This is a genomic window from Lentzea sp. NPDC004789 (assembly GCF_053601075.1).
The window spans coordinates 112848-170518 of sequence record NZ_JBSGBE010000009.1; the positions used below are offsets into that span (position 1 = coordinate 112848).

Consider the following 57671-nt stretch of genomic DNA (forward strand, 5'->3'; position numbering starts at 1 on the left):
ACCCTCGTAACGCCCGCGTTCAATGCCCGCAAATATCCTATAGGATCAGAGATCCGAGGAGTTGGCGTGGCAAAGGTCCAACGTGCCGAGGCGTTCCAGGTCGACGTGCCCGTCGAGACGCTGCGCACGGACGCGGTCCAGCAGTTCGTCAAGCAGGAGACCGTCTTCGTCGAGATCACCACCGACGACGGCCTCACCGGGCTCGGCTACGCCTACACGATCGGCACGGGCGGCAGCTCGGTGCTCGCCCTGCTGACCGCTCACCTGCTGCCCCGCCTCGTAGGCGCCGACACGCGCCGGATCGAGCACCTCTGGCAGGACCTGTTCGCGAGCACGCGGAGCACGACGGTCGGTGCGATCACCTCGCTCGCGCTCGCGGCCGTCGACACCGCGCTGTGGGACCTGCGCTGCCTGCGCGCCGGGGAACCGTTGTGGCGCATGGCGGGCGGCTTCCGGCAGGAGGTGCCGCTGTACGACACCGAGGGCGGCTGGCTGCACCTGTCCACCGAGGAGCTCGTCGCGGGTGCCAAGAACACCGCGCAGCAGGGCTGGCAGGGCATCAAGATGAAGGTCGGCAAGCCCGATCTCACCGAGGACGTCGAACGTCTCGAAGCCGTCCGGGAGGCCGCCGGCGAGCGGTTCGCGCTCATGGTCGACGCCAACCAGTCCCTGACCGGCGCGGAGGCGATCCGGCGCGCGGACGCGTTCCGGCACGTCAACCTCGCCTGGCTGGAAGAACCGCTGCCCGCCGACGACGTGAGCGGGCACGAACGGCTCGCCAGGGCCACCACCATCCCGATCGCGGTGGGGGAGTCGCTGTACTCGGTGGCCCAGTTCCGCGAGTACCTCGAACGCGGTGCCGCCTCGATCGTCCAGGTCGACGCGGCACGGATCGGCGGCATCACGCCGTTCCTCAAGGTCGCGCACACCGCGGAGGCGTTCAACGCCGACGTCTGCCCGCACTTCCTGATGGAGCTGCACGTCAGCCTCGCCGCCGCGCTGCCCAACGGGAAGTTCGTCGAGCACATCCCGCAGCTGCGCGCGATCACCAAGGGCGAGCTGACCGTCCACAACGGACACGCGCTCGCCCCGGACACGCCAGGTCTCGGCATCGACTGGGACCGCGACGCGATGGAAGACCTCCGGGTCGCCTGAAACACCGCTGGAAATCACAAAGGAGTGGTCTTGAGAGCGTTAGGTGTCGTTGCCGGCCTGCTCGCGTCGCTGATCGCGGTCCCCGCAGCAGCCCAGGCACCCGAAGTCCAGCAGCAGCAGCTCGCCCAGAAGCCCTACCTGGGCTGGAGCAGCTGGAGCCTGCAGGCGACCAACTACCCCGGCGTGAACCCGGACGGTCCGGCCAGCTGGCTGAACGAGAAGAACGTCGTGGCGCAGGCGGACGTCCTCGCCGCGCGGTTCAAGCAGCACGGCTACGACCACGTCAACGTCGACGCGGGCTGGCTCGGCTCGTTCGACGAGTACGGCCGCCCGGTCGCGGACGCCAAGAAGTTCCCGCACGGCATGAAGTGGCTCGGCGACTTCGTGCACGGCAAGGGGCTGAAGTACGGCTCGTACCTCGCGGTGGGCCTGGACCTCAAGGCCTACAACGACGGCAAGACGCCGATCTACAACGCACCCGGCTGCACGACCAAGGACATCGTCTACCCGGACCTGCGCAAGACCAACGGGTGGGACACGGCCTACAAGATGAACTTCGACAACCCGTGCGCGCAGAAGTACATCGACTCGATCGCCCAGGTCATCGCGGGTTACGGCGTCGACTTCCTCAAGCTCGACGGCGTCGGCCCCGGCAGCTTCAAGGGCAGCGAGAACTACGACAACACCAGTGACGTCAAGGCGTGGAACATCGCCCTGCAGCGCACCGGCCGCCCGATCGAGTTCCTGATCTCGTGGGCGCTCAGCCATCGCCAGGCCGAGGTGTGGAAGGCCAACACCAACGGCTGGCGCATCGACACCGACGTCGAGTGCTACTGCCCGACGCTGGTGACCTGGAACAACTCGGTCAAGCAGCGCTTCAACGACGTCGTGCAGTGGATCGACGACGCCGGTCCCGGCCGCTGGAACAACCTCGACAGCCTCAACGTGGGCGTCGGCGAGATGGACGGCATCACCGAGGCCGAGCGGCAGAGCTACATGACGCTGTGGGCGATCTCGAACTCGCCGCTGTACCTGGGCGACGACCTCACCAAGATCGACGACTACGGCTACCGGCTGCTGACCAACGACGAGGTCATCGGGATCGACCAGGCAGGCGTCCCGGCGCGCCCGGTCGACCAGTTCTCCGACCAGCAGGTCTGGTACGCGCGCAACGCCGACGGCAGCTTCACCGTGGCGCTGTTCAACCTCGGTTCCCGGCCCGCCACCGTCACCGCGGACCTCGCGCAGCTGGGCATCAACGGCAACGCCAAGGTCCGCGACGTGTGGGCGCGCAAGGACATCGGCCAGGCGAACGGCTCCTACAGCGCCGACCTGCCGGTGCACGGCACGAAGCTGCTGAAGATCACCCCGCGCACCGCCGTCGCGCCGTCCGTCGTGCAGGGCACCGGCGCCACGCCGACCAGCGTCTCGCTGAAGTGGCAGGGCAGGACCGGCGTCCGTTACGACATCTACGCCAACAACAGGAAGGTCGCCACGACCACCTCGACGAACGCGACCGTCACCGGCCTCACCCCGGCGACCTCCTACGAGTTCACCGTGGTGCAGAACGGAAACCGCGCCAAGCCCGTCTCGTTCGTCACTCCCCGGGAGACGGTCACCTACGAGGCGGAGAAGGGCAGCACCGGTGGCGGCGCGACCGTCTACGGGTGTGCCTGCTCCAACGGCAACAAGGTCGGGTTCATCGGCGGCAGCGGCATTCTCACGATGCCGACGGTGACCGTGCCGCGCGAGGGCACCTACCTGGTCGAGCTGTCCTACGTGGACGGTAGCTCCAGCCGGACCGGCATCGTCACGGTGAACGGCACCGGCTTCAAGCTGCCCGTCGCCGGTGCCAACGACGACAACTGGAACGTGCCGCAGAAGGTCACCGTCCCGATCTACCTGCTGGCCGGCAACAACACGATTCGCTTCGGCAACCCCGACGACTCCGTGTTCGACGTCGACAGCATCCGCATCTAACCCTCGAACAGGAGGCGTCGTGGTGACAACCGTGCAGGACTCCAGCGCCCAGGTCGTGCGTGGTCTCGCCATCACGGCGCCTCCACCTGGGCGCCGCAAAGGCCCCGCCTCGCGCCGCCACGACACGTGGGTCGCGTGGTTGCTCGTCGCGCCCGCCGTCTTCGGGTTCGGCGTGTTCTTCGCCTACCCGATGCTGCGCGGCGTCTACCTGAGCTTCACCGAGTTCCACATCCTCACCCCGCCGGTGTGGACCGGGCTGGCGAACCTCCAGGAGCTGATCAACGACGGCAGGTTCTGGCACTCGCTCGGCGTCACCGCCTACTTCGTCGTCCTGTCGGTGGTGCTGGGCGTCGGCATCTCGCTGATCACCGCGGTCGTGCTGCACCGCCTGGGGGCCGGCACGACCGTCCGCGGGCTGATGATCCTGCCGTTCCTCATCTCCGGCGTGGTCACGGCGCTGGTGTGGACGTGGATGCTCGACCCGCAGCTCGGCATCGTGAACCAGCTGATCACCTGGGTCTTCGGCGAGCCGGTGATGTTCTTCGGCTCCGGCGGCTGGGCGGTGCCGACGCTGGCCGCGCTGAACGTGTGGAAGTCCATGGGCTACAACGCGGTGCTCATCTTCGCGGGCCTGCAGACGATCCCCGTGTCGATCTACGAGGCCGGGCGGATCGACGGCGCGTCGGAGTGGCAGACGTTCCGCTCGCTGACGCTGCCGCTGCTGCGGCCGATCCTGGTGATGGTCGTGGTGCTGAACGTGATCAGCGCGACCCAGGTGTTCGACATCGTCCAGGTCAGCACCAAGGGCGGCCCGGCGGACGCGTCGCTGGTGCTGCAGATGTACATCTACGACAAGGCCTTCGGCCAGTTCGACTTCGGCTATGCCGCCACCATGTCGCTCGCCCTGTTCCTGCTGCTCGTCACGGTCACCTTCACGCAGCTGCGGATGGCCCGTGCCGGCGAGTCGGACACGAACTGAGGAGCTGTCGATGACCTTTCCGACGAAGCTCGGCAGGGGTGTGGCGTGGGCCTACCTCATCGCGGTCCTGCTGGTCACGATCTTCCCGTTCTACTGGATCCTGCGCACCGCGCTGTCGGACAACTTCGCGATGTCCACCGACCCGTCCTCGTTGCTGCCGGTGCACTTCACCTGGGGTCCGTTCAAGCGCGCTCTGGGGCTCGCGACACCCGCCGAGGCCGCCGCGGAGGGCGGGTCCGGAGCGAAGATCGACCTGGCGTTGGCGCTGTGGAACTCCGTTGTGTACGCCGGACTTCTGACCCTGTGCACGGTCGGGTTCTCGGCACTGGCGGCCTATGCGTTCGCCCGGCTGCGGTGGAAGGGCCGGGACGTCGTCTTCGGCGTGCTGCTGACCGCGCTGATGGTCCCGTCGGTGTTCACGCTGCTGCCGAACTTCGTGCTGATGAAGGACCTGGGGCTGCTGAACACGTTCGGCGGCATGATCCTGCCCGGCGCGTTCTTCTCCGCCTTCAACATCTTCTTCCTGCGGCAGTTCATGCTCGGGCTCTCCCACGAGGTCGAGGAGGCCGCGATCATCGACGGCGCCGGGCCGTTGCGGGTGTGCTTCCGAATCATCCTGCCGATGAGCGTGGCGCCGATGGCGACGCTGACGCTGCTGACGTTCATCACCACCTGGAACGACTACTTCTGGCCGTTGCTCGTCACCAACGATGAGTCGGTCCGCCCGCTCACCCTCGCGCTCGCGGTGTTCAAGCAGTCCTCACCGCAGGCTTCGCTGGACTGGGCCGGCCTGATGGCCGCGACGCTGGTCGCGGCGCTGCCCATGTTGCTGCTGTTCGTGGTGTTCGGGCGGCGGCTGGTCAACTCCATCGGCTTCACGGGGATCAAGTGAAACTGCACTGGCCGACGGCGGCAGGGGAGTGGACCGAGGCGCTGCCCGTGGGCAACGGACGTCTCGGCGCGATGGTGTTCGGCGGGGCCGGGCGGTCCCGCGTGCAGGTCAACGACGCGACCGTGTGGTCGGGGACCGCGGATGGACCTGCTCGCGCGCTGGCCGACGTGGTCGCGGCCGGAGCAGGTCCCCAACGGCTGGCCGAGGTGCGGTCGGCGATCTTCTCCGGTGATCTCGGGCGGGCGACCGACCTGCTGATGTCCTTCGAGGGCCGGTACAGCCAGACGTTCCTGCCTTACGTGGACCTGTGGATCACGCTGCCCGACGGCGAGTCGCACGGCCGCACCCTGGACCTGAACACCGGCGTGGTCACCGAGCGGCTCACGGTCGGTGGCCGGGAGGTCGTCCGGCGCGTGTGGGCGTCGGAAACCGCGCTGTGCGTGGAGATCACCGGCGCGGTACCGCTGGCCGTCGAGATCACGACGCCGTTGCGCGAGGTCTCGCGGGACGGGCTCAACCTCGTGATCGAGATCCCGGTCGACTCGGCGCCCAGGCACGAGCCGCAGGTCGAGGCCCCGGTCTACGGCGCCGGTGAGCGCGGCACGGTGTCGGTCGAGGTGCGCCAGAGCGATCGCTGGCTGTTGACGCTGACCAGTTCCACGACGACCGAGTCGTTGTGGAGCGGTCGGCGGCACGGCGACCACAGGACGTTGATGGACGCGTGCGAGGTCCGCTTCGGTGACGTGCCGGACGTCGTGGACGTGCCGGAGTTGTTGTCGGGCAAGGACGAGCAGCTCGTCGCCTCGGTGCTGTTCGCGTTCGGCCGCTACCTGCTGGTGTCGTCGTCGCGTCCCGGTGCGCCGCCCGCGAACCTCCAGGGCATCTGGAACGAGGAGCTGCGACCTGCCTGGTCGGCCAACTACACGATCAACATCAACACCCAGATGAACTACTGGGCGGCCGAGGTCACCGGGCTCGCCGAGTGCCACGAACCGCTGCTGCGACTGCTGGAGAAGCTCGCGGTGACCGGCGCCGAGGTGGCGCGGGAGCTGTACGGGGCGCGGGGCTGGGTGGCGCACCACAACACCGACGCGTGGGCGTGGGCGTTGCCGGTCGGCATGGGCCACGGCGCGGTGTCGTGGGCGCTGTGGCAGATGGGCGGGGCGTGGCTGGTCCAGCACGCCTGGGACCACTACGACTTCGCCCGCACCTGGTCCACTTTGGAGCGTGCCTGGCCGTTGCTGCGCGGGTGCGCCGAGTTCTGCCTCGACTGGCTGGTCGAGGGGCCGGACGGGTATCTCGACACGTGCCCGTCGACCTCGCCGGAGAACTGGTTCCTCGACTCGGGCGGCAGGCCGCAGGCGCTGACCTGGTCCACGACCATGGACGTGGTGCTGGTCAGGGCCGTGTTCGAACGCACGCTGGCGCTGGCACTCGCATCCGGCCGTGCCGACCCGTTGCTCGCCGAGATCTCGGCGGCGCTGCCCCGGCTGCGGCCGGTTCCGGTGGTCGAGGGGCGGATCGGGGAGTGGGTCGCCGACCTGCCGGAGGAGGATCCGGCGCACCGGCACCTGTCGCACCTGGTGTCGGTCCACCCGCTCGGCCAGATCGTCGCCGGCACCCCGCTGGGCGACGCCGCCGCGGCGTCGCTGGACCGGCGCGGCAACGGTGCGATGGGCTGGTCGTGGGCCTGGAAGATGGCTCTGCGGGCGCGTTTGGCCGACGGGGAGGCCGTGCGGTCGCTGCTCTCCGAGGCCTCGCAGGCGTTCACCGGCGACCGGCACCGCGACGCGCCGGTCGACGGCTCGCAGTGGGGTGGCCTGCTGCCGAACCTGTTCAGCACGCACCCGCCGTTCCAGATCGACGGCAACTACGGCTTCACGGCCGCCTTGGCGGAAGTCGTGGTGCAGAGCCACACCGGCGTGATCGACGTCCTGCCCGCGCTGCCGTCCGGCTGGTCGTGCGGCTCGGCCCGCGGCCTGCGCTGCCGCGGCGGTCTGGCGGTCGACGTCGCCTGGCACGACGGCGAGGTGGTGGTGCGGGTGCGGCGGTTGTCCGGAAACGCCGCGGAGGTCGTGCCGGTGAGCATCGGCGGAGAGGTCACGGAGGTCGTCGTGAGCGACGTCGTGGAAGTGCGCGGGAGGATCTGGTGCTGACCGACCTGGGACTGGACGCGCTGTGGGAGTACCGCAGCTCCTACGTCCGGCCGGACGACTTCGACTCGTTCTGGGACTCCACCCTGGCCGAGGCCCGTGCTCTTGAGCTCAAGGTCGAGGCGGTGCCGGTCGCCACGCCGTTGCAGACCCTCGACGTCCACGACGTGACGTTCTCGGGGTTCGGCGGCGACCGGATCCGTGCCTGGTTGCGCACGCCGCGCGGCCGGTCCGGGCTGCCCGCGGTGGTGCAGTTCCACGGCTACGGCGGCAACCGGGGCAGCGCCGTCGAGAACCTGACCTGGGCGAGCGCCGGGTTCGCGCACCTGCAGGTCGAGGTGCGCGACCAGCGCGGCGGCACCGGTTTCCTGACCCGCGGCATCGCCGACCGCGCCACCTACTTCTACCGCCGCGTCTTCATCGACGCCGTTCGCGCGGTCGACGCCGTTCGCGCGCTGGGTGCTCGGGAGGTGGCGGTGATCGGCAACAGCCAGGGCGGCGGAATCGCCCTCGCCGTCGCCGGTCTGGTGCCTGATCTGGCCGCCGTGCACGCGCAGGCGCCGTTCCTGTGCGACTTCCGCCGGGCGTTGAACGTGTGCGGACGGCCGCCCTACACCGAGCTCACCACGTACCTCGCGGAGAACCGACGTGCCGGCGTCTTCCCGACACTGTCCTATTTCGACGGTGTCGGGTTCGCCGCCAGAGCCGTGGCTCCCGCCTGGTTCTCGGTCGGCCTGATGGACGACATCGTGCCGCCGTCCACCGTGTTCGGTGCCTACCACGCCTACGCCGGACCTCGGCAGATCTCGGTCTGGGAGCACAGCGCCCACGAGGCAGGCGGCTCCGACGACCTCGACATCGCTCTCGACGCCTTTTTGGAGACGCTATGAGAATCGCCGCCTCGTTGGCAGCAGTGACGGCCCTGGTGGTCGCGGGGTGTTCGCCGGGCTCGGGCTCGGCGTCCGGCACCACCGTGAACTGGTGGACGTGGGACGACAAGCAGGCGGTCGCCTACGGCGAGTGCGAGAAGGCGTTCGAGGCCGCCAACCCCGGTGTCGACGTGAAGATCACCCGCTACAACGTCGACGACTACTTCACCAAGCTCACCGCCGGTTTCGTGGCGGGCACCGCGCCCGACGCGTTCCAGAACAGCGTGCAGTTCCTGCAGTCCTACGCCTCGCAGCACCAGCTGATGCCGCTGGACGACCTCATCACCAAGTCCTCAGTGGACCTCAGGAAGTACTCGGTCGGCGTCGACACCTGGAAGTTCACCGACGGCAAGCAGTACGCGCTGCCGCTGGACTGGGCCGCGGCGGGCATCTACTACCGCAAGGACGCGCTGGCCAAGGCGGGCGTCTCGGAGGACGACGTCGCCAGGATGACCTGGAACCCCGACGACGGGGGCACCTTCGAGAAGATCGTGGCGCGGCTGACCGTCGACAAGAACGGCAAACGCGGTGACGAGCCCGGCTTCGACAAGAACGCCGTCGCCACCTACGGCGTGGGCGCCATCGCCGGCCGCAGCTTCATCGGCGAGACCACCTGGGCCCCGCTCGTCGCGACGCTGGGGTGGAAGATGGGCGACAAGGACCAGTGGCCCACCAAGTTCAACTACACCGACCCCCGCTTCGTGAAGACGATGAAGTGGGTGACGTCCCTGACCGACCGCGGCCTGTCGCCGAAGCTCGGCACCTTCACCACCGGCAACCAGTCCACGATCTCCGACATCGACCTGGTCGGCTCCGGCAAGACCGCGATGACCACGGGTGGTTCCTGGTCGGCGCCGTCGTTCGGCAAGATCCCCGGCGTCGAGGTCGGCATCGCACCCACCCCGCTGGGCCCGTCCGGCAAGCGCGCCGTGCTGTCCAACTCGAACGGCAACAACATCTGGGCCGGCACGAAGAACCCGGACCTGACCTGGAAGTGGGTCAGCTTCATGGGCAGCGAGGAGTGCCAGAGCAAGGCGGGCGCCACCGGCACGTTCTTCCCGTCGATTCCCGCCGCCATGGACAACACCGTCACCTCGATGAAGTCGCAGGGCGTCGACCTCACGGTCTTCAACCAGTACGTGAAGGACGGCGTCCTCTACCCGTCCACCGCCTATGCCAACGGCTCGGCCGTGCAGTCCGCCGAACAGCCGCTCTTCGAGGCCTACTTCGGCGGGCAACGCTCCGATGACGTGTTCGCCGAGATGGAACGCGTCTCGCAGGAGATACTGGCGAAGAGCTGAACAGGAGTCCCGGGAGTGGTGTTGCGGATACCGGCCAGGCGCGTGCTCGCGGATGACGTCTACGAGCAGATCCGCGCGCTGATCATGAGCGACGGCATGAAGCCGGGCGCGCGCGTCAACATCGACGAGATAGCGCGTCAGCTCGACGTGTCCCCGACACCGGTCCGGGAGGCCCTCGCGCGCCTGGAGTCCGAAGAGCTGGTCAGCAGGCTGCCGTTGCGCGGCTACCGCGTGACGGACCTGCTGAACCGCAAGCAGGTCGACGACCTGTACGCCCTGCGCCTGCTGCTCGAACCCCCGTCCGCCGCACTGGCCGCGTCCCGCATGACGCCCGAGGACGTGCGTCTCATCCAGGAGGAGCTGGCCACCTGCCCGGCCGCGCCGGCCGATGACGCCTACGACGACTACAAGAACCTGACCGCGCACGACCAGCGGTTGCACGAGCTCATCCTGCGCATTGCCGGGAATGACGCCGTTCTTCAGTCGTTCGCGAAAACTCATTGTCACCTGCACCTGTTCCGGTTGAACTTCCAGCAGCCGTTCGGGGTGCAGACCATCACCGAGCACGGGGCGATCGTGGACGCCCTGATCGCCCGCGACCCGGAGGCGGCGAGCGCGGCGATGACCGCGCACCTGGAGATCGCGCGGAGCCGTCTGCTGGACCGGATGTAGCCGTCGAACGCCGGGGGCGTCAGCGTCGAATCCACGTCGAACCGCAAGCCTTCGCGGAGCCGTGGACCAGACCACTGACCCGCACCGGTATCACCCCGCTTGGTCCATTCACGAACCATGAACGCGACGACGTCCGGATTCGTGAGAACGGCCTCTGACCAGCAAGATCACCATCAGTGCAAAACCTTAAAAGCATTTAAAACCAACATGGTCCAGACCGGTTTGAACCCCGTTCGTGACCTCCCCGTAGTCACCGGTACAACACCGATGAACACCCCGAGGAGAATCGAATGGGCGCTCGACACCGCAAGCCCGCCATGATCGGCGCGGGCGCCATGCTCGCGGTCGCTGCTGTCGCCGGTGGCATCTTCGCCTTCAGCGGCACCGACTCGAACGCGGCCGAGGACTGCGGCGGACTGGACACCGCCCTGCAGAACAACCTGAACTTCATCGCCGGGCAGCAGGCGAACCCCGATGCTCAGTCGGACGCTCGCATCGCCAATCGGCAGGCGGTGGTCAACCTCATCCAGCAGCGGCGCAAGGCGGCCGGCTGCGGCAACAACGTCCAGGCGAAGGCCGAGAAGGGCCAGGCCGCCACGTCCGGTGAGGACTGCGGCGGGCTGGACAAGGCGTTGCAGAACAACCTCAACTTCATCGCGGGCCAGAAGGCGAACCCGGATGCCCAGTCGCAGGCCCGCATCGCGAACCGGCAGGCCGTGGTCGACCTGATCCAGCAGCGGCGCAAGGCGGCCGGCTGCAAGGGTGACGGCGGCGCGAACCAGGGCGGCAACAACGCCGGCGACCAGGGCCAGGCCACGGCCCAGCCCGCACCGAAGCCCGATGCGAACCAGGGCGGCGACAACGGTGGCGGCGCGTCCGGCCAGCAGGTCTGCAACGGTTCCACCGTCACGCTTTCCGGTGAGGGCGGCGCTCCCGCGGCGTCCAGCAACCAGTTCCCGGCGGGCACCACGCTGAAGGTCACCAACCTGGACAACAACAAGTCCACCACCGTCAAGGTGACGTCGGTGTCCGGCAGCTGCGCCCTGCTCAACAACGCGGCCTTCGAACAGGTCCGCGAGCCCGGCAAGTTCCTGATCCGCCGGGCGAAGATCGAGAAGATCGGCTGACCTCGGTCTCAAGAGGACGGGTGTTCCCTGCGTGGCGCGGAGGGAACACCCGTCTTCGGTCGTTCACCAGGACCAGCGAAAGCCCCGGACGCCGGGCCGCACGTCCAGAGCCACGTCCAGCAAGGTCCGGGACGGAGCCACCGCGGTGCCGTCGGCGAGCTGCGTCACGGACACCGGTGGCGGGCCGGAGAAGGTCACCTCGAGCACGTATTCCCTGGTGGGCAACCGGAACTCGCGCTCGTACCGAGTCGCGAGTGGACACGGCGGCGCGTTCACCAGCTCGTGCTCGATCACGATGCTCTCGCCCTTGTTCAGCACCCGGTCGAACAACAGCTCGGCGGCCAGCACGCCCCGCGTCTCGTCCTCCACGAGCCGCCCGACCTCGCAGTTCTTCAGGGCCCGCAACGACGGCAGGGCGTGCGACTCGGTGTGCATGACCACGACCCACCGGTCCGGCCCGTTCATCGACGCCGACAGCACCTGCCGCGAGCGGAAGGACCGCGCGGTCCGGTCCGCCCCGATGGTCACGAAGTCCTGCTGGCTGACCCGGATCAGCTGGTCGTCCCAGCGGGTCTCCATGTCCTGCAACGCATCCACTGGCCAGAACGCCGACATCGGCACCGGGGCCTTGCGCAGCCACCGGCCACGCGGGCGCCGCGGTCCCAGGAGCTCCGAGAGGTGCCCCGGCGGCACCTGCAGGATGTGTTCCAAGTGGACGACGGCCTGCAGCGACTTCTTGCGCTCCGGCCGGCTGCGGCCCGTCTGCCAGCCGCTCAGCGTCGTCGGCGACACCGACACGCCGTGTTGCGAGAGGTGATCGCGGAGTCGCTCCAGCCCGAGACCACGATTGGTGATCGCCGTCCGGAGCGCTTCCGCGAACTCGTCCACGCGGGCCACGCTAAAGCATCGGTTCGTCCTGGTGTAGCCCCTGTGGTCGGCGATAGGGCCGATAGGTCACCTGACGGCCGTTCATCACCATCTCGATCTCCACCGTCTCGCTCACCGCGTCGCCCATCGGGCGCAGCAGTACCGGGGTGCCGCCGGGCTGGTGGATCCGCACGTTCACCCGCTGCTGGGTCGCGATCAGGTGTCCGACCAGGTCACGGGCGTTGCCGGCGCCGTTGTTCTCCTTCGCGTCCGGCTGCATCTGCCAGTTCAGGTTCTCGACCAGCGCACCGACCATGTGCCCGGTGTGCATCGGCCTGCTGACGGTGAAGTCCGCCACGGCCTGGGCCACCGCCGGGCTCTTCGCGGCGAGCTCCACGGCCTGCAGGCGCAGCGCCGCCGCAGGCACCCCCGTCGCCGCGCCGACCGCCGCGTACAGGCCGTTGTCGGTGGCCGGTGGCGGGTTCTGGCCGCGCAGCACGTCCGTGTTGAGGTGCCGCAGCTGCCGCAGGGTGGCGTTGAGGTGGTCGGACGCCACGATCCCGTGCGCCGCCACGACCTTCTGGTCCTTCTGCACGCCCGCCTGCTGGTCGTGGAACGGCGCGGGCAGCGGTGCCGACACCGCCGGGCTCATCCGGTTCCTCGCCGGTGCGCCCAGCTGCGTCTCCATCTTGCGCGGCGGCTGCCAGGTGTTCGTGGTCTGCCCGTCGGCGGGCGGCCGGAACGGTTCGACGATCCGCTGCTCACCGGTGGAGAGCCGCTCGCGTTCGTCGGCGAACGCGGTGCCCTTCTTGGCGGGCTTGCCGTCGAAGAACCGCTCGGTCACGTTCGGCAGCGCGGTGTGCGACTGCGGCAGCTTGCCGTCCTTGATCAGCCCGTAGGCGATCCTGGACAGGTCGGTGCCGGTGTCGCCGGAGACGAAGTCCGCGGTGAACGCCTGGCCGCGCACGGGGTCGCGGTTGTTCTGCACGTCCACCCTGACCTGCTCGGCGGCCGCGGCCAGCTTCGCCTGGTCGGTCGGGACGGTCCCGGCCTTCTCCTCCGGCGTGCGCGGGTCGTAGTGGCCCGCGATCTCCACCGCGTGGAACCTGTTCAGCGACGAGGCCAGCTGCCCGAACTCCGCGGCGCCCTCGCCGAACCGCACCGACGGGTCGGCGAGCGGCACCAACGCGTCGAAGAACAGGTTCGGCTCCGGCGTGTAGGGCAGCAACGGGTGGATGCCCTGCTGGTTGCGCCGGGCGTGCATGTCCGCGTCGATCAGGTGCACGAACCGGTCCGCGAAGCCCTCCTCGCCGAGCTTGTCGCGGTAGAGCTGCTTCTGCGCGTCACTGGTCTTCGTGTCACCGTCGATGCGCGCCAGCACGTCGGCGTGCAGCTGCTCCGGCGTGATCGCGACGCGGTAACCGCCGCCGACCAGCAACGGGCGCAGCGGCGCCGGGGTGTCGGGACCGTCGGCCGGGCCGACCTCCTCGGCGTTCATGAGCTGCGTGACGTGGTCGAACACGTGCGCGCCCTCGCGGGTGCGCCGGTCGCCCGCGTCGAAGTCCATGATCGACACGTACGGGTGGGTCCCGTTGGCGGCCAACGCGGTCACCGCGTACTCGTGGGCGTCGCTGTGCAACGTGCTGTTGCGGGTCTCGCCGAACTTGAAGCCCTTCGGCCCGTGCGGCGCGCTGACCAGCGCGATCGGTTCGGTGCGGCCGTTGAGGGTCGGTGCCGCGGCCGCCATCGCGGCGTCGATCTCCTGCTGAGACGCCGCGTTCACGCCGAGCACGAACGCCACACGGCCGTTCATGTCGCCGGCGTTCGCCATCACGCCGTTGACGACGTCGTCGAGCTGGTGCAGTTCGTTCGCGCGGACGATCATGCTGACCACGAACGCGGGCGGTTCGTTGTTCGCGATGCCGTCCTTGGTGCGCTGCAGGTAGTTCTCGGCCGTGATCGGCGTCAGCGCCCGGCCGCCGGCGAGGTTCGCGAACGCCGCGTTGTGCACGCCGCCCTCGTTGACCAGCTCGACGTCCGTCCCGGTCATGTCCACATCGGACACCTCGGGCGACAAGTCCTCGTGGTGGCGCTTCGCGGGAGCGTCGACCTCCATGGATTCCGAACGCTCGCGCTTCGGCATGTTCGGCGCGGGCAGCTCCGAGTCGACCGCCACCGCCTGCGGCGGGTTGTGCGACTGCAGCGCGGCCATCCGGCTCTCGATGAGTTCGAGGTGCCGCGGCTTGAGCGAGGCGTCCGCGTGGTCGATCCCGGCGGTCATCAGGGAGTTGTCGTTGACGACCCGGCCCCTGCCGTCCTGGTGCTGGAAGATCGGCTTCACGTCGCCGGTCTCCAGGTACTCGTCGCGCAGGCCGAGGAAGTGCCCGACCTCGTGCGCGAGCCGCCGCGAGTCGGTGTTCGCGGGCCAGGTCAGCTGGTTCGCCCTGCCGTCGGGGTCGTCGGTGACGTTGATCGTGGCGTGGGCGTCGGCCGGGTCGTCGGTGAACTCCACCGTGACGTGGAACTGCTCACCGCTCGGCAACCGGTAGCCCCGGTTGAACATCTCCTCGACGCCTGCGCGGGTGCGGTCCCGCAGGTCGGCGTTGTCGACGTGCAGCCGGACCGTGAAGTCCCGCACCGGCACGCCGTTCACGTCCAGCACCCGGTTGTCGTAGGCGATCGACCCGCGCCAGGCCTGCATGTTGATGCCGTTCGGCCCGATGGTCGTGGTGTTGAGGACACCGCCGTCCTCACCGCGCACCCAGCTCGTGGCCGGGGTCGTGGTGCGGGCGTCCGCGATGGCCTGCCCCGACACCGGATTCCGCGGCTCGAACCACGGCGCGGTGGAAGTCGTGCCGTGGTTGCCCGGCGCGGCATCGGCCGGGGGAGCGGACGGCGCGGGCAGGTCGTCGTCGAGCATCACCATGTCGACGAGCTCCTGCCGGATGGCCGCGACCCGTTGGGCGTCCAGCGGCCCGAGCTTCGACTCCAGCTCCGTGCGGTTGCCGTCGACCAGCCCAGCGAACTGCGACGCCCGGTCCGACCCGTCCGCCGCGATGATCTCCGCCTCCGCGAACGCCTGGTAGATCCACGCCGCCTGGGACGACGGGTTGGCCTCCGGCGCCGGTCGGCGGCTGACGACGTCTGCCAGCGGTGGTGCGCTCATGAAGCTCGCGAGCGCCGCCTCCTGCGCGAAGTTGAACGCCCGGTTGTAGCCCTTGTCGTGGTTGAAGACGACTTCCGCGACCTTGCCGGGGTCCGCGTTCAGGTCGGGCGAGCCGTTGACCGTCGACCACAGCTGGTGCGCCCAGTCGTCGAACTTGGCCCGGTTGGCGGGGTCGCTCAGGTCCGCGAACTGCTCCAGCTGCACGGTCTCGATGATCGGCCGCTCGAACGCCTTGTTGAACGTCTTCGCGACCTCGCCGATGCCGTGCTGCCGGATCATCGCGGCGATCTCGTCGGTCCTGGTGTCCAGGACGACCGACGCGTGCAGCAGGTGCAGGCCCGCTTCGGACTGCACGAACTTCCGCGGGTCGGACTGGAGTTTCATCTCGACGAGCTTGGCCATCGGGGAGGCGGTGGTCATGGCGTCGGAGGTGAGGTCCGCGAGCTGGTGGTCCAGCTCGGTGGGGGAGTTCGTGTCGGCCTGGGTGGTGTCGGTGGTGTGGTCGGCGTTGGTGTCGGCGGTGTGGGCCGTGCCGGTGTCGGCACGGGTGCCGGTGGTGTCGGTGTCGGTGGTGTCCGTGGTGGTGCGTGCCGTGCCGGTGTCGGCGGACGTGCTCGGCACGGCAGGTGCCGAGGGAGGCTGCGGCGCCGGACGCGTCCGCACCTCGGGCGCGGGCCGCGGTGCGGGGCGGGACGAGCGCGTCTCGGCTTCGCTGTCGCGGTCGCCGGCCTCCGCCTCGGGCGACTCGGGAATCGAGGGCAGGGCCGGCGACCACTTCCGGCCGCTGCTCTCGCTGGTGTTCGTCGTGTCGACGTCCGGGGTGGTGTCGGCGGGCGGCGTGGGTGGTAGCGGCCGTTCGTCGACGTCCGCGGTGGTGTCGGCGGGCGGCGTGGGCGGCAGTGGCCTCTCGTCGACACCCGCGGGCGTGTCCTTCGGCGGCACCGGCGGCGGCGCCTGCGCCGCGGTGTTGAAGGCGTCGACCTCGCGGTCCACCTTCGCCTTGGCGTCCCACCACGCCTGCTGCTTGGCGTCCGCGGTCCGCCGCGCCTCGTCGAGCTTGGTCTCGGCGTCCTTGATCGTCTTCTCCGAGGCGGCGCGTTCGTCCGCGAGCCGCTGGTGCGCGGCCTCGGCGTCGGCGCGGGCCGCGTCCGCCTGCGCCACGACCTGTTGCTGCGCCTGGAGGGCGGCACGGGCGTCGGCGGCGGCCTTGCGCTGGGCGTCGAGGTCGGCGTGGGCTTCGGTGAGTTGTTGCTGGGCGTCGGTCAACGCGGCGTGCGCGGCGTCGGCCTCCTGGCCGAGGCGGTCCAGTTCGGGCTGGGGTGCGCCGTTGATCTGGGCGTCGTCCAGTGCGTCCTTGGTCGCCAGTGCGTCCTGGCTGAGCGACGTGATCTGCGGGTTGAGCTCCTGGATCGTCGCACGGGTGCGCGCGACGTCGGCCTGCGTCGCGCTGGCCGCGGCTTCCAGTGCCGGGAGCTTGGCCGACGCGTCGAGGTGGGCGTCGATGGCGGAGTTCAACGCCGTTGCGGCCTCGCTCAGCGGCTGGTCGGTCCTGGCCAGCACGGCGGCGGCGGAGTTGATGGCGTCCTGGGCCTCGTGGCGCGCCGTCTCGACGTCCTTCTCCGCGGTCCGCCAGTCGTCGGCCGCCTTCTTGACCTCGGTCTGGGCGTCCTTCAGCGAGTCGCCGAAGTCGTGCTTCAGCAGGGTCTCGACCTCGCTGCCGGGCATGCGCACGCCGGCCGAACCCGGCACGGTCAGGTCGACGACACCGGTCTTGCCGCCGATCGTGGCGACCACGCGGTACTCGACGTCGAACTGCACGAGGCCGCTGCGGGGCGTGTCCTTCGGCTTGATGTTGCCGCCCTCGGCCTGCGCCGGGCCGCCGGACACCGCGGCGGAGTCCTCGCCCGCGTGGCGCACCTCGACGCCGCCGGTGCCGACGTTGACCGTGTCCGCTGGGGCGCCCTGCTTGACCGCGGCGCTGCCCTGCGCGAGACCGGCCGACACGTCGGCGGTCTCGGAGGCCTTGGCCTCGCTGGAGGTCTCGGCGGTCCTCGTGACCAGCGGGTTCTCGATCTTGACGCTGTCGCTCAACGCACCCAGCTGCGGGTTGACCAGCTTCGCGTAGACCTTGACGTCGGCGTCCTGCCCGAACGTCAGCGCGGCCTCCTTCAGGCCCGGCACGTCCAGCGGACCCGAGAGCATCGAGGGCAGGTGCGGTTGCAGGTTCTCCGGGCTGAGCGTGGAGAACAGGCTGTTCAACGCGCCGGTGCCCTTGCCGGTCAGTCCCTTGCCCGCGCCGGCCTCGGTCAGCGCCTTCACCGCGGCGTCGCGCAGGTCCTTGGCACCGCGCAGGTTCTCCACCGACGCGGTCGGCGGGAGCTGCGACGCGCGGCTGTCCTGCTGGAAGGCGAACGTCGCCTCCGGTGTGCCGAACTCGCTGCCCCGGCGCGACGCCGCCGACATGTACGGCTGCGGGTTGCCGCGACCGGACGTCGGCTGGGACACCTTCTGGTTGTCCGCGTGCGTGCGGACCACCATGTCCTGCTCGGTGCTCCTGGCCTCGGCGACGACCTTCGAGCCCTTCTCCACCACGAGCTCGAACTCGATCGGCACGTTGTAGCGCGCCGCCGGTCCGCTGGCCGTGCGGGTGTGGCTGAACGCCTCGTTGGTCGACGTCGTCACGGAACTGCTCTTGCTGCCACCGATGTTCGCGCCGACGGCGGCGCCCGCGGTGCCCGAGACGTTCGGGTTCGCGCTGCCCGGCGCGGCCAGGCCCGGTACCCGCAGGCCCACGCCCCAGCCGGAACCGCGGCCCTGGCCCGTGCTCTCCTTGCGCGAGCCGCCGGAGTTGTGGGTCATGTCCACGCCGTCGTTCACGACCTGGTCGAACTTCGGCTCGCCCGCCTTGGCCCGCAAGGTCACCTGGTAGGAGTCCTTGCCGAACGTGCCGGGCTGGTGCACCAGCAGCGGCACACCGCCGTCCAGCGCGCTGTCGATCATGGCCTTGACGCTGGTCGGCGAGTTGAGGTCGACGATGCGCTGCAGGTTGCTCATCGAGTCCTTGAGCACCGAGTCCGGGATCAGCGAGTCGCTGCCGAACTTCTTGGTGTTCACCGAGAGCTGGTTCGTGAGGTCGTTGACCACACCGGACAGATCCGGTACTGACTCCACATTGGACAGACCGAGCGCGCCCGGTTCGCCGGGCGCCACCGTCGCCGGGGGAGCCATCTGCGGGAAGTCCGGCTTCGGCACGTTCGGCGCCACGGTCGGCAGCGCGCCCAGCTGTCGTGCGACGTCCTCGGACACGCGCACGAACACCGACTTCGGCATGTTCACCGTCACGCCCTCGGCGTGCGGGGTGCCACCGTGCACGAAGTTCCCGGCGCGGCTCTCGCCGACGATGGTGAACTCGGCGTCGATCTGGACCAGCACGGTCCGCGCGTCACCGGGCGTGGTCCTGCCGCGGTCGACGTTGCCGCCGATCTCGCTCGACTCGGTCCTGCTGTCCGACCACGGCGTGATCTTGCCGGTCACCGCGGCACCACCGGAACCGCTGGTCTTCGACGGCGTTCCGGCGGGCGGCGGGGTGACGTTCGGGCGCACCGGCACGTTGATGCCCGCGGTGAGGTCGACCGACCGGCTGGTCGTGGACGACTCACCGGCCTTGTAGCCGCCGCTGACCGAGTTGTCCGCGCCGGTGGTGTCCGAAATGGACACGATCTTGGCCTCGCCGAGCTTCACCGACATGCCGATCGCGCCGGTGCGGTCGGTGACGCGGCGGTCGTACTTGAGGCCCTGCTCCTGCACCCCGGTCTCGATCAGCCGCTGCAGGTTGGCCTTGATGTTCTCCGGGGTGAACATCTTGTCGATCTGCGCCCGCGACGCGGTGCCCGGAGTGGTGAGCGCGGAGTCGCCGTTGGCCGCGCGGTTGAGCGCGTCGATCGCCTGGTCGCGCAACGCCGTCGTGTTCGCCACGGCCTCGACGTGCAGGAACTCCGGCGACTTCGGCCGCGCTTCCTTCGGGTTGAGCAGATCCTTGACGGTCGGGGAGTTGTCGAGCTTCGTCGGCTGCGGGTCACCGGGCTTGAAGCCGTTGCCGGGGTCGTGGTCCAGCGTCGAACCGTCCGAGACCCACAGGTTGACCTTGCCGTCGATCTTGTCGAGGCCCGCGCCGGTCTTCGCGACGGTCTTGACGTCGGGCGAGTGGAAACCGGGCGCGCCGGGCACGATGTTGCGCACCCACGTCCGCGGCCGGGTGAACGAGGTGATCTCCACCTCGAACTCCACGTCCTGCTGGAACACCTGGGCGTTCGCGCTGCCGGGGTTCGACGACGTGCCGGAGACCGCCGGTCCCGCCGAGGTCTTGTCCGCCCACGAGTGGCTGTAGGAGACACCGGCCTGCGGGGACGGGGTGAGCGACGCGACGCCGGTCTTGACCGGGATGTTCGCGCGGCCCTGGACGCCACCGGTCCAGCCCTTGGTCGTGGTGGTGCCGGCGTCGAGCTTCGGGCCGGTCGTGGTCGAGTCGCTGACCGGGCGGGCGTCGGCCTGGCCGAGGTGCTTCGGGTTGGTCAGCTTGGCCTTGACCGTGACGTTGACGTAGGTGTTGGTGGTCTTGCCGGAGTTCTTCAGCTGTACCTGGACACCCGGCCCGAGCAGGCTGTCCATGTTCGCCTTGAGCGCGGCGGGGGAGAGGTTCGCGGTGAGCTTGCGCTGGTTCGCGAGCTGCTCGGCGACGTCGGCGAAGCCCTGTCCCTTGCTGCTGCGAGGGTTCGCGTCGGGGTTGTTCCACTGCGGCAGCAGCTTGCTCATGCCGGGCAGGTCCCGCAGCGCGCTCTCGACCTGACCCTGCACCTTCGCGGCCGGGGTGAACTCGCCGACCTTGGCGTTGCCGGCCGCGAGCGTGTCGGCGAGGTAGGGCGGCAGGTACTTCGTGTCCGCGGTGGCCGGGTCGGTGATCGTGTTCCTGGTGCCGTCCGGAGTGGGCAGCCCGACCGCGCCGGCCTCGTGCAGACCCATGCGCACGTGCGTGGTGATCGGGATCTTGACGCTCTCGCCCGCGGGCGTGCGCACCTCGACCTCGGCCGTCACCTCGTACAGGCCGGTCTCGTTCTTGACGCCGATGCCGGTCTTGCGGTTGCTGCTCGACCCCGCGCTCACGCCCTCGGCGGTGCGCGCGGAGTAGGTGACGGTCGCGCCGACCGTGCCACCGGCCTTGCCCGGCACGCCGACGTTGCCGCCGAACCCGGCGGTGACGTCGAAACCGGTCTTCGTGGACGCGGACACACTGCTGCCCCAGGCGGAGGTGTCCTTCACCTCCAGCGCGGCCTTGTCGTGCGTGCCGACCAGCTTCGCGTCCTTGAGCGTCGCCGTCATCTGCACCGCGGCGCCCTTGCCGGCGTGCGGGCTGACCAGGTCGGGAGACGTGACGAAGCCGCCGAGCATGGCGGGCAGGTTGTTGCGGATCGAGGTGGGGCTCAGGAAGTTCTGCAACACCTCGCGGCCGGGCGCGCCGACCTTGGTGATCGACGGGTGCAGCTTCTCCGCGACGTCGGAGAACGCCTTCCCGGCGTCCTGCACCACCACGGCTTCGGGCACCGCGTTCTCGACCTTGGCGCCCCAGTTCGCGTCGGCCGGCGTGACGACGTCGGAGGTCTTGCCGGAGTCGACGATCGTGCTGAGGTCGGCCGGGACCTGCAGCGTCACGTCCGGGCCGGTGCTCAGCGTCGCGAACTGCCTGGGGTTGCCCGCCGCGTCGGTCACCGTGATCTCGTACGAGACCGGCACGGTGACCTGCTTCGAGCCGCCGTCGGACTTGATCGCGCGCTGCTCGGTGGTGGTGTTGGTGGTCGCCTGCGACACCGCGGGCGTCGCGAGCGCGGCCTTGCCGCCCAGCGAGCCGTACGGGCCGACCGCGGTGCCTGCCGTCGCCGAACCGCCGATGTCGTTGGAGGTGGCGACGGTGTTCGTGGTGGTGGACGCGGCGGCGGCCTGGAAGTTCTTGTCCACCTTGGTGTCGGGGGCGTCCTTGACGGCCGTGGTGGCGTCCGCGTGCATCTCGGCGCGGACGTTCGCCTCGAACCAGGCGTTGCCGATCTTGACCTGGAAGTTGCGGCCGTTGCCGAGGAACGTCTCGAAGTCGTTCTCCAGCGCGTTCTTGATGCGGGCCGCGTCGTCGGGCTTGATGCCCTGGATCTCGCCCACGACCGCGTCCGCGCCGCGCACGTCCGTCGGCGTGATCGAACCCAGTGCCTTGTTGTCCTGGAAGAAGCTCGGCAGGTTCGTGTCCGGCACCTGACCGACCGGCTGCGGGGCCAGGGTGGTCATCGGGACGACCGGGTTCGGCGTCGGCTTCGGCGGTGCGGGCCGCGTCTGCCGCGTGTCGGTGTTCGAGTCAGCCGGAGCGGGCCTGCTCCGGTCGGTCGACGGCCCGGCCTCGTTCGGCGGGGTGTGCGGGCTGTAGCTGGTCTTGCCGTTCGGCCTGGGCTCGGCGTTGAGGTGGATCGGTGCGCCCCACTTGGGCGGCTTAGGCGTGGTCTTCGAACCGGGCTTCGGGGGCTCGACGAACGGGTCGAGCTTCGTGGTGCCGCCGCCGGGGTGGTGGACCACGATCGGGCGCTTGAGCTCGGTCGCGAGCACGCGGCCGGCCAGCTCCTCGGCCTTGGCGGCGACCTTGTTGTCGGCGTCCTTGGCGTCCTGGGCCGCGTTGTTCTCGGCTTGGCGTTCGGCCGGGTCGAGGTCCTGACCGGGCGTGTCCGTGTTGTCGACGGCCGTGTCGCCGCCGTTGCCCTTGTAGCTGTCCGGAATCTGGACCTGAGGTGTCGGGCCGGGCTCGGCGAACGCGTTGACCAGATGCCCGTTCTCGATGCCGTGCTGCTGGCGGAAGTTCGCGATCTGGGTGGTGATGCCCGGCGACGCGGTCGCCGCCTTCTGGACGGTCTGCTGCCGCAGGTCCGTCGCCGGTGCCACGTTGGTGCCGCCCTTGCCCAACTCGGCGTTGACGGCCGCGAACAGGCCGTCGGGGCGCGGGTTGCCCGCGATCGGCAGGATCTGGTGCTGGAGTGCACCGAACGTGCGCTGGACGTTGCTGTTGTTGTCCGACAGCGCGATGTTCAGCGCTGAAGCGATCTTGTGGTGCTTGTCGTCGACAGCGGTGTTCGCGTCGGTGCCGGCGTCCTGCATCTGGACGTCGCCGTCGGCGTTCGCGGGCGCCGGGGCCGGGGTCGTCTGCGGGTCGATGCCCATGACGCCCTTGCCGTCCGGCAGCGGCGTGGAGACCGCCTGGTTGAGGGTGTTCTTGTCCGTGCCGCCGAGCTTCTTCACGTCGGCGTCGGAGGGCTGCCAGTTGGTGCCGATCGGCTCGTTGCGGCCGGTGACCGGGTTGTACTGCTCGCCGTGGATCTGCGCCGGTTCACGCGCGGCGGGGTCCTTGCCCTGGAACTCCTTGCGGATGTCGGCGAACCCGATGCCCGCCTTCGCCGCCTTCGCGTCCTTCGGGTTGTCGGCGCCGAACATGCGGTTCGGCACGTTCTTCAGGTCGACGTGCGACTGCGGCCAGGACTTGCCCTCGGTCTTGGCGAACCCGAGCGCGAGCCGGGACAGGTCGGTCGCCACCGCGCCGTCCACGAAGTCGTTCGAGAACGTCTCGCCGCGCAGGGGGTTGCGGTTGGTCTGGCTGTCGACGGTGATGGCCGAGTCGACCGCGATCTGGTTGGCGGCGGCCTCGTACCCCGGAGTGTCCTTGGCGCGTTCCTGGTTGACCTCGATGTTGTTGTCGATCGACTGCAGTACACCGGTCTGCGCACCGCTCGGCTTGCCGCCCTGGGCCGCGATGTCGGCTTCGAGCTTGGCCTTGGCCTCCTTGAGGTCCTGGTTGAGCTCGGGCTTCGGCAGCAGGTTGGTGTGGATGTCGACGAGCTCCTTGCCCGCGAACTCGTTCATCGACTTGCCGAGGCCGTTGTACTCGGCATCCGCCTTGCTGAACTTCACGTCCGGGTCGACGAGCGGGACGACCGCGTCGATGAACAGGTTCGGCTCGGGACCGTAGGGCAGCAACGGGTGCGTGTCGCCCTGCCGGACGCGCGCGTCCATGTCGTTCTTCATGGCCTGTTCGAAGCGCGCCGGGAAGTCCGGCTTCTTGACCTCCGCCTCGGCCTTGTCGAGCGCGTTCTTGAGTGCGTCCCTCTCCTTGCCGCTGAGCTTGGGGAGGTCGTTCTTGCGCTGGTTCTCGATGCGGGTCTTGACGTCCTTGACCAGCGCTTCGGGGTCGCCGACGCGGTAGCCGCCCGTGTACATCAGCGGGCGGACGGGCCCTGCTTCGGTGTTCAGCGAGTCGGCGACGTGGTTGAAGATGTCCTTGCCGGAGGGCACCTGACGGGAACCGGTGTCGAAGTCCTGAATGGACAGATACGGGTGCGTGCCCTTGCCGACCATCGCGCCGACCGCGAACCTGTTCGCGGAGCTGTTCATCGTGTTGTTGCGCATGTCGCCGTACGGGAAGCCGCCCTTGTCGGGCGTCGGCGGCAGCTGCACGAGCGCGATCGGCTCGGTCCGGCCGGAGATCTTGCTGTTGGCGTCGTTGATCGCGGCGATCATCGCCGGGGTGTCGGCGGCCTTGCCGTTCACGCCGACGACGAAGACCATGTTGTCCTTGTGCGGTCCGGCGTCCTTGGTGATGCTCTCGATGACGCTGTCGATCCTGCCCAGGTCGCCGTGCCCGACGATCATGTTGACCACGAACGACGGCGGCTTGTTGTTCTCGACGCTCTCCTTGAGCTTGCCGAGGTAGTTGTCCTTGGTGGGAAGGTCGATCTTCCCCTCGCCGAGCTTGGCGAACGCCGGGTTGTACTTGGTGGTGGCGTCGATGTCGCCGAGCGACATGTTGCTCATCTGGTCGGCGAGCGCGTCGGTCTGGCTGTCGGTGTTGTTTTCCGGGTTGTCGTCCGCGTTGTTCTCGGCCTGCGTGTCGCTGTCGACGTCCATCGGCGTACCGGGGTCCACATTGGACGGTCCGCCGGTCGGGGCGTCGGCCTGGTTCTGCCGCTTCGTGGGCCGGTCGTCGACGTCGGTGTTGCTCTCGTGGCCGCTGTCGGGACTGTCGTCGCGGCTGCGCTTGTCGCCGAGGTTGGCGTTCTGGGTCGTCTGCGGTGCCTGCCTCGACCTGGTGTCCGTGTTGGTGTCGGGGCCGGTGTTCGTGTTGGGCGCGGGGGCGGGCGGCGGGACCGTGGCGGGGCCGGGGGCGTCCAGCCTGGTGTCGTGCACCACCGTCTGGTTGTTGGCGGTGTTCTCGATCAGCCACAGGTGCCGCGGCCGCAGACCGGGATCGGTCTTCAGGTCGCGGATGTCGGCGCCCATCATGCCGCCGTCGTTCTGGTGGACGCCGGAGTTCGTGTCGTGCTGCTGAAAGACGCGGCTCGAGTCCTTGTACTCGTCCGGGACGCCCAGGTAGTGCAGCGTCTCGTGGGCGAGGATCTCCGGGGACTCGCCGGGCTTCCAGTTGTTCTGGTCGGTGTTCGTGTCCTGGTCGCCGACCTTGATCTCGGCGTGCGCCTCCGCCTTGTTCTCGGTGAACTCGACGTTGACGTGGAACTGGTCGCCGCTCGGCATGCGGTAACCCTGGTTCAGCAGCTTGTCGACGCCCTGGGTGACGTTCTGCTTGAGGTCCTCCACGACCTTCGGATCCGGGTTCGCGCCCGGATCGATGTGCATCTTGACCGTGTACTCCTGCACGAAGTTGCCAGGGCTGGTCTCGATCCGGCGCAGGTCGTACTTGACGATGCCCTTGTAGGAGTCGACGTCCGACGGAGTGCTGTTCGTCTTGACGTCGGCGACCTCGGTGTCCACCTTGCCGACGTGCGCGTCGGCCCTGCGGTCGGCCCAGGTGCTCGGGTCCGCGGGGTTGTTCGGCGCGAACCAGTCGGCGGTCTTGGCGGGGTCGTGCCGCCACGTCTGGTCGGTGAGGACGTCCTTGCCCTGGTGCGAGTCCCAGGTCTTCGGGTCCATCTTCGGCGGGGCGCCACCGCTCTTGATCGTCTTCGGCGCGTCGGTGCCGGTGTCGCTGTTCGGCGCGGGGGACGTCGGCGGGGCGGGGGGAGCGGGCGGTGCCGGTGGTGACGGCGGGGGCGCCTGGCGGCTTTCGTTGCCCGGACGGGAGCTGTCGTTGCCGGGGTTGGACCTGTCGGCGGCAGGCGTGGTGTCGTTGTCGAGCTGGGTCTCGCTCTCCGGCGTGATCCACTCGAGCCCCGACCACTTGTTCTTGAGGTCGGGGTCGAACAGCGCGCCGAAGTCGGTCTTCTGGATCAGCGGAACCTGCGGTGGCGCCCAGGACAACCCAGGTTCGAGCTTCAGGTCCAGGTTGTCCGGCTTCATCGTGTGCATCCCGATGAGGCCCATCTTCGGGCGCACGGCGGGGAGGGCGCTGTCGACGAACACGTTCGGCCCGGAGATGTCCGGTGCCTGGGCCTTGAGCTCCGCGCGCGTCGAGTTGAGGTCGTTCTGCAGGCTGTCGAACTTCTGCGGGATGATGTCGGCGAACGACTTGATGAAGTCGTTGTTCGGCGGCGCGACGATGAAGTTGTTGTTCAGCTCGCCCTTGCCGTACTGGATGTTCTCGGCGGTCTGCAGCTCGGTGCCGGGGGCGACGTCGTGGCCCTGCAGCGTCCTGTCGAGGCTCTGCTGGTCACGGATCCGCGGTCCGATCAACGGCAGGTCCGTCGGATGCATCTTCATGTCGCCGATGTTGTCCAGCGACACCGCACCGGGCCGGATGTCGACGTCGACGTACACGCCACCGTTCTTGGCCAGCACGGCATACCGCGCGATGTCCGCGGCCAGGTTGTAGGCCTTGGCATCGGGGTGCTGCGCGGCGTTGTACACGTCGTTGATCGTTGTGCTGGTGTCCGTCCGGCTCTGGACGTCGTTGGAGAGATCGTTGACCAGCTGTGGCGTGTCCGTCTTGATGTCGATGCCGGCGTCGCGAAGCTCCTGGACCACCGCCGGGTCCCAGCTGTGCACCGAGTCATCGGTCCAGAGGGTGGCCTTCCACTGCTGTTTCGGGTCGGCGTTCTTGCCGTTGTTCTCCCCGACCTTGGCGCCCCACTCCTTCATGCCCTGCACGGCGCCGGGGCTCGGGGTGGTGCCGAACCAGGCGAAGTGCAGCTCCTTGGGCACCTCGACCTTGCCCGCGTCGCCCTTGTTCCCGACCGCGGTGTCGTAGTGCTGCTGCAGCTCGGCCTTCTTGCCGGGGTCCGTGATGCGGTTGATGAGCACCCGCGCCCTGCCCGGCTTGCCGTCGTTGACGGCGGCGTCGACGTGGCCCTTGAGGGTGTCGACGTCCATTCCGGACGGATTGGCCTTCGCGCCCAGCATCCCGACCCACGGGTCCTGCGGCGTGGTGTTCGTGCTGGTGTCCGTGTTGGGGCTGGTGTTCGTGGCCGGTGCGGGCGCGGGAGTGGCCGAGGGCTTGTTGAACAGGCCCTTGACGAAGTCGATGCCGAGCCACTTCTTGAGCTTGGCGCGCGTGCGGCCACCACCGGACCGCGGCTGTGCCTGGAACGGTCCTGCCGCCGGGTGCGAGCGCGGCACCACGGAGGGTGCCGGGTTGGGGCTGGTGCTCGTGGTCGCCGGGGGCGGTGCCGGGCGCGTCTGGACCGCCGGCGGGGCGACGACGAGGTCCGGTGCCGGGGTCTTGGTCGGGACGTTGGTGTCCGCGTCCGGTGCGGGCCGGGTGTGCGGTGCGGGCGTGCTCGGGTTCGGCGTGTTCGCCGGTGGCACGTTGGTGGGTGCGTTGACGGGCGGCGTGTTGGGGTTGGCCGGCGGTGTGTTCGGCGCGGGCTTGGGCGACGGGGTGTTGGGGTTCGGCGGCGGAACGTTCGTCTCCGGCCTGGCGGACGGGGCGTTGACGTTCGGGTTGGGGCTCGGGTTGGGGGTGTTGACCGGCGGAACGTTGGTGTTCGGGTTGGGGGCGGGCGACGGCGCGTTGACGGGCGGTGTGTTCGGGCTCGGCACGTTGGCCGGCGGCACGTTCGGACCCGGCGTGTTGACCGGCGGTGTGTTCGGACCCGGCGTGTTGACCGGCGGTGTGTTCGGGCTCGGCGTGTTGACCGGCGGCACGTTCGGCGCGGGTCGCGTCTGCACGGGCGGCACGGTGTCGGGCTTGGGCGACTGCGGGGACGGCGTGACGTCGGGCCTGGGCGACGGTGCGTTCGGCGACGGCGCGTTGGCCGGGGGGACGTTCGTCGACGGGGCCGGCCGCGTCTGCACGGGCGGTGCCGTGTCGGCCCTGGGCGGCTGCGGGGACGGCGTGGCATCTGGCCGCGGCGACGGCGCGTTCGTACCCGGCGGGTTGGTGCCCGGTGGGTTCGGGCCGCGGGTGTTGGGACCTGGTGCGTTGGTACCAGGTGAGTTCGTGCCGGGTGCGTTGGCCGCGGGCGTGTTGGTGTTCGGCGTGTTGGTGTTCGGCGACGACGAAGCCGGCGGCACGCTGGCCGGTGGCGGCGTGAACGGGGTCGGTTTCGGGGCCGGCGGCGGAGTGGACGGCGAGGTGCCGGGAGCCTTGGAGATGGTGTTGTCCGGGGTGGGCGGCTTGGGGGCGTCGAACACGCCCTTGCCCGCGCCGAGGCCGGAGCCGAACTTGTTGCCGCCGCGTTCGGACGTCGTGGCGCCGGGGTTCGCGCCGCCCGGTGCCGCGGGTGGGGGTGTCGCGCCGGGGTTGGCGGCGGGCGGAGGTGTGGTGCCTGGGGTGATGCCGCCGCGTGAGCCGCTTTGCGTTGGTGTGGTCACCGCGGCCTGCGGGCCTGGGGTCGGCGTGCCGGGGACGCCCGGCTTCGGCGAGGTCGCGCCAGGTGTGGGCGAGCTCGCGGGACCCGGCGTGCCAGGGGCGCCTGGCTTCGGTGAGGTCGCACCGGGCGTGGGCGAACCCGGCGTGCCGGGCGTGCCCGGCTTCGGCGGCGGGGTCGAGGACGAACCGGGCGGGGCCTTGGTGATGGTGCTGTCGGGCGTGCCGGGTTTGGGGGCGTCGAACACGCCCTTGCCGCCGCCCGCGCCGAACTTGCTGCCGCCGCGTTCGCCGCCCTGCGCGCCCAGGGCGCCGGGGGCCGAGGGCGGCGCCATGCCGGGAGCGCCGGGAGTGCCTGGCGTTGCGCCGCGCGGGCCGCCGGTGGACGGGGACGTCACGGCGCTCTGCGGGCCGGGTGGTGTCACGCCGGGCTTGGGGCCCGGTGCGGACGTCGGGGGCGTGCCGCCCTTGCCGCCCGGAGTGCCGCCGGGGACGGACGGGATCGCGCCGCCCTTGCCGCCCGGAGTGCCGCCGAGCGCGGACGGGGTCGCGCCGCCCTTGCCACCGGGTGTGGTGCCGGGCTTAGCGGAACCGGGCGTGGCACCGCCGATGACCGGAGGCGTGGTCAGGCCAGGACCACCGACGCCCTTGGCGCCGCCGCCGGCAGCGGGAGTGGTGCCGCCCTTGACGCTCGGCGGTGTGACACCGACTGAAGGACCACCCACGCCCTTGGAACCACCACCGGCAACGGGACCGGTGCCGCCCTTGACGTTCGGCGTGGCACCGATGGAAGGACCGCCGGGCGTGTTCACGCCGCCGGTGCTGACCGGACCGCCGCCGCTCTTCACGGTCGGCACGGTGCCGACCGAAGGGCCGCCTGGAGTCTTCACACCGCCGCCGCCAGCCGGACCGGTGCCGCCCTTGATGTCCGGCGCGGTGGTCACCGACGGACCGCCAGGGCCCTTCGCGCCGCCACCGGTGAAGCCGCCGCCTCCCTTGATGTTCGGGGCCTGCGAGACGTTCGGGCCGCCCTGGGGGTTGTTGCCCAGGGTGGAGGTGCCGCCGCCGTTGATCGAGCCCGGTCCGGACACCTTGGGGCCGCCCTGCGGGTTGTTGCCGAGGGTCGTGTTGGCGGCGCCGGGTGGTGGCTTGGCGTTGGTGGACGTGTCGAACGAGTTGAAGGTCGTCTTTTGGTTCGTGTCGGTGCTGACGGCGGTCTCGTGCGTGGCCTTGAGGCCCGCCTGGACGTCGGTGAACGCCTTGGCGCCCTTGTCGGCCTGTGAGACGGCGTGGTCGTTGGACGCGTTGAGCGCCGGCACCGCGAACAGGCCGATCGGGCCCAGCGCGTTGCCGCTGAAGTTCAGGCCGCGCAGGCCGCTCGAGATGCTCGACAGCCGGGACCCCAGGTCACCCGCCTTGCTCTGCAACCCCTGCATCGAGGAGTCGTTCATGGAGAAGCCGGTGTTGCCGGTGGGGCCGTTGCTGCCACCGGTACCCGTGGACGAGGGGGACGGCGTCGGGTTCGGCGCCGGGTTCGTGTTCGGCGTCGGCGACGGTGTGGGATTGACGTTCCCCTTGGCCATGAGCGGCTTTTCTCCAGTGCTGCGTCAGAACAGAGCAGGGTTGGCGGGATCCCGGCTGGGGAGTCGCTACTCCACCGGCCTGGTGGGCCGTTCGTTCGCGGCGGTCGGCCGCAGCGGCTGGACCGGGGCGCCGCCGCTCTGGGCGAGCGTGTCGTACCCGGCGGCCTGCTGGGCGGGCCCGCCCTCGATCAGCGGGTTGTAGCCCCCCTGCACGGGGTCCGCGACCGAGTAGGCCTGCAGCGGGTTGTAACCCTCGCGGACCGGCTCGGGTGCCTCGAACGTGTGGGACATCTGCGTCGGCGCCATCGTTTCGAAGGCGGCGACGGCCTGCACCGGGCTGGCCGGGGTGGGGTCGGCGGTGTTGTACATGTCGTGCGCCTGAATCGGCTGGACGGCCTGGTGCACCGGCGTGCCCGACGTCATGGAGACGCCCGAGACCATCGTCGAGTCCGATGCCGTCCTGGCGATGGGCTCGTGCATGGCCGTCGGAGCCATGGGAGCTTGGACGGCCTCCATGCGCTGGAGGGGCTGCATGGGCTCGGCGACGCTCATGTGCGTAGGCGCCTGCATCGGCTGGAGAGCCTCCATGCGGTGAAGCGGCTGCATGGGCTCGGCGGCGGTCATGTGCGTCGGGGCCATCGGAGCTTGGACTGCTTCCATGCGTTGGAGCGGTTGCATGGCGTGTGGGGCTTCGACGCGGTGTGCGGCTTGCATGGGTTCGACGGCTTCCATGCGCTGGAGCGGCTGCATGGCGTGTGCGGCTTCTACGCGGTGTGCGGCCTGCATGGGCTCGACCGCGTCCATGCGCTTGAGAGCGTGCATCGGCTCAGCGGCTTCTACGCGGTGTGCGGCCTGCATGGGCTCGACCGCGTCCATGCGCCTGAGGGCGTGCATCGGCTCCGCCGTGTCCATCTGGCGTCCCGAGACCATGTGCATCGGAGTGCCCGCGACGTCCGGCCTCACCGTGCCCACGCGGGCCTGGGCGAGGGCCTCCGCCTTGCCGCCGTCGGCGTCCATCACCGTGCCCACGTGCGGCGCGTTCGGCAGCGTCGCGGTTGCCGTCGCGGTCGTGTCCTGGGCCGTCTTGCCACCGGAGGCGCCGGGAGGCGTGTTGCCGCCACCGCCACCTGAGTTCTGCGCCACGGCCTCGTCGATCTTCTTGTCGACGTCCTTCTGCGCCTTGTAGGCCTCGTAGCCGATCTCGGCGACGTCGGCGGAGTTCTCGAAGCGCTCCCAGCCCTTGCTGATCTTGGCCATGATGCCGTCGAGGTCGCCGATCCGCTTCATCTGGCGGGTGAGCGCGGCGACGACGCGGGCCACGCGGGAAGCGATGTTCACGCCCAGCGCGACCGCCTTGCCGGTCGCGAAGCCGATGAACGCGGGGATCGAGGCGCCGAAGGTCGGGATCATGGCGGCGGCCGCGAGGATCGCGCCGCCGATCAGCGAACCGATCAGCTGGGAGATCATGTCGCGGACGATGTCGCGCAGCACCGTGACGAGCATGCCCATGATCGCGACGATCTTGGCCTTGGTCTCGACGGCGTTGGCGAGGTCGTCGAGCTCCTGGCTCATGCCGTCCATGGACCGCTTGAACGCCTCGGACGACTGACCGGTCCAGCCGTCGAACGTGGCGAGCCCGTTCTTGTGGTCCTCGGCCAGCACCCGCAGGTCGGCGGCCTGCTTCTTGGTCGCCTCGACGTTGGCCTGGATCTCCTCGGGGTTGCCCATCAGCTGGTTCAGGGCGTCCCGCAAGAAGCTGACGTGCTCGATCAGCCAGCCCACGCCGGCACCGATGATGCTGCCCAGCGGGTCGATCGCCAGCATCACGGTCGCCGACGCGGCACCGATGGCGTTGAACGTGATGTCCAGGGCCTTCTCGGTCTCGGACTCGGCGTCCTTGCCGATGCCGTCGATCAGGCTGCCGTAGGCCTCGATGAACAGCGAGCCCTTGAGCTTGTTCTCCTCGGTGATCTTCATCCCGGGAGGAGACGGGAGTGGGGTTTCCGGCGCGGTCATCGCTGTTCCTTACCAGGGCTGGTTGTCGTCGTCGTCATCGTCGTCCGCACGGCGGCGGCCGCGGACGAGCGGCGGCTGCGGTGCGGCCGCGGGCCGGCTCACCGGCGGCGGGGCCGGGGCGGGTTCCGGCTCGTCGTCGATCTCGTCGTAGGCGTCGGTCTCGTCGATCTCGTCGTCGGACGGGATCGAGTCGGAGACCATCTGGTAGGCCTCGGTGCCCTCGCCGAGCGGCTTGAAGATCTCCAGCACCTTCTCCGCCGCCTGCTTCTGGGCCTGCCGCGCGGTCTCCAGGATCAGCGCGGTGAGCCGGGGCGCGCCCAGCTCGACCGCGCGGTGCCCGAGCACCAGGTTCTGCAGGCCGCCGTTGGGGCCCACGGTCACCGTCACCGCGCCGTCCTTGGACGTGACGGTCGCGGTGGACGCGGCGAAGTTCTCCTGCAGGTCCTCCGACTTCTTCTTCAGGTCGGCCAGCTTGGCCTCGTACTCTTCGACCCACTGGGTGGGGTTCGCGGGATTCACACGGTCCTCCGGCGGCGGCGGTTCAACGGCGACTGGAGCGCTCTCAGGCGAGCACGGCGTCGATTCGGGTGGCGATGCGGTCGTTGTCGGTCGGCGAGAGGCTGAGCCAGCCGTCCGAGTTGACCATCAGGTAACGGCCCTGGTGGGTGTCGAACCAGTTGATCACGACGCCCGAACGCTGCCGGCCGCGGGTGACGCCGAACTGGCCGCCCGCGACGCGGTTCGCCGCGAGCTCGCCGAACTGCTTGGCGTCCTGGGACGACAGACCGGCCTGCTGCAGCGCGGCCCGGTCGTCGACCTCGTCCGCCGCGCCCCACAGGTCGTCGGAGTCCGACTCCTCCGCCTCCTGGATCGCGACGGCGTCCCGCAACGTCTCCACCCGCACGTTCACCGCCGTGCCGGGGCCGGGCTCGCCGTCGGGCAGCACCCGCACGATCTCGCGGGCGAGACCGGTCTCCCGGATCGCCAGCAGCCCGACCCGGTCGCCGTCGATGATCGCCAGCACGGCCTGCCGGCCGTTGGAGACGGCCAGCGCGCGCACGGTCCGGTCGAGTCCCGCGACCGCGTCCACGGACACGTCGTGGTCGTCGAGCAGCCGCAGGTACTCCTCGAGCCGGTGGTCGTCCGCCAGGCCGCGCCGGCGCAGCTCGTCGAGCGTCCTGTCGCGCAGGACCCGGCGGTCCTGTTCGGTGTCGCCCTCGCTCGGCACGTCCAGCGGGTAGGGCATCCGGCCGAGCCGCAGCTCGTGCCACAGGACGTCGAACTCGCGCGGCGAGAGCAGGAACTCGGGCGTGATCACGACGCGTCGGGTCCCTTCGGCTTCTTGACCTTCGCGCCGCCGATCACCGACGGGGGCAGGTTCTCGCCGGGGACCTCGAACAGGTCGCCGCCCATGATGTAGCTGGCGGAACGGTGTTCCTTGTCGTCCTCGCCCTTGCCACCGCCGTGCGGAGCTCCACCACCCATCGGCGCACCGGCACCCGCGCCCGCACCGGCCGCCGCGGCACCGCCGGGGCCGGTCATGCCCATCGGCATGCCACCGGGACGGCCCTGCACACCGGCGGAACCGCCCGCCTGCATCGAGCCGCCGCCGGCACCGCCCGCACCGCCACCGAACCCGCCGGCGCCACCGCCCGCGGCACCGAAGTTCGGCATCGCACCGGGCTTCATCCCGGCACCGCCACCGCCGCCACCGCCACCAGCGCCGCCGCCGGGACCACCAGGCCCGTTGTAGCCGGGCGCCGTGGGCGTGAAGCCCTTGGGCGAGTTGGGGTTCTGCGGCGTGTAGTTCGGGTTCGGGATGTCCCGGCCGACCACGGGGATCTTCGGGATGTTCGTGTTCGGCCGCGGCGTGCCGGACAGGCCGGTGCCGGGGTAGGGCGCGCCACCGGACGGGAACTGCGGCGTGTAGCTGCTGCCGCCGCCACCACCGCTCGTGTACGTGCTGCCGGGGTTGGCCGGCGGCGTGTAGCCGGGCGCCGTCGGCGTGTACGACGCGGCGGCCACGTTCGTGTTGCCGGGGTTGTAGTTCGGCATCTGCGGCGTGTAGCCGCCTCCGCCGCCTCCGCCTCCGCCACCACCGGGGTCGGCCGGTGGGGTGTAGCCGGGCGCGGAGGGCGTGTAGGCCGCCGCGGCGGGCGCGCTCGCGCCGCCCTGAGGAGCACCACCGGCCGCCGCGCCGGTGGGGGAGGGCGGAGCGGCCACGGCGCCACCGGCGGCCGCCTGCGTGGACATGAGACCTTCCGCGCCGTTGAGCGTGGGCGCGCCGGACATCCGCGCGGTCGCCAGCACCGGTTCCTCGACCTGGCCGGTGTTCGGGTTGAACGGCGGCTTGAAGGTCGGCGTCGACGTGTCGATCTGCCGGGAGTTGTTTTCCATCGTTGTCATCACGTTGACGGCCTGCTCGTGCGCCGCGCGCGACGCGGCGTTGGCCACCGCGATGTCGGCTGCGGCCAGCACGAAGGCGGGCGTGCCCGGCTGGGAGAGCGCGGCCGCGGCCTTGTTCCAGTCGAACTGGACCGGCGCCGGCATCTGCGCTCGCGCGGCCTCCATCACGCGGCCCTGGTCGGCGACCTTGTTGCCGACGTCGACGGCGGTGCGGGCGGTCTCGTCGACCCAGGTCCCGAGCTTCTTCATCGCGTCACGGGCGGCCTCGGCGGCGGCACCGGTCCACTTGGACTCCGACGCGGTGATGACGGCGTTGATGGTGCGGGCGGCCTCGGTGAGCTCGGAGCCGTACTTGCCCCAGTCGGAGCTGATCTGGCCGGCCTGACCGGGGTCGTTGTTGTTGTGCACTGCGGCGTAGAGCTCTTCGTGCGAGCGTGACGCCCAGTTCTGGGGGTCCGTGAGGACCGGCTTGTTCTCGAACTCGCTCGGGTCGGTCTCGGGGGGCATGACCGGCTCGCCTCTCGCGTCGATGGGGTCAGCTTGATCCGCGCCTGGATCAGCTGTTCATGAGCTTCTTCAGTGCTGCCTGGTGTTCCTCATCGAGGCGGGTGAAGTTCTCGATCGCGGCGACGATCGAGTTCTTCGTCTGCTCCAGCACCGTGCGGTAGGCCGTCATGACGCTGACGAACGAGTACTGCTCGCCCTCGGCGCGATGGGTGAACTTGTCGCGCATGGCGTCGCCGATCGGGTTGGCTCCCAGCGGTGCGGGACGGGCGATGCTGGTGTTGGCGCGTTCGAGCCACGAGTCGACCTGGTCGATCTGAGCCTGGAGCTGCTTGCGGAGCTCTTCGCCCGCGGTCGGGTCGAGCTGGACCTCACCCGAGCTGACGGTGTCCTGCAGCGGGACAGCGTCTTTGTCACCGACGATGTACATGCGTGCAGTATCAAGTAGCTTTATGTACAGCGGTCGCATTCCACGGCACGTGTGACCAATTGAGACCGGCGTTCACAATCTGTTGTCGCACAGCGAAACGGGCGACCGTCATGTGAACGGCCGATGATCAGGAAGATCGTTTCCCCTGGTTGTGGGAGCGCTCTCGACACCTTGCCCGTTCGGGCTTCCGATCTCTGTTCACATCACTGGAACGGACCTTGACCAGGCGGCGGTGTGGCCTAAATCACATAGGCGTGAGGGTGATCCTTAGGCTTGTCTTGATCTTCGCCACCTGGTCCATCGGACGCCGATAAATCGGCTGCTGATCAATTCACGCGAGCACGGTGTCGATTCTGGTGGCGATGCGGTCGTTGTCGGCGGGGGAAAGGCTGAGCCAGCCGTCGGAGTTGACGACCAGATAACGGCCCTGATGGGTGTCGAACCAGTTGATCACCGTGCCGGAGCGCTCCCGGCGGTGCGTCACGCCGAACTGGCCGCCTGCCACGCGGTTGGCGGCGAGCTCGCCCAGCTGCCGCGCGTCCTGCGCCGACAACCCGGCCTTCTGCAGCGCCTGGCTGTCGTCGAGCTCGTCATCGGCCCCGCCCCACGGGTCGTCGGACTCCTCGTCGTGGTCGTTCTCCTGCAGCGCGGCGGCCTGCTGCAACGTGTCCGCGCGCACCGACATCGCGTTGCCGGGACCGGGTTCTCCCTCCGGCAGCACCCGCACGATCTCGCGCGCGAGCCCGGTCGGCCTGATCTCCGCGAGCCCGACCCGGTCGCCGTCGATGATCGCCAGCACGGCCTGCTCGCCGCTGGACGCGGCCAGCGCCCGCACGGTCCGGTCCAGGCCCAGCACCGCGTCCACGGACACCTCGTGGTGGTCGAGCAGCCGCAGGAGCTCCTCCAGCCGATCGTCGTCGGCCAGCCCGCGTTCACGCAGCCTGGCGAGGGTGTTCTGCTGCAGCGCCTTGAGCTCCTGCTCGGTGTCGCCCTCGCTGGGCACGTCGAGCGGGTAGGGCATCCGGCCGAGTCGGAGCGTCCGCCACAGGACCTCGAACTCACGCGGCGACAGGAGGTATTCGGGCGTGATCACGACTGCAGTATCGGTCACGGAGGCGTGTAGCTGCACCGCCTGCCCGTTCGGACACGGTCGCGCACGTGTTCACCGATCACCGGATCGGCCGCGGCCAGCGCGCTGACGGCACGCCGGATCGCTTTGCCCACCGCGATTCTGGCCCGTTCGCCGGAGTCGGAGAACGACCGGGTCCTGCCGCCCAGCCCGGTGGCGGCCGCGATCTCGCCCGCGAGCCAGTCGTGCTCGGCCCGCCCGGCGTCGTCGAGGTCGCGTCCGCGCAGCTCGGCGAGCCTGCTCCGGTACTGCCGCAACGCTTCCGGGTCCAGCCGGTCCTGGGCCGTCACGTCCTCGGTCAGGGCGTTCGTGCCGGCGACGAGCTCCGCCGCGGCGATCTCGCGGCCGGGGTTGGCGACGAGCACCGCGAGATGCGCCATGCCGATCCCGCCGTCCACGAGAACGCTCCTGCCGCCGAGGCGGACCAGCCACTTCCTGCCCTCGCGCCGCACCTTCAGCTCGCCGTCCGCAGGTGCGGTGACGCCCAGCGCGGCGGCTTCCTGCGCGCAGGTCGCGAGCTGGCGGCGCGCCTCGTCGACCTCGCCCGCCCGTTCCAGCGCCTCGGCGTACTTGCGGCGCGACGACAGCACGGCCGGCCAGTGCCCGAGCGCGAAGTTGTCCCGCACGGCGGCTTTGAGGTGGGTGAGCGCCAGGCCGACGTCGCCGAACGTCAGCGCCGCCAGCCCGAGCGGGTGCTGCGCCGAGCCGAAGCACGTGACGGCGACGCTCGCCATGAGCGGCAACCGCGCGTACGGCAGCAGAATCGCGTAGACCTCGCGTGCGACGTCCACGTCGTCGAGCAGGTGCGCGGCGTCCGCGATCCCGCTCATCGTGACGAGCCACGTGCTGGAACGGGGCAGCGAGTCGAGTCCGCGCCGGCACAGCATCGCGAGCGCGCCCTGGGCCTTGCGCCGGTCCCCGGCGAGCGCGGCGGCCACCGCGAGCGCGCCGAAGAACGAGTTGTCGACGGTGCTCAGCGTCGGCGAGTGCACGAGGTGGTCCAGCAACGGGAACAGCTCCGGCGTGCGGCCCTGGTACCAGCGGATCGCGCACAACTGCGCGCCGTACCAGGCCGTCGCGTCCACGTCACCGACCTCGGCGCCGAGCTGCGCGCTCGCCCCGGCCAGCTGTTCGGCCTCGGCGAACCGGCCGTCGCGGATCGCGAGCATCACCTCCATCGCGCTCACCACGAACCGCACGGCCAGATGGTCCTCGTGCTTGAGCCGTTCGCGCAGATCGGTGAGGCGGCGCACGGCGTGCGGATCGGCGTCGAGGAAGTGGTCGGCCACCTGCCACAGCAACGCCATCATGAGGTCGCCCGGCCGTCCGGTGCGCAGGCTCTCGCCGATCATCTCGGCGGCCAGTTCCTTTCGCAGCTCCACGTGGTCGGGCCCGAGCACGCAGTGGTGCGCGAGGCTCAGCGCCTCGACCCGCACGACCGGGTCGGCGACCTGCCGCGCCTCGTCGAGGAGCGCGAGGATGTTCGCGTTCTCGTTGGCCTGGTAGTCGCTCTCGGCCGTGAGCCTGAGCTTGAGCCGCAACGCCAGGTCGGATCCGGGCTCCACCAGCGTGAGCGCGTGCCGCAGCCGCGACCGCACCAGTTCCGCCTCCGCCGCGGTGCGCTGCTCGTGCACCCACACCCCGCCGGCACCGAGCGCCGCCGCCACGAGCGTGTGCACGTCGCCGGTGCGTTGCGCGGCCTCGTAGGCCTGGGCGAAGTGCTCCCGGCTGGTGCGCAGATCCCCGTGCCGCGTCAGCGCTCGGGTGCCTGCTTCCAACCACGACTCGGGAGTCACTCCGCACACCCAAGCAGACCGGTGGAACGGGCGTGGAACGGGGTGGAACGCCTCAGGGACATAGCGCGTCGATGCTTCTGGCGGCCGGTCCTGTCGGTGGGAGACTGCGGGACCGGGCAGGGCGAGCGGGACCCCCAGCCCGCTCGTCGAGGGGGGACGGTCGTGCGCGGTTCGACGTGTACCGGAGCCGCGCACGACCTTTCTCGTTCTGTGGGACGGCCCCTTGCGGCGGGCGGCTAGCGTGAAGCGCATGATCTCTCGGCGCGGCGTGCTGATCGCGGCAGGACTCACGGTGCTACCGTCCCGTGCCGTGGCGGCACCTTCGATCGTGAAGCCGTTGCCCGCCAGCGATTTCATCGTGCGGGGCACCAACGCGGAGACCCGCTGGGAGGCCCTGCACGACGTCGGTTCGCTCGTGCCGGTGTCGAAGTTCTTCGTGCGCAACCACACCTCGACCCCCGTGCTGGACGCCGCCTCGTGGCGGCTCGAGATCTTCGGGTCCGGGGTGACGCGGCCGTTGTCCCTGTCGCTGCGGGACTTGCGCGCACTGCCGTCCTGCTCGGTGGAGGCGGTGATCGAGTGCGCGGGCAACGGCCGGAGCTTCTTCACCTCGCAGCAGGGGCAGAGCGTGGCCGGTACACCGTGGACGCTCGGCGCGGTCGGCAACGCCCGGTGGCGCGGGGTGCCGCTCGGCGTGCTGCTGCGGCTCGCCGGGCTGCGGCGGTCCGCGGTGGACGTGCTCCCGGCCGGCCTGGACCCCGAGTACGTGACCGGCGGCGTGAACCTCGGGCGGGTGCGGCGGCCGCTGCCGGTGCCGAAGGCGTTGGACGACGTGCTGGTCGCCTACGAGATGAACGGCGCCGACCTGCCGGTGGACCACGGCTACCCGGCCCGGCTGGTGGTGCCGGGGTGGGCCGGGATCGCGAGCATCAAGTGGCTGGGGTCGCTGGAGGTGTCCACGACGCCGCTGCACTCGCCCTGGGACACGGACTTCTACCGGTTGCTCGGGCCGTCGTACCCGGCGGAGGGGACGCTGGTGACCTCGCAGGTGACCAAGAGCGCCTTCGAACTCGGGTGGGGAGCGACCCTGCCGGCCGGGCGGCGGCTCCTGACCGGGAGGGCTTGGGGACCCGATGGGGTGCGGCGCGTTTCGGTTTCCACGGACGGGCGGACGTGGCGGCGGGCCACGCCGGTGTCGCGTGACGGGTGGACTCGGTGGCAGATTCCCTGGCTCGCCACGCCGGGGGAGCACGTGTTGCGGGTGCGGGCGGATGATCAGCCGGAGGTGGCGCCCTACAACACGCAGGGCTACCTGTTCGGGGCCGTGGTCAAGCATCCGGTGACGGTTGTTTGACCATGAGTGCGGACTGGGTGGCTGACACCCGAACCTCCTACGACACGGTCGCGGCCAGCTATGCCGATCTACGGCGTGATGCCTTCGCCAGGGAGCCGCACCTGCGTGCGGCGCTGGGGTTGTTCGCGGAGAGCGTGCTGGCCCTCGGCGGGCCGGCGGTGGACGTCGGTTGCGGTCCTGGTGACGTGACAGCTCACCTGTGCGAGCTCGGAGTCGACGCGTTCGGTGTCGACCTGTCGCCCGGGATGATCGGCGTGGCCCGGCGCGCGTACCCCGGAGTGCGGTTCGAGGTGGGGTCGATGACGTCCCTCCCGCTGCCGGACGGTTCGGTGGCCGGGGTGCTCGCGTGGTGGTCGTTGATCCACGTTCCCGACGACGAGGTGCCGGTGGTGTTCGGGCAGTTCCGGCGGGTGCTGCGGCCAGGTGGGGTGGTGCAGCTCGGGTTCCACGTCGGGGACGAGGTGCGGGTCAAGACGCAGGGGTACGGCGGGCATCCGATGAACGTGCGGGTGCACTGGCGCCGGCCGGACGTGGTGGCGTCGTGGCTGCGGGACGCCGGGTTCTCGGTCGAGGCGCAGTGGTTGCTCGATCCGGACGAGGAAGTTCCGCATGCTGTCCTTTTCGCACGGCGTCCGTGCTGACCCACCACACACACGACACCAGCCGGGTACCCCCAATTTCAATTCTAGAGGGCGGGACCGACAAGGTCCGCGTGCTCGGCAGAGCGCACCGGCAGGTGTGAAGATCGGGCGGTGACAGTCTCCGCGTGGGCACCCCTGCGCCGCAGCGCCTTCCGGGCCCTGTGGCTCGCCCAGTTCGCCTCCAACATCGGCACATGGGCCCAGACCGTCGGCGCCCAGTGGCTCATGGGCGACCTCGGCGGCACCGCCCTGCAGGTCGCGCTGGTCCAGACGGCCACGACGTTGCCGGTGTTCCTGCTGGTCGTGCCGTCCGGGGCGCTGGGCGACATCCTCGACCGGCGGCACGTGCTGATCTCCGGGCAGGCCCTGATGCTCGCGGGTGCGGCGGGGCTGATGCTGCTCGCCGGCACGAACCACGCGACGCCGGTGAGCCTGCTCGGGTTGCTCGCGCTCATGGCGATCGGGCAGGCGTTGTCGATGCCGTCGTTCCAGGCCATTCAGCCGGAGCTGGTGTCGCGGGCGGAGATTCCGCAGGCGGCGCTGCTCAACGGCGTCAACATGAACGTCGGGCGCGCGATCGGACCGGCGCTCGGCGGGTTGCTGATCGCGCTGGCCGGGCCGGAGGCGACGTTCGCGTTCAACACCGTGTCGTTCCTCGGGGTGCTGGTCGTGCTGGCGCGGTGGAAGAGGCCGTCGGACCACCGTCCACTCGGGACCGAGCACATCGCCACGGCGGTGCGCAGCGGGGCGCGGTACGTGGGCAGTTCGCCGTTGTTCCGGCGGGTGTTGACGAGGTTGTTGCTCTTCATCGTGTTCGGCAGCGGGTTGTGGGCGTTGTTGCCGGCGATCGCGCGCGGGCCGCTCGGGCTCGACGCCGGCGGGTACGGCGTGTTGCTCGGCAGCGTCGGGGCCGGGGCGATCGGAGGCGCGTTCGTCGTGCCGAGGTTGTTGCGGCGCATGAGCAAGAACCGCCTGGTGCTGCTCGCGACGTGGCTCTACGCGGGCGCGACGAGCACGGCGGTGCTGACCGGGAGCTTCGCGCTGGTGATCGCGGCGATGCTGCTGACCGGGGCCTGCTGGATCGCCACGCTGTCGACGTTCAACGCCAGTGCGCAGGTGCTGCTGCCGTCGTGGACGCGGGCTCGGGCGCTCGCCTACTACCAGCTGATCCTCATGGGAGGGCAGGCGCTGGGGGCGGTGGTGTGGGGTGTCATCGCGGACGCGTACGACCTCCGCGTCGCGATGATCGTGCCCGCGGTGGCGATGGCGGCCGGCGCGCTGGCGGCGACGAAGTGGCTGCCGCTCATCGACCGTCCCCTCGACGTCAGCCCCGCGACCTACTGGGAGGAACCGCCGGAGCTCGACGACACGAACGCCGGGCCGGTGCTGGTCACGGTGGAGTGGCCGGTGGCCAAGGAGAACGAGGACGCGTTCATCGACGCCATGCAACGGGTCGGGCGGGCGCGCAGGCGCACCGGGGCCACGATGTGGGGATTGTTCCGCGACACCGAGAAGCCCGAGACGTTCCTGGAGACCTTCACGGTGACGACGTGGCAGGAGCACCTGCGGCAGCACCTGGAACGGGGCACGGTCGTGGACCAGCAGAACCAGGACGTCGCGCGCGGGCTGGCCAAGGAACCCCCGCTGGTGCGGCACCTGGTCTTCGCGGAGCCGACCAAGCCCGAGTGATTCGTCCCGCGCGGGAAACCCCTGCTGACGAGGAATTCCTGCTCAGAATGGAATAGGGCATGCGCTGTAACGTGTGTCTGTCCGTGGCGATAATGACTCCGTCGGGCGACTCCACGCCGTGCGAGGTTATTGCGCAATGCTCAGTTCCATGCTTGCTTTCCGGGAGAACTTCAACGCGTTGCAGGACAACGTCGAGCAGTTCGTGCGTGGCAAGTCCGAGGTGGTGAGACTGGCTCTGACCTGCTTGTTCGCCGAAGGTCATCTCCTGATCGAGGACGTGCCGGGAGTGGCGAAGACGTCGCTCGCGAAGGCGCTCGCAGGCTCGGTCGGCGGTGACTTCCAGCGGGTTCAGTTCACCCCCGATTTATTGCCATCGGACGTCACCGGGGTGGAGGTCTTCAACCCGCGAACGCTGGAGTTCGAATTCCGCAAAGGCCCGGTCTTCGCGAACGTGCTGCTCGGTGACGAGATCAACCGGGCGTCCCCGAAAACGCAGTCCGCGCTGTTGCAGGTCATGGCCGAACAGACCGTCACGGTCGGTTTGACGACCTATGACGCGCCTCGGCCGTTCTTCTGCGTCGCGACCCAGAACTCGGTCGAGCACCAGGGCACCTACCCGCTGCCGGAGGCGCAGCTGGACCGGTTCCTGATGCGCACGTCGATCGGGTATCCGGCGCCGGACGTGGAGAAGGAGGTCGTGGCCCTCGGTGTGGCGCGCAGGACACCGGACCCGTCCCAGTCGGTCATGGACATCGGCGACGTCGAGCGGATGATCGCGATCGCACGCACGGTCGACGTCTCGGATCAGCTGAGCGAGTACATCGTCAGCATCGTCGCGGCGACCAGGGAGGACGATGCGGTGTTGCGCGGCTCCAGCCCGCGCGGCAGCATCGCGCTCGCCACTGCGGCGCAGGTCGTCGCCGCTTCGCGCGGGCGCGGTTACGCCAGTCCGGACGACGTGAAGTCGATCGCGGAACCCGTGCTGGCGCACCGGATCCAGCTCACCCACCAAGCCAGGACGGAGGGGCGAACCGCCGCGAGCGTGATCGGCTCGATCCTGCGGGACGGCCGGCGCGTGAGGGTGCCGAGGGCCGGGTGACCATGCGCCTCACTCGGACCGGGTGGTGTCTCGTGATCGCCGCCCTCGTGCTGACCTCGGCAGGTCTGTCTGCTGACTATCCCGAGATCACCGCACTGGGCGTCGCGGCCGCAGCACTCGTGCTCGCCGCCGCAGCGTGGACGTCGCGGCGGCCGAACGTTCGTGCGCGGCGCGTGCTCCAACACCACCGGGTGCGGGAGGGACAGCCGATCCGGTGCCGTCTCGTCGTGCACAACGAGAGCACGCGTCCCAGTCCGGAGCTGGAGGTCGTGGACGGCAGCCCTGGGGAACCCGTGCGGCTGGTCCTGTCCGGACTGCCCGGTCTCGCATCCGACGAGGTCGAGTACGACCTGCCCACGAAGCGCCGCGGCGTCTACACGTCACCGCCTCCCGCGATCGACCTCACCGACCCGATCCGCGTCCTGCGCCGGACGCGCCGAAGCGGTCCGACGGACACGTACTACGTGCACCCGGCCTACCGTGAACTGGCCGGTTTCGGCACGGGTGGTCCGCTCGACATCGACGGCGAGGCCATCACACCCCGACGTGAGGGCTCTGCCTTCTACGCGTTGCGGCCCTACGTCCCCGGCGACGAGCGGCGGTTGATCCACTGGCCGTCGACAGCGCGGACCGGTGAGCTCGTCGTCCGCCACCACAGCGCACCGGACGCCCCGGAATGCCTGGTCGTGCTGGACACCGCGGCCACCCCGTACATCGGTGGTCGCTTCGAGGAAGCCGTGCGTGTCGCGGCCTCGCTGTGCGTGTCGGCGGTGAACTCCGGCGCCCAGCTGACGTTGCGCACCACAGGAGACGTCGAGCTGTGCTGCGCCGCCAGGGCCGAGCCCACCGAGCCGCTCGACTTCCTGGCCGGAGTGGAGATCGCGCCGCGGCGGCTCTCCTGGGTGCAGGCCGTCGCCGGTGACCGGCAGTGGTCCAGCGCGCTCGTCGTGAGCGGTGCCCTGGACACGGTCGAGGTCGGTCAGATCGCGGCCACGGGTCGGCCGGTGCTGGTCGTCGAGGTCGGACCCGCCCCATTCGGAGCAGGTGCCGTGGCGGGTGTCCAGGTCGTCACAGCACGCACGTGTGCCGAGTTCGCGGACCATTGGAGCGGCGCGTGATCCAGCTGCTGGTGTGCGCGGCGACTGCTGCGGTCTCCGGGTTGCTTTACCTGGACTTCTTCGCCACCAACGACTTTCTGCTGGCGCTGGGCACTGCCGTGGTGGCGGCGAGTGCGCTGGCGGCGCTCACCGGGCGACGTGGCTGGCCGGCCCGCGTGATCGCGTTCGTCCTCGGGTTCCCGCTGGTCGCCGTGCCGTTCGCGCTGCGGTCCACTTTCGGTGACGGGTGGCAGCGGGTCGCCGCCGAGCTCGGTCAGGGCGTGATGGGCGGCTGGGCTCGGGTGCTGTCGGTCAGCGTGCCGGCCGAACCGACCGGTCAGGTGCTCGTCGCCGTGCTGCTGGTGGTCTGGTGCACGTCCTTCGCGGCCGTTCTGCTCGCACTGCGCACCCGCGCGGTACTCGCTCCCGCAGTGCCGCTGTTGATCGGGTTCGTGATCGGACTGGTCGTGGTGGCCAACCAGGAGGGCGTGCACCTGGGCCCGACCGCGGTGGTAGCGGCCTTCTTGGTCCTGCTCACCTTCTTGCGCGCCAACAGCACCGTGCGCGTGCGCGCCGCAGTCGGCGGTGCGTCGTTCTTGGTGTTCGCTGTGGCGGCCGGTGTCGGTGTGGCAGCGGTCGTGTCCAGCCAGGACCGCCTTGACCCGCGTCCGCTGCACACCGACCCCGTTCCACCGCCCGACCTGATCACGCCGCTCAACGAGGTGCGCGACCAGCTGGTCACCAAGCCGCCCAAGGTCCTCTTCACCGCACGCACCACGGGTGATCTCGTCGGCATCCGCACCGCCGCGCTCGGTCACTTCGACGGCACCTTGTGGACCTCCACCGACGACTACCTCGTCACCGGTCAACGGCTCGCTCGCGGCGGCACCGGCGCCGAGGTCACCGCCCGCATCACCCTGGCCGGCCTGTCTCCTCCTTTCCTGCCGGTCGTCGGCACTCCGAGCGCCGTCCGGTTCCTGACCACAGCACCGAAGACGATGGCGTTCAGCGCCACCGCCGGCTCGTTGCTCGCCGGAGAGTCCTGGCCGGCCGGCACCACCTACGAGGTCACCGGTGTGCAGTCGAACTCCGGAGACCTCGGCCGTGATGACGTACCGACGTCCGCAGCGGACTTCGCCGCGTTGCGCGAGGTGCCGGAGCCGGTTCCGGCAGGCGTGCAGGCGCAGACCTATGCCGTCACGAGCGCTGCGGGCAGCCCGGCGGAGAAGTTGCGTGCTCTTGAGGCCTATCTGCGCGGTCTGCCGTACAGCGTCGATGCCGCGCCAGGTCACTCCTACGCCCGCGTCAGCCGATTGCTCGGCGCGTCCCAGGACGGCGACGACAAGGGGTATGCCGAGTTGCACGCGTCGGCGTTCGCCGTGATGGCGCGGATTCTCGGTTACCCGGCACGGGTTGCAGTCGGCTATCGGGTGCGTGACCAGGTGACCACCGCGGACGCCCACGCCTGGGCCGAGGTGCACTTCGCCGGGAAGGGCTGGGTTGCGTTCGATCCGACCGATCCGGCCAAGACCCAGCGCGACACCCCGCCACAGCCGCGGGTTGTGCCGGCGCCGGTCCCGGTGCCCAGTGACGGCAGTCAGAAGCCCACCATGACGCTGGCTCCGTCGCCGGGTGATCCGCCTGCCGAACCAGGGCACGATCCCCTGCGCGTGGCGCTGTTGGCGGTCGCCGGGCTCGTCGTGTCGCTGGTCTCCGGTGTGCCTCTGGCGAAGGCGCAGCGCCGACGCCGGCGACGGGGTGCCGTGTCCGCTGCCGCCAAAGTCGTCGGTGCCTGGGAGGAGTCGGTCGACCGGCTGCTCGAACGTGACCTGGCCCTGGCGCCCGAGCGCACACCGCTCGAGTACGCCCGCTACGCCGGTGCCCGGCTCGGTTCGTCCTCGGTTCTGCTCGAACTGGCCGACACCACGACCACGGCGATCTACGGCCGTGCCCATCTGGCGCCGGACGCCGTCGAGCGCGCGTGGCTGCTCGAACGCAAGCTCCGCCGATCGCTGTATCCGGGCTGGCGGGCGCTGGTGCTGCGCTGGCGGGCCTTCTTCGACCCCAGACCCCTGTACGCGAGGAGACGACGGCGATGATCCCCTCGCGCAGGCACCTGCGGCCGGCAATCGCTGCGGCCTGTGCCGCCGCAGCGGCCGCAGGCCTGGTCGTGGTCGGGTTTCAGCAGGTCCTGCCACCGGTGCAACCGCACATGCTCGCAGGCAGCACCTGGCTCGCGTCCCGCTCGATCGGTCACATCACCCTGGTGGACGGCGTCTCGGCCGCGGTGTCGGCCAACGTGGCGGTCTACCAGGCGAACGTTCCGTTCACCGTCACACTGGGCAAGGACCGCGCCTACACTTCCGACCCGGCGACCGGTGCGGTGGTCGCCGTCAACACCTCGACCCTCGACACGATCCCGCTGAAACCACTTGCGGAGGCCAAGGGCCTGTCGGTGCACCCGGTCGGCCAGTCGTACTTCGCTCTCGACCCGGTGAACCGCCTTGTGCAGGCCGTCGGTGGGGACGCGCGCAGCAAAGTCGGCGTCCAGACCCGGCTGCCCAGCCGGGTGCTCGCCGCGGCCGCCGACAGCCGTCGTGTCTGGCTCGCGGACGGAAGTGGCTCGCTCCAGTCGTTCGAGGCGGGCGCCACCGATCCGATCCAGCGCGAGCTGCGTGACGTGCACCAGCCGGATGCGTCCGCGGTGGAGATCGTCGTCGCAGGCGACCAGCCGATCGTCGTCGACCGGACCCACCGGACGGCCACCCTGATCTCGGCCGAGGGCGGGGTCGCTGCCAGGACGCCGCTTCCGCTCGGGGAGAAGGACGTCGTCGCCGCCACACCGGACGCGGGCCGGTTGCTGCTCGTCCAGCCCGCACGCGGTGTGCTCATGTCGTGTGATGTCGCGACCGGCACCTGCGGGATGTCCTACCCGCTGCCCGGCGACCTCGGCAGGCCGGTCGAGGCCCGCGGTCACGCGTTCGTGCCGGATCGCGCGGCCAACCGCGTGCACGTCGTCGATCTGTCGGACGGCTCCAGCGTGACGACCGAGCCGCTGCTGCCCGCCGGCGTCGAGTTCGAGCTGTCCACTCGCGACGGTCTGGTGTTCTTCAACGATCCTGGCAGCGAAAAAGCCGGCGTCATCGACGTGCACGGCGTCGTGAGGCGCATCGACAAGTACGATCCAGCGAAGCCGCCGAGTCCTTCGCGCAGCGTCAGCTCACCGCCGAGCAAGACCACGTCGTCGCCCAGCGCGGCGTCGAGCGGTCCCCGGCCCAGCGTCACCGCGTCCCAGGGCTCTCGCCCGGACGGCACCACCGGCTCGCTGCCGGTTCCCACGAACAGTTCGTCGGTCGTGCCGGTGATGCCCCACATCGACGGCATCAACGCCTCCCCGAACAACCCCGAGGCGGGCGAGGAGGTGTCGTTCACGGCCGACGTCACAGGCGCCCCGCCGGAACGCTGGCAGTGGGAGGTCCGCGGCCCCGGCGGGGTGCTGGCCACCTCCACCACACCGCAGTTCAAGCACCGGTTCGGCGAAGCCGCCACCTACGAGGTGAAGCTCGTCGTCAGCGCGGGAACTCGCACAGACGAACGCAGCCGCAACGTCGTCGTCGCGGTCGCGGTGCCGGGCGCCGAGTGCGGTCAGACGATCAGGCAGAACGTGCGGCTGCGCAAGGACCTCCACTGCACGGGACCTGGGTTGATCGTCGGTGCCAACGACGTGGTGGTGGACCTCGGCGGCCACACGATCAGCGGCAGCGGCACCGACACCGGAGTCGACGGGTTCGAGCGGATCAACACGGTGATCCGCAACGGCACCATCAGCATGTTCGGTCTCGGGGTCGGGTTCTCCCGCAGCCGGTCCAGCAAGGTCGAAGCCGTCAGCTTCGACGGCAACACAGACAACGACCTGGTGTTCATCATGGCGCAGGACGTCACCGTCCAGAACTCGCAGCTGAGACGAGGGGTCCGGGCGGATTCCTCAGACCGGGCGAGCTTCCTGGGAACCACGATGACGAACGCGAAACTGAGGTTCGGCTGGAATGTTCCCTCCACGGTCTTCGCGAACTGCACGTTCACCGACACGACCATCGACTTCAACAAGGACTCGAACGTCCCCAAGTTCGCGGACAGCACCTTCGTCCGCAGCTCGATAGGCATCAGCGAGGTAGGAGGGCTCAACGTCACCAGGAGCCGTCTGACCGACAGCTACGTGGACATCGGTGCGAACTCCCAAGGACAGATCATCCGGGACAACGAGTTCGTCGGCGTCACGTCCGGAGTCAGGGCGAATGGCGCCTACGGCGCTCAGCGGATGACCGTGGAGGGCAACAAGTTCCGCGGCAACGACATTGGCCTGAACATGGGCAGAACCAGCAATTTGGTTCCCCTGCGCGGGTTCGCCGACCTGGTGGTGTCCGGCAACGAGTTCACCGGCAACGGTGCGGCCGGCGTCTACCTGGACACCGACAGCGGAGGCCCTGGTCCGCACCTGCTGATCAGCGACAACGTCTTCACGTCGAACGGCCACCGGCCGAACGGCCGGGTGAACAGGGCAGGGAGCCCGGTCAACGACGGCCTGCACGTCAACGTGCAACCCGGCAGCAACGTCGAAATCCGCAACAACACGACCAGCAACAACGCCGACCACGGCATCGAGGCGGTTCCCGGGACGGTGGTGGATGCGGGCGGCAACACGTCCACCGGTGACCCGAACGGCTGCTCCGGTGTCGTGTGCGGGTGACAGGAGCAGACATGGCGCTGGTGTACGTCCACGGTATCGGGAACCGCCCCGGCCACGGGTACGACGCGGCCGCCCGTCGCAGGGAAGCGTTGTTCCGCACCGTGTTGCTACCGGCAGCAGGACTTGCCGGTGCCGCCATCGCCATGCCGCACTGGGGTGGTCTCATCCGGCCGCCACGCTGGGGCCTGGCCTCGTTGCCGCACAAGAGCACTGAACGTCTCGGCCCGGACGCCGACGATCGTGACGCCCTGGTGGAGCAGTCGCCGTCGTTGCTGATCATCGCCCGTCAGTCGGTGTCCGACGCCCTCGACGCCCTGTACACGTTGGTCGACTCGCATCAGCGGCACGAGCAACTGCTGGCGGCGAAGGCTCCGTCCTTCTTGCGCTACCTCGGCCTGCGCGAGAGCCTCTACCCGCACGATCCGGAGCACGTGCGGTATCCGTGGCTGAACGAGGTGCACAACGACATCGAGTTCGTGGACCGCTTGGTCGCGGAGGTCTGGCCGCCGGAAGGCGAGACGCTCGGCGCCGGCGACGAGATCCGTGACCTCCTCGTCTCCGTCACCCGCCTGTTCAACCCCGCGGCCCTGGTCGTCGGAGCCGGTCGGCGCCTGATGAGCACGAACACGGCCCTCCTCATCGCCGATGTCCTGCAGTACCCGTCGTTGCGCGGCACGCGTGACGAGCCCGGCGAGGTGATCTCGCTGGTCGCCGAGGCGATCGAGCAAGCCGAGGCGCCGCGCGTCGTCATCGCGCACAGCATGGGCGGCAACATCGTCTACGACATGCTGAGCCACTACCGCCCGGACCTGTGCGTCGACGCGCTCGTGACGGTGGGCTCGCAGGTCGGGCTGTTCGAGGAGCTGAGCCTGTTCCAGGAGAGCCGTCCCGACGACGAACCCTCGGCGATCTCCCTGCCGCGCGGCATCCGCAACTGGATCAACGTCGTCGACCCGGCCGACCCGCTGTCGTTCCGCGTCGCCCCGATCTTCGCGGCCGCCGAGGACTACAGCTACCCGTCCCGAGCCGCGTGGGCGCACACGGCGTACCTCAAGCAGCCGAACTTCCACCACCGGGTCGGCGCACGCATCGCGGAGGCGCTCGCATGACCACGGTCTTCGAAGAGCGCGGATCTGGTCCGCGCACCCATGCGTTCGTGGTGGGCGTCGGCGACTACCCGCACTGCGCTTCCTACGAGGGGGACGGGCCGCTTGCGACGGCCGTCCGCAACTTCAAACCGGTGCAGGGCCCGCCACCGTCGGCACGCGCGGTGGCCTCCTGGCTCGTCGACAACCAGGCCGGAAACCCCTTCGCGCCATTGGGTTCGGTGGAGTTGCTCGTGTCCGGAGAGGACAGCCCCACCGTCGAGAACTTCAGGGCGGCCCTCGAACGCTGGTACGCGCGCTGCGACGAGCACGAGGACAACATCGCCTTCTTTTTCTTCAGCGGCCATGGTTGCCAGAAGGAAGGTCAGCTGATTCTGCTGGAGGACTTCGGCCTCCGACGCAACCCGTTCGAGGGAGCGCTGAAGATCGAGGTGTTCGCCGCGGGCATGGAGAAGTGCCGGGCCAAGGTCCAGCTGTACTTCGTCGACGCCTGCCGCAACCTGCCCAACGAACTGCTGGACGCCGGACCTGTACAGGCCTTCGCGCCGATCCTGCCGGACGCCGTGCGCAGGCCCTGCGAGTCGGTGATCCTGTTCGCGGCTGAGCCGGGAGCGACCGCACCGGGCTCGCTGTCGGGCCCCACTCCGTTCACGTCGGCGTTGTTGCAGAGCTTGGCGGGCGCGGCCGCCTCGCAGCACCGCAACTGGATCTGGGAGGTGAAGACGGGCGACCTGGTCACCGCGATGAACGCTGTGGTCGGATGGCGCCCGGAAGAGCGACAGAGCATCTGGGCCAGCGGCAACTACAGCGGTGACCGGACGATCCGGTACGTGGACGGGGTGCCCGCCGTGCCGTTCCGGCTGGGGTGCGCGCCGCGAGAAGCGCTCGCTTCCGCCACGCTGACGCTCACCTGCCCGGACACCTCGACCGAGTTGTGCCGCCACCCGCTGCCCTCGCTGTGGGAGGACCAGGCTCCTGCCGCCGTCTACGTGCTCACCGCGCGTTTCAACGGCGACAGCTACGTCAGGTCGGCGCACTTCCCGATGTATCCGCCGAACCTCGTGTTCGACCTGCCCGTGCGGGGAGTGTGACCTGGGATGGCGATCGAACTGCACCACGAGGACGCGCGCGCGGACAACGGCGCCATCGTGGGTGTCGTGCGGATCCTCGACGAACTGCTCGTGACGGTCACGACCTCGCTCGTGCGGGCCGGAGCGGGCGTGCCCGTCGACCTTTCGCCTGGCCGGTACTTCATCGACGGCTGGTCGCCGGCGGGGGAGAGGTTCTACGGTGTGATCGAGACCGCCGACGGCAGGGCCGATGTCCACGTGGACCGAGGGCAGCCGACAGCGGATGATCCTGGTTCGTTCCTCGACACGTGGTCGTTCAACGGTCGCGGATGGGAACGCCGGAGCCCGAGGTCGGACGGTCGGGCCGATGCCGTCGTGTGGATCGCGCCAGGCGGCTCGCCGAGGGTGTTCGTGGTGCCGGGGCTGATCGGACTGACCACCACGGGTGCGGGGGTGAGCCTGAAGCCGGGGCTCGCCGCTACGCTGCTCGGCTATCTGCACCGCGGCGACCGATCGTCCGCCGGAGTGGTCGCGCAGGAAGCGTTGTCGGGCCGATGCGGGTCGAGCTTCGTGGTCGACGTGGCGACGGGCTACTACCTCGTGCACACGGGCCATCCGGACGCCTCCACCTGGACTCGGCGCCTCGTGTGGGAGCACCCGGACGCCGCTGACGCCGTGGTGCTGGAGGCCCATCTGATGCTCCGCGGTGGAGAGCCTGAGGCAGCGGAGGCGTTCCGCCGTGCTGCCATGTGCGGGTTGCCGTTCGTGGGAGGCGGGTTGCGGCTGCTGTCCGCGGGACTCGAGGCGGTCGGTGCCGAGCCCCTCGTCCGGCCCTACGTGCTGGCCCAGCTCGACACTCCTCTCACCTCGTTCTGGGGCAGCGATCCCGCTGTGCCACAACGACAGCCCATTCCGGTGCCGCAGATCGAACAGATTTCCGCGAACCTGCGGCGGAAGCCGTACGGGTGGACCGGATACGTCTCGGGCAAGCCGGTCGGCTTGAGCTTCCTGCCCCAGTTGGGTGAGATGCTGCAGGAGCTGCAACATCAACGCCGTGTGGTGAGAGACGATCTCCACCTGAGGGCCGTGGTGGTCCCCAGCGAGCGGGCGGCGGACCGATTCGACCTCGACATCGTTGCCGCGTTCCCCAGTGCGCTGACCGGAATCGGGGTCGGCGTGGGGGAGAACGGCACGGTTCGCCTGGGCGAGTTCGACAGCCGCGACGTGTGCCGCATCCGCGATCTGCGGCCAGGACCGTGGACCTTCACCCTGTGCGAACGGCGGCCCGACTCCCGGCTGACCGCCTCGGCGGTGCCGTTGCCGGTGGTGCAGTCAGCGGCCCAGACGCTCGCAGCGGCGGGCGCCAACGCCGACGAGGTGCTGCGCGCGACCACCCCGACCGGCACGACGACCCTGGTGCTGCGCCGCGACCGGGACATCGGGTACTTCCTGGAGGCGTTCCGGCCACCCGGAAGTGAGCTGGTGGCGATCAGCGTGGAGTACGGCAACACGGACGGTGGCACAGGACTGCGCGTGATGCCGTACCCGGTGAACGAGTGGGGAAGGCGCGGTGTGCGGATGGACTTCGGCGACTTCGACGCCGCCGGGCGCTGGCAGGTGGCGGAAGAGCTCACGACCGAGGATCTCTGCCGCATCAGCGCGGACGACCTGGTTTCCTCGCTGACCGGGGACATCACGCCGCAGGTGCGGGACGCCTGGCGGGAGATCGCCCTCCGGCTGCCCGAACAACACCGGGAGCTGATCGATCGGCTGGTCGCATGAGCGCACTGTCCACACTGGACGATCTGCTGGCGCAGGCCGGACGTGGGGAGCTGCAGGCGCCCACGCCGGACCAGTTGCGCGCCCGGCTCAGCACCGGTCTGCTGTGGTGGGAGGCCGTGTCCGCCGCCGTGATCGAGGCACCGGACCGGCTCGGCGACTGGGAGCGCGGCACCGACCTCCGGGTCGCGGGTGAGGTCGCCGATCGTGAGTTCCACGACGCCACACGTGTCCTGGCGGCGGTCGGTCTGGCGCTCGCGGCGGTGAACGGTGAGCACGTGAGGTCGGAAGGCGTCGAGGCGATCACCGCCGCGGCACGACGCTGGCACGACCGGGGCCTGCTCATCGACGGCACCGGCGGCGCTCACCGCTGGCGCAGGAACGACTCTCTCGACCTGGTGGACGCGTTGCCGGAAGGGGCAGGCCGGTCGCTCGCGCACATCGCAGTGGCACTGATGTCCGGTGTCGTCAAGCCGCGGTCCTACCAGTACGCGGTCGGTGTCCTGTTCGACACCGGTGAACGCAAGGGAGCCACCGGATCGCTCAAGCTCGCGGTCGTACCCGGTGGCCCGCCTGGGCTGTTCCCCGATCCGCGCACGATGACGTTCCTGCGCGTCGACCCGGACTTCACGGCGTCACTCAAAGCCGCCTGGGACTACGCGACACAACGCCGCAAGAACCCGCCGTGCGTGCTGTGGACCATCGATCCCGGCGAACGGCGACTCGGTCCCATCAACGGGCCTTCGCTCGGCGCGGCGTTCGCGGTCGCGCTCACCAGCGTTCTGACCCGTGTCTCTGCCGGGTTCCTGAAGGGTTGGCGCGGTGAGTGCGCGGTCACCGGTGCCGTCACGGCACAGGGCGAGGTCGGCGGGGTGCGGGGGTTGGAGGGGAAGTTCGAGGCGGCGCGCAAAGCCGGGTGGCAGGTCGTGGCACCGGAGGCGAACCGTGAGAACGCGCCGAACACGGCTGGGCTCGAGGTGCACTGGGTCGGTTCGGTCGTCCAGGCACGAGCGAGGACTCGCAGCTGGCGGCCGTGGCGGTTGGCCGGACTGGTTCTCATGATCGCGTTGATCACCACCATCGGTCTGGTGGTGCGGCAGCGTTCCACGTTCGCGGAGCAACAGGACGAGTCGCTGCGGCAACGTGCGGTCAGTGAGCTGCTGCGTGAGGCCGGCACCGTGCGCTACGCCCAGCGTGAGCAGGCATTACGCCTGGTGCTGGCAGCGAACGGGTTGGAGGACTCCACACGGGTGCGGGCGGCCCTGGTGGCGACGCTCACGGAGCCGCGCGAGCCCGAGACGTTGTTCTCCGATTTCGGCGTGGTGCGCACCACCGCGTTCAGTCAGGACGGTCACATGTTGATCGCCGGCACGGGCGGTGCCGCGATGTGGCAGGTCGTCAACCCGGCGACGGCCGTCGAGGTCGGAGCCCTGCCCGCAGAAGGGCAGAACCAGGAGGTGCCCGCGGCCGCGATGAACACCGCCGGCACCGTCGCTGTGCTGGGGCGGGCGCCGATGGAGGTCTGGGACGTCAACGACAAGAAGGCTCCGAAGCTCATCGCGAAGCCGGCGAACGACTGCGGCGGCGGAGTCGTGTCCCTGTCGCTCAGCCAGAGCGGCCATCGTCTGCTCAGCGGATGCCGGGACGGCACCGTGACACTGTGGGACCTGAGCTCGCCCGCCAGCCCTCGCAGGATGCAGGATCTGCTGCCGAAACCGGCGGACCTGAACGACGTCGGTCTGAGCGCGAACGCCGACCACGCCGAGGTGGCCACCAGCAAAGGCGTGTTCCGCTGGGAGAAGGAGGACCTCGGCGAAGGCATGCGGCCGCTGAGACAGAGCCAGGATCCCGAGCTGGAGAGCACCGCCCTCGTCGTCGCGGTGGGCCAGTCCCAGTCCGTCACGGGTTATGCCGTCGGAGGTGCGCGCCTCCAGCTCACCAGCAGACCGTACAAGGATGCGCACAACCTCAGCTTCACCGACCAGAAGGCGGTCACGGCGGTCGCCACCGGCGGTACGGCGGTGCTGACCGGGATCGAGACCGGTGAGGTGATCCTCTGGGACGAGAGCTCGTCCGGTGCCCACCGGCCGAAGCTGCTGTTGTACGGCCACACGGACGTCGTGACCTCGGTGGGGCTGAGCTCGGACGGGACCACGGCGGTGACCGGGAGCAGGGACGGCAGCGCCAAGCTGTGGGACCTTCGCCGTGCCGGTTCGTTCGACGCCGACGGGACGTCCACTCTGGACGCGTCCGTGGATCAGGTGGTGACCTCGCCGGCGAGCAGCCTCGGTGTTGTGATCACCGACCGCGGCGAGGCGAGCGTGTGGGACCTCAACGACTCCACGCACCCCAGGCGGCGCGCCGGAGTGAAGTCACACCGTGCGCCGGTGCGCAGTGCCGCGATGGATCCGGGGCGCGCCCAGCTCGCGACCGGTTCCGACGACGGCGTGGTGCAGCTGAGCGACATCTCGACGGCGGACGACCCCCGCAAGCTCTCCGCGTTTCAGGCGAGCACCGCCGCGGTCCGCGCGCTGGCGTTCCACCCCGGCGGGGCGAGGGTCGCGGCGGGCGGCGACGATGGCGCCGTGGTGCTGGCCGACGTCGGCGCGCCGACGCCGGTTCCCCTGCCGCGCAAGGAGAAGGACGCCGTGCGCGCCGTCGCGTTCGATGAGAAGGGCGAGCTGCTCGCGGTCGGTGACGCCGCCGGACGGGTCGAGTTGTGGAAGGTTGGGGATGGGCTGCCCCGGCCGGTGAGCGAGTTGCCGAAGCGACGGGGTGGCGTGCGGTCGGTGGCGTTCGACCCGCGCGGTGGTTCGCTGCTCGTGGCGCTGGACACGGGCAGCTCTGTGCTGCAGTGGGACGTCACGGCACCCGAACACCCGGTGGAACGTCCGTCGCTGCAGTTCCGCGCGGGCAAGATGCGCGCGGTCACCTACTCGCGGGACGGCACCATGGTGATCGGCGCAGACACGGACAGCACCGCGGTGGTCTGGAGCGTGCTGGATCCCGGCACCCCCTACCGGATGGCCGAGCTGACCGGTCACACCGGTCCTGTGGTCGGCGCCGCAGCGATCGTCGGTGGCGACACCGTGCTGACCGGGAGCGTCGACAAGACCGTCATCGCCTGGGACATCGCCGACCTGGTCACGATCAACCACAACCCGCGCGACCGGGCCTGTCAGGAGGCGCAAGGGACGTTGCGGGAAGAAGAATGGCAACGGCATGACCAGTTGAGGCATTTCGCCTACAAGAACGTCTGCGTCCCATAGCAACGAGCTATGTGAGGAAGAGATGATCGCGGGTCTGCGCCGGATGTGACGCTCGTCGGCACCACACCTCATCCCTGCGGAGGACCGGATGCGATCAACCGTGCTCACCCTGGCCGTCGTGGCCGGGCTGCTCGCTCCCTCTCACGCCGACGCCGCCCCTGACCACGGCGCCGGCCTCATCAACGCTTCCGTGCACGTCTCGCCGAACAGCCCCCTGCTGCCACCCGAGGTCGCCAGGACCGTCCACCACCCGGCGCCCGAGTCGACGATCTACGCGGCCGTCACCGACTACCCGGCCGAGCTGCGCGCGTTGACCCACGCGCTCGACAACTACACCAGCGCCGACGACGCCACCGTGCACGCCGGCATGATGATGCTCTACCAGGGCCACGACCACCCGGAGTTCGTCGCCGCGGTGAAGGCCGAGCCGGAGATCCTGCGGGCGCTGCGCCGGTTCGTGGTGCGGCACCTGGACCTCTTCGGCACCGACCGCGCCTACCTGGTGCAGAACGCGACCCGCGAACTCGGCAGGTTCCTGCAGCACGCCGGGCTCGTGACCCGCGCGCGGCCGCTGCTGGCCGACCTCGCCGGGAGGGGCGACGTGGTCGGCAGGCTCGCGCCGATGTGGGTCGGCGTGGCCGAGATGGTCGACTGGTACGACAAGGCGAACTGCGCCCGTTACGGCACCTGCGACTTCCGCGCGCGGATCGACCGGCGCGTGCTCACCATCCGATACACCTGCAGCCAAAGCCTGCGCATCCGGGCCCAGCAGATGACGCGCGCCCAGCTGCGCCAGACGTGCACGTCGCTGGCGGGTCAGGACGCCGTGTTCCACCGGCTGGTGCGCGACCCCGGACCCGTCGCGGGTGACCAGAACACCTCGCTGGAGGTCGTCGTCTTCAACACCGCCGGCGACTACCGCACGTACGCCGGGGTCATGTTCGACATCTCCACCAACAACGGCGGCATGTACCTGGAGGGCGACCCGGCGCTGAACCAGGCGCGGTTCATCGCGCACGAGGCCGACTGGCTGCCGTCGTTCCAGATCTGGAACCTCAACCACGAGTACACCCACTACCTCGACGGCCGGTTCGACCTGCACGGCGGCTTCGAGGAGAACATGACCACGCCGACGGTGTGGTGGGTCGAGGGCTTCGCCGAGTACCTCTCGTACAGCTACCGCGACGTGGTCTACGCGGACGCGCTGGCCGAGGCGAAGAAGCAGACCTACGCGCTGAGCACGCTCTTCGACACGACCTACGACCACGACACCAAACGCGTCTACAACTGGGGCTACCTCGCCGTTCGCTACCTGGTGGAGAAGCACCCGGAGGACGTCGACGCGTTGCTGACGGGGTACCGGACCGGAGACTGGGCGGCGGCTCGGGACCACCTCACGCGCGTGATCGGCACGAGCTACGACGCCGACTGGTACGCGTGGCTGGCAACGGTCGGCTGATCACTCCACCGAGGCGAGGGCCGCGCCGCGGTCCTCCCACCACGTGCGGAACACCGGGCTCGCCATCGCCTGCTCGGCGTAGGCGCCCAGCACCTCGGCGTGGACGCGGCTGGCCTGTTCCCAGGTCAGCCGCTCCCGCCGCCAGCAGAACACCAGCCGCATCCGCATCGGCGCCCCCGCCAGCGGTCGCACCGCCACGCCGGGACCACCCTGCGACGTCGGTTCGACCAGTTGCACGGCCTTGCCCGCGGCGATCAGCTGCCGTCCGGCACCGCTCGGCACCTCGAACCGGATCCGCGGCACGAACCCCGCCGCCCGGCAGGCCGCACGCAACGTCGTGAGCGACCCGTCCTCGGCGCCGGGCGGCCCGACCCACGCCTCACCGGCCAGGTCGGCGAGATCGACCTCCGGTCCCGCGGCGAGCGGATGGCCGGCGGGAAGAGCGATGTACACCGGCACCCACGGCACGACGATCCGCTGCGCCACCCCGCGGGGCAGGCC

Annotated in this window: 31 protein-coding genes (1 of these 31 only partly in view); 21 read left to right on the forward strand and 10 right to left on the reverse strand. The window is 69.9% G+C overall.

From position 1 onward, the window contains the following. Positions 1-66: 66 nt before the first annotated feature. From ACWEIJ_RS21875 to ACWEIJ_RS21915, 9 genes are all read left to right on the forward strand, one after another. On the forward strand, positions 67-1155 hold the full coding sequence (locus ACWEIJ_RS21875; RefSeq protein ID WP_449839039.1) for a mandelate racemase/muconate lactonizing enzyme family protein: 1089 nt from the start codon (positions 67-69) through the stop codon (positions 1153-1155). Between the two features lie 30 nt (positions 1156-1185). After that, complete coding sequence (locus tag ACWEIJ_RS21880; protein ID WP_449839040.1) at positions 1186-3135, forward strand: alpha-galactosidase D; 1950 nt, start codon at positions 1186-1188, stop codon at positions 3133-3135. A 19-nt stretch (positions 3136-3154) separates the two neighbouring features. Further along, complete coding sequence (locus tag ACWEIJ_RS21885; protein ID WP_449839041.1) at positions 3155-4114, forward strand: carbohydrate ABC transporter permease; 960 nt, start codon at positions 3155-3157, stop codon at positions 4112-4114. 10 nt (positions 4115-4124) lie between these two features. Then, complete coding sequence (locus tag ACWEIJ_RS21890; RefSeq protein WP_449839042.1) at positions 4125-5006, forward strand: carbohydrate ABC transporter permease; 882 nt, start codon at positions 4125-4127, stop codon at positions 5004-5006. Continuing rightward, positions 5003-7162 carry a glycosyl hydrolase family 95 catalytic domain-containing protein gene (locus tag ACWEIJ_RS21895; protein WP_449839043.1) on the forward strand — a complete coding sequence of 720 codons (2160 nt, stop codon included), beginning with the start codon at positions 5003-5005 and terminating at the stop codon, positions 7160-7162. Before ACWEIJ_RS21890 ends, ACWEIJ_RS21895 begins: the two co-directional genes overlap by 4 nt. Further along, entirely contained in the window at positions 7156-8049 is an 894-nt protein-coding gene (locus ACWEIJ_RS21900) for an acetylxylan esterase (protein WP_449839044.1), read from the forward strand. The genes ACWEIJ_RS21895 and ACWEIJ_RS21900 overlap by 7 nt, the downstream gene beginning before the upstream one ends. Further along, the gene (locus tag ACWEIJ_RS21905; protein ID WP_449839045.1) at positions 8046-9389 is read left to right on the forward strand and encodes an ABC transporter substrate-binding protein; all 1344 of its coding nucleotides are present in this window, start codon (positions 8046-8048) and stop codon (positions 9387-9389) included. The genes ACWEIJ_RS21900 and ACWEIJ_RS21905 overlap by 4 nt, the downstream gene beginning before the upstream one ends. Positions 9390-9404: 15 nt before the next feature. Continuing rightward, positions 9405-10061, forward strand: coding sequence for a GntR family transcriptional regulator (locus ACWEIJ_RS21910; RefSeq protein ID WP_449839046.1), 657 nt, complete (start codon positions 9405-9407; stop codon positions 10059-10061). A 524-nt stretch (positions 10062-10585) separates the two neighbouring features. After that, positions 10586-11188, forward strand: coding sequence for a hypothetical protein (locus ACWEIJ_RS21915; RefSeq protein ID WP_449839231.1), 603 nt, complete (start codon positions 10586-10588; stop codon positions 11186-11188). Positions 11189-11251: 63 nt separating this feature from the next. Here ACWEIJ_RS21915 and ACWEIJ_RS21920 read toward each other — a convergent pair whose 3' ends face one another. The 9 genes from ACWEIJ_RS21920 to ACWEIJ_RS21960 form a co-directional block, all read right to left on the reverse strand. Next, positions 11252-12076 (reverse strand): XRE family transcriptional regulator, encoded by an 825-nt coding sequence (locus ACWEIJ_RS21920; protein WP_449839047.1) that lies wholly within the window; start codon positions 12074-12076, stop codon positions 11252-11254. A 10-nt stretch (positions 12077-12086) separates the two neighbouring features. Continuing rightward, on the reverse strand, positions 12087-29579 hold the full coding sequence (locus ACWEIJ_RS21925; RefSeq protein WP_449839048.1) for a glycosyltransferase: 17493 nt from the start codon (positions 29577-29579) through the stop codon (positions 12087-12089). Positions 29580-29645: 66 nt separating this feature from the next. Beyond that, the gene (locus ACWEIJ_RS21930; protein ID WP_449839049.1) at positions 29646-31556 is read right to left on the reverse strand and encodes a hypothetical protein; all 1911 of its coding nucleotides are present in this window, start codon (positions 31554-31556) and stop codon (positions 29646-29648) included. 48 nt (positions 31557-31604) lie between these two features. Next, positions 31605-32114 (reverse strand): YbaB/EbfC family nucleoid-associated protein, encoded by a 510-nt coding sequence (locus ACWEIJ_RS21935; protein ID WP_449839050.1) that lies wholly within the window; start codon positions 32112-32114, stop codon positions 31605-31607. Between the two features lie 43 nt (positions 32115-32157). Continuing rightward, positions 32158-32913, reverse strand: coding sequence for an ESX secretion-associated protein EspG (locus ACWEIJ_RS21940; RefSeq protein WP_449839051.1), 756 nt, complete (start codon positions 32911-32913; stop codon positions 32158-32160). Continuing rightward, positions 32910-34508, reverse strand: a complete 1599-nt coding sequence (locus tag ACWEIJ_RS21945; RefSeq protein WP_449839052.1) for a PPE domain-containing protein — start codon at positions 34506-34508, stop codon at positions 32910-32912. The genes ACWEIJ_RS21940 and ACWEIJ_RS21945 overlap by 4 nt, the downstream gene beginning before the upstream one ends. Positions 34509-34557: 49 nt before the next feature. Continuing rightward, entirely contained in the window at positions 34558-34935 is a 378-nt protein-coding gene (locus ACWEIJ_RS21950; RefSeq protein ID WP_449839053.1) for a hypothetical protein, read from the reverse strand. 331 nt (positions 34936-35266) lie between these two features. Further along, complete coding sequence (locus tag ACWEIJ_RS21955; RefSeq protein ID WP_449839054.1) at positions 35267-36028, reverse strand: ESX secretion-associated protein EspG; 762 nt, start codon at positions 36026-36028, stop codon at positions 35267-35269. A gap of 14 nt (positions 36029-36042) precedes the next feature. Next, positions 36043-37860 carry a hypothetical protein gene (locus ACWEIJ_RS21960; protein WP_449839055.1) on the reverse strand — a complete coding sequence of 606 codons (1818 nt, stop codon included), beginning with the start codon at positions 37858-37860 and terminating at the stop codon, positions 36043-36045. A gap of 250 nt (positions 37861-38110) precedes the next feature. Here ACWEIJ_RS21960 and ACWEIJ_RS21965 point away from each other — a divergent pair, with 250 nt between their 5' ends. From ACWEIJ_RS21965 to ACWEIJ_RS22020, 12 genes are all read left to right on the forward strand, one after another. After that, complete coding sequence (locus tag ACWEIJ_RS21965) at positions 38111-39214, forward strand: sulfite oxidase (protein ID WP_449839056.1); 1104 nt, start codon at positions 38111-38113, stop codon at positions 39212-39214. A gap of 2 nt (positions 39215-39216) precedes the next feature. After that, positions 39217-39855, forward strand: coding sequence for a class I SAM-dependent methyltransferase (locus tag ACWEIJ_RS21970; protein ID WP_449839057.1), 639 nt, complete (start codon positions 39217-39219; stop codon positions 39853-39855). A 111-nt stretch (positions 39856-39966) separates the two neighbouring features. Continuing rightward, a complete protein-coding gene (locus tag ACWEIJ_RS21975) occupies positions 39967-41544 on the forward strand; it encodes an MFS transporter (protein ID WP_449839058.1) in 1578 nt (525 codons plus the stop codon). A gap of 148 nt (positions 41545-41692) precedes the next feature. Further along, on the forward strand, positions 41693-42643 hold the full coding sequence (locus ACWEIJ_RS21980; protein ID WP_449839059.1) for an AAA family ATPase: 951 nt from the start codon (positions 41693-41695) through the stop codon (positions 42641-42643). Positions 42644-42675: 32 nt separating this feature from the next. Then, on the forward strand, positions 42676-43761 hold the full coding sequence (locus ACWEIJ_RS21985; RefSeq protein ID WP_449839060.1) for a DUF58 domain-containing protein: 1086 nt from the start codon (positions 42676-42678) through the stop codon (positions 43759-43761). After that, positions 43758-45839 (forward strand): DUF3488 and transglutaminase-like domain-containing protein, encoded by a 2082-nt coding sequence (locus tag ACWEIJ_RS21990; RefSeq protein ID WP_449839061.1) that lies wholly within the window; start codon positions 43758-43760, stop codon positions 45837-45839. Before ACWEIJ_RS21985 ends, ACWEIJ_RS21990 begins: the two co-directional genes overlap by 4 nt. Beyond that, entirely contained in the window at positions 45836-48487 is a 2652-nt protein-coding gene (locus tag ACWEIJ_RS21995) for a right-handed parallel beta-helix repeat-containing protein (RefSeq protein ID WP_449839062.1), read from the forward strand. The genes ACWEIJ_RS21990 and ACWEIJ_RS21995 overlap by 4 nt, the downstream gene beginning before the upstream one ends. A gap of 11 nt (positions 48488-48498) precedes the next feature. Further along, a complete protein-coding gene (locus tag ACWEIJ_RS22000) occupies positions 48499-49596 on the forward strand; it encodes a hypothetical protein (RefSeq protein ID WP_449839063.1) in 1098 nt (365 codons plus the stop codon). Continuing rightward, positions 49593-50684, forward strand: coding sequence for a caspase family protein (locus tag ACWEIJ_RS22005; protein ID WP_449839064.1), 1092 nt, complete (start codon positions 49593-49595; stop codon positions 50682-50684). The genes ACWEIJ_RS22000 and ACWEIJ_RS22005 overlap by 4 nt, the downstream gene beginning before the upstream one ends. A 6-nt stretch (positions 50685-50690) precedes the next feature. Then, complete coding sequence (locus tag ACWEIJ_RS22010; RefSeq protein WP_449839065.1) at positions 50691-52445, forward strand: hypothetical protein; 1755 nt, start codon at positions 50691-50693, stop codon at positions 52443-52445. Continuing rightward, positions 52442-55711 (forward strand): S16 family serine protease, encoded by a 3270-nt coding sequence (locus ACWEIJ_RS22015; protein ID WP_449839066.1) that lies wholly within the window; start codon positions 52442-52444, stop codon positions 55709-55711. The genes ACWEIJ_RS22010 and ACWEIJ_RS22015 overlap by 4 nt, the downstream gene beginning before the upstream one ends. 88 nt (positions 55712-55799) lie before the next feature. Beyond that, positions 55800-57170, forward strand: a complete 1371-nt coding sequence (locus ACWEIJ_RS22020) for a collagenase (protein WP_449839067.1) — start codon at positions 55800-55802, stop codon at positions 57168-57170. On the opposite strand, the gene ACWEIJ_RS22025 is transcribed toward ACWEIJ_RS22020, so the two are convergent. After that, positions 57171-57671, reverse strand: partial view of a LysR family transcriptional regulator gene (locus ACWEIJ_RS22025; RefSeq protein WP_449839068.1) — the 3' portion only. 444 nt of this gene lie beyond the right edge of the window; the window shows 501 of its 945 coding nt (coding positions 445-945); the start codon falls outside the window, past its right edge; it ends in the stop codon at positions 57171-57173.

Bases quoted from the DNA above. Each gene is read 5' to 3' on its own strand.
- ACWEIJ_RS21890 (WP_449839042.1), top strand. From the start codon at position 4,125: ATGACCTTTCCGACGAAGCTCGGCAGGGGTGTGGCGTGGGCCTACCTC.
- ACWEIJ_RS21905 (WP_449839045.1), top strand. From the start codon at position 8,046: ATGAGAATCGCCGCCTCGTTGGCAGCAGTGACGGCCCTGGTGGTCGCG.
- ACWEIJ_RS21925 (WP_449839048.1), bottom strand. From the start codon at position 29,579: ATGGCCAAGGGGAACGTCAATCCCACACCGTCGCCGACGCCGAACACG.
- ACWEIJ_RS21930 (WP_449839049.1), bottom strand. From the start codon at position 31,556: ATGAAGATCACCGAGGAGAACAAGCTCAAGGGCTCGCTGTTCATCGAG.
- ACWEIJ_RS21945 (WP_449839052.1), bottom strand. From the start codon at position 34,508: ATGCCCCCCGAGACCGACCCGAGCGAGTTCGAGAACAAGCCGGTCCTC.
- ACWEIJ_RS21950 (WP_449839053.1), bottom strand. From the start codon at position 34,935: ATGTACATCGTCGGTGACAAAGACGCTGTCCCGCTGCAGGACACCGTC.
- ACWEIJ_RS21965 (WP_449839056.1), top strand. From the start codon at position 38,111: ATGATCTCTCGGCGCGGCGTGCTGATCGCGGCAGGACTCACGGTGCTA.
- ACWEIJ_RS21970 (WP_449839057.1), top strand. From the start codon at position 39,217: ATGAGTGCGGACTGGGTGGCTGACACCCGAACCTCCTACGACACGGTC.
- ACWEIJ_RS21980 (WP_449839059.1), top strand. From the start codon at position 41,693: ATGCTTGCTTTCCGGGAGAACTTCAACGCGTTGCAGGACAACGTCGAG.
- ACWEIJ_RS21995 (WP_449839062.1), top strand. From the start codon at position 45,836: ATGATCCCCTCGCGCAGGCACCTGCGGCCGGCAATCGCTGCGGCCTGT.
- ACWEIJ_RS22000 (WP_449839063.1), top strand. From the start codon at position 48,499: ATGGCGCTGGTGTACGTCCACGGTATCGGGAACCGCCCCGGCCACGGG.
- ACWEIJ_RS22005 (WP_449839064.1), top strand. From the start codon at position 49,593: ATGACCACGGTCTTCGAAGAGCGCGGATCTGGTCCGCGCACCCATGCG.
- ACWEIJ_RS22010 (WP_449839065.1), top strand. From the start codon at position 50,691: ATGGCGATCGAACTGCACCACGAGGACGCGCGCGCGGACAACGGCGCC.
- ACWEIJ_RS22015 (WP_449839066.1), top strand. From the start codon at position 52,442: ATGAGCGCACTGTCCACACTGGACGATCTGCTGGCGCAGGCCGGACGT.
- ACWEIJ_RS22020 (WP_449839067.1), top strand. From the start codon at position 55,800: ATGCGATCAACCGTGCTCACCCTGGCCGTCGTGGCCGGGCTGCTCGCT.